The organism is Kaistella palustris DSM 21579 (assembly GCF_000422265.1).
Lineage (GTDB): Bacteria > Bacteroidota > Bacteroidia > Flavobacteriales > Weeksellaceae > Kaistella > Kaistella palustris.
Window position 1 is genome coordinate 230,686 of record NZ_AULL01000017.1, and the last position, 57,671, is coordinate 288,356.

49 protein-coding genes (2 of these 49 only partly in view) are annotated in these 57,671 nt (G+C 42.6%); 18 read left to right on the forward strand and 31 right to left on the reverse strand.

Annotated features, from left to right (window positions below):
• From H562_RS0107965 to H562_RS0107995, 7 genes are all read right to left on the reverse strand, one after another.
• Positions 1 to 2,596 carry the 5' portion of a TonB-dependent receptor gene (locus tag H562_RS0107965; RefSeq protein WP_027377027.1) on the reverse strand. Its footprint begins 716 nt before the window's first position, so 2,596 of the gene's 3,312 nt are visible here — the first part of the coding sequence; it begins with the start codon at positions 2,594 to 2,596; the stop codon falls past the left edge of the window.
• A 216-nt stretch (positions 2,597 to 2,812) separates the two neighbouring features.
• Positions 2,813 to 3,673, reverse strand: a complete 861-nt coding sequence (nadC, locus tag H562_RS0107970; RefSeq protein WP_027377028.1) for a carboxylating nicotinate-nucleotide diphosphorylase — start codon at positions 3,671 to 3,673, stop codon at positions 2,813 to 2,815.
• Between the two features lie 8 nt (positions 3,674 to 3,681).
• Entirely contained in the window at positions 3,682 to 5,253 is a 1,572-nt protein-coding gene (gene nadB / locus H562_RS0107975; RefSeq protein WP_027377029.1) for an L-aspartate oxidase, read from the reverse strand.
• A gap of 140 nt (positions 5,254 to 5,393) precedes the next feature.
• Positions 5,394 to 6,023 carry an NAD(P)H-dependent oxidoreductase gene (locus tag H562_RS0107980; protein WP_027377030.1) on the reverse strand — a complete coding sequence of 210 codons (630 nt, stop codon included), beginning with the start codon at positions 6,021 to 6,023 and terminating at the stop codon, positions 5,394 to 5,396.
• Positions 6,024 to 6,128: 105 nt separating this feature from the next.
• Positions 6,129 to 6,611 (reverse strand): ribonuclease HI, encoded by a 483-nt coding sequence (rnhA, locus tag H562_RS0107985; protein ID WP_027377031.1) that lies wholly within the window; start codon positions 6,609 to 6,611, stop codon positions 6,129 to 6,131.
• A 30-nt stretch (positions 6,612 to 6,641) separates the two neighbouring features.
• A complete protein-coding gene (gene dnaB / locus H562_RS0107990; RefSeq protein WP_027377032.1) occupies positions 6,642 to 8,237 on the reverse strand; it encodes a replicative DNA helicase in 1,596 nt (531 codons plus the stop codon).
• 229 nt (positions 8,238 to 8,466) lie between these two features.
• The gene (locus H562_RS0107995; protein ID WP_034690936.1) at positions 8,467 to 9,705 is read right to left on the reverse strand and encodes an MFS transporter; all 1,239 of its coding nucleotides are present in this window, start codon (positions 9,703 to 9,705) and stop codon (positions 8,467 to 8,469) included.
• A gap of 85 nt (positions 9,706 to 9,790) precedes the next feature.
• Here H562_RS0107995 and H562_RS0108000 point away from each other — a divergent pair, with 85 nt between their 5' ends.
• Both H562_RS0108000 and H562_RS14855 read left to right on the forward strand, forming a co-directional pair.
• Positions 9,791 to 10,129: a DMT family transporter gene (locus H562_RS0108000; RefSeq protein WP_027377034.1), complete on the forward strand. Its 339-nt coding sequence runs from the start codon at positions 9,791 to 9,793 to the stop codon at positions 10,127 to 10,129.
• Between the two features lie 106 nt (positions 10,130 to 10,235).
• Positions 10,236 to 11,102 (forward strand): T9SS-dependent choice-of-anchor J family protein, encoded by an 867-nt coding sequence (locus H562_RS14855; RefSeq protein WP_051190444.1) that lies wholly within the window; start codon positions 10,236 to 10,238, stop codon positions 11,100 to 11,102.
• Between the two features lie 179 nt (positions 11,103 to 11,281).
• On the opposite strand, the gene H562_RS0108010 is transcribed toward H562_RS14855, so the two are convergent.
• The 5 genes from H562_RS0108010 to H562_RS0108030 form a co-directional block, all read right to left on the reverse strand.
• Positions 11,282 to 11,647 (reverse strand): hypothetical protein, encoded by a 366-nt coding sequence (locus H562_RS0108010; RefSeq protein ID WP_027377035.1) that lies wholly within the window; start codon positions 11,645 to 11,647, stop codon positions 11,282 to 11,284.
• Between the two features lie 33 nt (positions 11,648 to 11,680).
• Positions 11,681 to 13,183, reverse strand: coding sequence for a GH3 auxin-responsive promoter family protein (locus H562_RS0108015; RefSeq protein WP_027377036.1), 1,503 nt, complete (start codon positions 13,181 to 13,183; stop codon positions 11,681 to 11,683).
• Positions 13,184 to 13,225: 42 nt separating this feature from the next.
• Positions 13,226 to 13,810: a hypothetical protein gene (locus tag H562_RS0108020; protein WP_156831978.1), complete on the reverse strand. Its 585-nt coding sequence runs from the start codon at positions 13,808 to 13,810 to the stop codon at positions 13,226 to 13,228.
• Between the two features lie 26 nt (positions 13,811 to 13,836).
• Positions 13,837 to 14,196, reverse strand: a complete 360-nt coding sequence (locus tag H562_RS0108025; RefSeq protein WP_027377038.1) for a hypothetical protein — start codon at positions 14,194 to 14,196, stop codon at positions 13,837 to 13,839.
• Positions 14,197 to 14,262: 66 nt separating this feature from the next.
• Positions 14,263 to 14,544, reverse strand: a complete 282-nt coding sequence (locus H562_RS0108030; RefSeq protein ID WP_027377039.1) for a hypothetical protein — start codon at positions 14,542 to 14,544, stop codon at positions 14,263 to 14,265.
• A gap of 239 nt (positions 14,545 to 14,783) precedes the next feature.
• Between H562_RS0108030 and mfd the strand changes: the two genes are divergently transcribed.
• The 3 genes from mfd to pth all read left to right on the forward strand — a co-directional run bounded on the left by mfd (position 14,784) and on the right by pth (position 19,851).
• Positions 14,784 to 18,203, forward strand: a complete 3,420-nt coding sequence (mfd, locus tag H562_RS0108035; protein ID WP_027377040.1) for a transcription-repair coupling factor — start codon at positions 14,784 to 14,786, stop codon at positions 18,201 to 18,203.
• A 244-nt stretch (positions 18,204 to 18,447) separates the two neighbouring features.
• Positions 18,448 to 19,278 carry a hypothetical protein gene (locus H562_RS0108040; RefSeq protein ID WP_027377041.1) on the forward strand — a complete coding sequence of 277 codons (831 nt, stop codon included), beginning with the start codon at positions 18,448 to 18,450 and terminating at the stop codon, positions 19,276 to 19,278.
• A gap of 9 nt (positions 19,279 to 19,287) precedes the next feature.
• Complete coding sequence (gene pth / locus H562_RS0108045; RefSeq protein ID WP_027377042.1) at positions 19,288 to 19,851, forward strand: aminoacyl-tRNA hydrolase; 564 nt, start codon at positions 19,288 to 19,290, stop codon at positions 19,849 to 19,851.
• Between the two features lie 40 nt (positions 19,852 to 19,891).
• On the opposite strand, the gene H562_RS0108050 is transcribed toward pth, so the two are convergent.
• The 3 genes from H562_RS0108050 to H562_RS0108060 all read right to left on the reverse strand — a co-directional run bounded on the left by H562_RS0108050 (position 19,892) and on the right by H562_RS0108060 (position 22,383).
• Positions 19,892 to 20,581, reverse strand: a complete 690-nt coding sequence (locus tag H562_RS0108050; RefSeq protein ID WP_027377043.1) for a carbonic anhydrase — start codon at positions 20,579 to 20,581, stop codon at positions 19,892 to 19,894.
• A 77-nt stretch (positions 20,582 to 20,658) separates the two neighbouring features.
• Entirely contained in the window at positions 20,659 to 21,216 is a 558-nt protein-coding gene (locus H562_RS0108055; RefSeq protein WP_027377044.1) for a serine acetyltransferase, read from the reverse strand.
• 18 nt (positions 21,217 to 21,234) lie between these two features.
• On the reverse strand, positions 21,235 to 22,383 hold the full coding sequence (locus H562_RS0108060; RefSeq protein ID WP_027377045.1) for a glycosyltransferase: 1,149 nt from the start codon (positions 22,381 to 22,383) through the stop codon (positions 21,235 to 21,237).
• Between the two features lie 64 nt (positions 22,384 to 22,447).
• Between H562_RS0108060 and H562_RS0108065 the strand changes: the two genes are divergently transcribed.
• Complete coding sequence (locus H562_RS0108065; protein ID WP_027377046.1) at positions 22,448 to 22,750, forward strand: DUF4298 domain-containing protein; 303 nt, start codon at positions 22,448 to 22,450, stop codon at positions 22,748 to 22,750.
• 38 nt (positions 22,751 to 22,788) lie between these two features.
• Here the strand turns inward: H562_RS0108065 and H562_RS0108070 are convergent, their stop codons facing one another.
• The 4 genes from H562_RS0108070 to H562_RS0108085 are packed head-to-tail and all read right to left on the reverse strand — an operon-like array spanning position 22,789 to position 26,424.
• Positions 22,789 to 23,349, reverse strand: coding sequence for an acyltransferase (locus tag H562_RS0108070; protein ID WP_027377047.1), 561 nt, complete (start codon positions 23,347 to 23,349; stop codon positions 22,789 to 22,791).
• A complete protein-coding gene (locus H562_RS0108075) occupies positions 23,346 to 24,554 on the reverse strand; it encodes a glycosyltransferase (RefSeq protein ID WP_233701984.1) in 1,209 nt (402 codons plus the stop codon). Before H562_RS0108075 ends, H562_RS0108070 begins: the two co-directional genes overlap by 4 nt.
• Positions 24,521 to 25,582: an acyltransferase family protein gene (locus tag H562_RS0108080; RefSeq protein ID WP_027377049.1), complete on the reverse strand. Its 1,062-nt coding sequence runs from the start codon at positions 25,580 to 25,582 to the stop codon at positions 24,521 to 24,523. Before H562_RS0108080 ends, H562_RS0108075 begins: the two co-directional genes overlap by 34 nt.
• Positions 25,579 to 26,424: a glycosyltransferase family 2 protein gene (locus H562_RS0108085; RefSeq protein WP_027377050.1), complete on the reverse strand. Its 846-nt coding sequence runs from the start codon at positions 26,422 to 26,424 to the stop codon at positions 25,579 to 25,581. Before H562_RS0108085 ends, H562_RS0108080 begins: the two co-directional genes overlap by 4 nt.
• Before the next feature lie 86 nt (positions 26,425 to 26,510).
• Here H562_RS0108085 and H562_RS14860 point away from each other — a divergent pair, with 86 nt between their 5' ends.
• Together H562_RS14860 and H562_RS0108095 are read left to right on the forward strand one after the other, a co-directional pair.
• Positions 26,511 to 27,281, forward strand: a complete 771-nt coding sequence (locus H562_RS14860; protein ID WP_034690938.1) for a class I SAM-dependent methyltransferase — start codon at positions 26,511 to 26,513, stop codon at positions 27,279 to 27,281.
• 72 nt (positions 27,282 to 27,353) lie between these two features.
• Positions 27,354 to 28,166 (forward strand): carbohydrate deacetylase, encoded by an 813-nt coding sequence (locus H562_RS0108095; protein ID WP_027377051.1) that lies wholly within the window; start codon positions 27,354 to 27,356, stop codon positions 28,164 to 28,166.
• A gap of 123 nt (positions 28,167 to 28,289) precedes the next feature.
• Here the strand turns inward: H562_RS0108095 and H562_RS0108100 are convergent, their stop codons facing one another.
• The 12 genes from H562_RS0108100 to H562_RS0108155 form a co-directional block, all read right to left on the reverse strand.
• Positions 28,290 to 29,231 carry a glycosyltransferase family 2 protein gene (locus tag H562_RS0108100; protein WP_027377052.1) on the reverse strand — a complete coding sequence of 314 codons (942 nt, stop codon included), beginning with the start codon at positions 29,229 to 29,231 and terminating at the stop codon, positions 28,290 to 28,292.
• Positions 29,231 to 30,169 (reverse strand): glycosyltransferase family 2 protein, encoded by a 939-nt coding sequence (locus H562_RS0108105; protein ID WP_027377053.1) that lies wholly within the window; start codon positions 30,167 to 30,169, stop codon positions 29,231 to 29,233. Before H562_RS0108105 ends, H562_RS0108100 begins: the two co-directional genes overlap by 1 nt.
• A gap of 4 nt (positions 30,170 to 30,173) precedes the next feature.
• The gene (gene asnB, locus H562_RS0108110) at positions 30,174 to 31,973 is read right to left on the reverse strand and encodes an asparagine synthase (glutamine-hydrolyzing) (protein ID WP_027377054.1); all 1,800 of its coding nucleotides are present in this window, start codon (positions 31,971 to 31,973) and stop codon (positions 30,174 to 30,176) included.
• Between the two features lie 71 nt (positions 31,974 to 32,044).
• Positions 32,045 to 32,959 (reverse strand): glycosyltransferase family 2 protein, encoded by a 915-nt coding sequence (locus H562_RS0108115; RefSeq protein ID WP_027377055.1) that lies wholly within the window; start codon positions 32,957 to 32,959, stop codon positions 32,045 to 32,047.
• Positions 32,960 to 32,992: 33 nt separating this feature from the next.
• A complete protein-coding gene (locus H562_RS0108120) occupies positions 32,993 to 33,982 on the reverse strand; it encodes a glycosyltransferase (RefSeq protein ID WP_027377056.1) in 990 nt (329 codons plus the stop codon).
• 46 nt (positions 33,983 to 34,028) lie between these two features.
• A complete protein-coding gene (locus H562_RS0108125) occupies positions 34,029 to 35,132 on the reverse strand; it encodes a DegT/DnrJ/EryC1/StrS family aminotransferase (RefSeq protein WP_027377057.1) in 1,104 nt (367 codons plus the stop codon).
• Positions 35,125 to 35,592, reverse strand: coding sequence for an acyltransferase (locus H562_RS0108130; RefSeq protein WP_027377058.1), 468 nt, complete (start codon positions 35,590 to 35,592; stop codon positions 35,125 to 35,127). Before H562_RS0108130 ends, H562_RS0108125 begins: the two co-directional genes overlap by 8 nt.
• Positions 35,573 to 35,992 carry a sugar 3,4-ketoisomerase gene (locus H562_RS0108135; RefSeq protein ID WP_027377059.1) on the reverse strand — a complete coding sequence of 140 codons (420 nt, stop codon included), beginning with the start codon at positions 35,990 to 35,992 and terminating at the stop codon, positions 35,573 to 35,575. The genes H562_RS0108130 and H562_RS0108135 overlap by 20 nt, the downstream gene beginning before the upstream one ends.
• Before the next feature lie 5 nt (positions 35,993 to 35,997).
• On the reverse strand, positions 35,998 to 37,251 hold the full coding sequence (locus tag H562_RS0108140) for an ABC transporter ATP-binding protein (protein ID WP_034690963.1): 1,254 nt from the start codon (positions 37,249 to 37,251) through the stop codon (positions 35,998 to 36,000).
• A gap of 64 nt (positions 37,252 to 37,315) precedes the next feature.
• The gene (locus H562_RS0108145; RefSeq protein WP_027377061.1) at positions 37,316 to 38,164 is read right to left on the reverse strand and encodes an ABC transporter permease; all 849 of its coding nucleotides are present in this window, start codon (positions 38,162 to 38,164) and stop codon (positions 37,316 to 37,318) included.
• A 38-nt stretch (positions 38,165 to 38,202) separates the two neighbouring features.
• On the reverse strand, positions 38,203 to 39,180 hold the full coding sequence (locus H562_RS0108150; RefSeq protein ID WP_027377062.1) for a hypothetical protein: 978 nt from the start codon (positions 39,178 to 39,180) through the stop codon (positions 38,203 to 38,205).
• A gap of 24 nt (positions 39,181 to 39,204) precedes the next feature.
• On the reverse strand, positions 39,205 to 40,515 hold the full coding sequence (locus H562_RS0108155; RefSeq protein ID WP_027377063.1) for a UDP-glucose dehydrogenase family protein: 1,311 nt from the start codon (positions 40,513 to 40,515) through the stop codon (positions 39,205 to 39,207).
• A 179-nt stretch (positions 40,516 to 40,694) separates the two neighbouring features.
• Here H562_RS0108155 and rimP point away from each other — a divergent pair, with 179 nt between their 5' ends.
• From rimP to bshC, 10 genes are all read left to right on the forward strand, one after another.
• Positions 40,695 to 41,162 carry a ribosome assembly cofactor RimP gene (gene rimP, locus H562_RS0108160; RefSeq protein ID WP_027377064.1) on the forward strand — a complete coding sequence of 156 codons (468 nt, stop codon included), beginning with the start codon at positions 40,695 to 40,697 and terminating at the stop codon, positions 41,160 to 41,162.
• A 59-nt stretch (positions 41,163 to 41,221) separates the two neighbouring features.
• Positions 41,222 to 42,469 (forward strand): transcription termination factor NusA, encoded by a 1,248-nt coding sequence (gene nusA / locus H562_RS0108165; RefSeq protein WP_027377065.1) that lies wholly within the window; start codon positions 41,222 to 41,224, stop codon positions 42,467 to 42,469.
• A gap of 73 nt (positions 42,470 to 42,542) precedes the next feature.
• Positions 42,543 to 45,377, forward strand: coding sequence for a translation initiation factor IF-2 (infB, locus tag H562_RS0108170; protein WP_027377066.1), 2,835 nt, complete (start codon positions 42,543 to 42,545; stop codon positions 45,375 to 45,377).
• A gap of 285 nt (positions 45,378 to 45,662) precedes the next feature.
• Positions 45,663 to 47,063 carry a TonB-dependent receptor plug domain-containing protein gene (locus H562_RS15770; RefSeq protein WP_233701985.1) on the forward strand — a complete coding sequence of 467 codons (1,401 nt, stop codon included), beginning with the start codon at positions 45,663 to 45,665 and terminating at the stop codon, positions 47,061 to 47,063.
• Between the two features lie 27 nt (positions 47,064 to 47,090).
• Positions 47,091 to 48,695 (forward strand): SusC/RagA family TonB-linked outer membrane protein, encoded by a 1,605-nt coding sequence (locus tag H562_RS15775; protein WP_233701986.1) that lies wholly within the window; start codon positions 47,091 to 47,093, stop codon positions 48,693 to 48,695.
• 10 nt (positions 48,696 to 48,705) lie between these two features.
• A complete protein-coding gene (locus H562_RS0108180; protein WP_027377067.1) occupies positions 48,706 to 50,193 on the forward strand; it encodes a RagB/SusD family nutrient uptake outer membrane protein in 1,488 nt (495 codons plus the stop codon).
• 361 nt (positions 50,194 to 50,554) lie between these two features.
• On the forward strand, positions 50,555 to 53,524 hold the full coding sequence (locus H562_RS14870) for a SusC/RagA family TonB-linked outer membrane protein (RefSeq protein ID WP_051190445.1): 2,970 nt from the start codon (positions 50,555 to 50,557) through the stop codon (positions 53,522 to 53,524).
• Between the two features lie 20 nt (positions 53,525 to 53,544).
• Positions 53,545 to 55,038, forward strand: a complete 1,494-nt coding sequence (locus H562_RS0108190) for a RagB/SusD family nutrient uptake outer membrane protein (RefSeq protein ID WP_027377068.1) — start codon at positions 53,545 to 53,547, stop codon at positions 55,036 to 55,038.
• A 135-nt stretch (positions 55,039 to 55,173) separates the two neighbouring features.
• Complete coding sequence (locus H562_RS0108195; protein WP_027377069.1) at positions 55,174 to 57,102, forward strand: putative porin; 1,929 nt, start codon at positions 55,174 to 55,176, stop codon at positions 57,100 to 57,102.
• A 7-nt stretch (positions 57,103 to 57,109) separates the two neighbouring features.
• Positions 57,110 to 57,671, forward strand: the 5' portion of a protein-coding gene (gene bshC / locus H562_RS0108200; protein WP_027377070.1) for a bacillithiol biosynthesis cysteine-adding enzyme BshC. 1,025 nt of this gene lie beyond the right edge of the window; the window shows 562 of its 1,587 coding nt (coding positions 1-562); its start codon is at positions 57,110 to 57,112; its stop codon lies off the right edge, out of view.

The window sequence follows — 57,671 nt, forward strand, 5'->3', positions numbered from 1 at the left end:
AAATCTCTTTAGCTTCTGAGAACGTGTAATATACTGATCCCGACAATCCTTTCCAGTTTCTCATGTTTGCTCCAAATGTTGCAGAAAATGCAGTTCCTTTGGTATCGGAGTTGGTTAAAACCGTAGCACTGTTGGCGCCGATCTTGTCGTTGTACTGGTAAGATGCGGTGTTAGGATAATACACGCGGTCCTGATTGGTCATTCTTGCTGTAGACTCCTTTCTGTTGGCTCCGTACTGGAATACAGAATTTACATCTTTAGTATATAGAATGTCAGTGGTAAGTGTGAATACAGAGTTTGGAATCTTGTAATCTGCTCCGAAACTTGATCTCCATACAGATGGCATTTTGAAATCTCTGTCCACCAAAGCAAAAGAGGCAGGTGCGCCTTCCTTAGGACTGTTGATAAATACATTGCCAGCTCCTGCCGGTGGATTTGCTACATAGTAGTAAATATCTTCCGGGTGGAATCTCACGTTACCGATCCAGCCGGCAACTTCAGCATAAGAACCCGGTTCTACAGTGTTCTGTAAAACACCTGCGTTGGTTGGCATGTTTGTTAACCATACAAAAGGAACACGTCCGGAGAAGATACCAGTACCTCCACGTAATGTTAAACTTTTATCTCCCAAAACGTCGTAGTTAAATCCTAAACGTGGTGAAAGTGTAACTTTGGATTTCGGCCATTCACCGGATGCGTAATTTCTTGGATTACCATTTTTATCTAAAAGGTTTAATGCATCAATTGAAGGATTGGCAGTAAGATCATTTAAATAATTAGGCAGTTCAGCTCTTAATCCTACTGTAAAGTTGAATTTCTCGCTTAGTGTAATTCTGTCCTGCAGATATGCAGAAGCCAAACCAAAGTTCACACGTGAATACGTATCCTGGTTTGCATACGGATAAGTTAAACCAAACATGATCGGTGCTACCTCAGCCGCTGTACCTGTCTTAAGGAAATCTTCAACTGAAGCATATCGGTAATAACCTGTTCCCATTCTGGTATAAGAGTTACCGAATTTCTGAACTTCATAGGCAATACCTGCTGTAAAGTTGTTCTTTCCTACTGTATAAGTTAAGTTATTTGTAAAAGAGAAGTTATCATTCACCACATCATTCAGGTAAGAAAATAGTTCTGTACCGAAACTGATGTAGTTTCCGCCATTGGCAGAACCATCCCAGATATCAACAAAAGGGAAAAGTTTTTCCGATGGAGAAGTTCTTTTATCCTGAATCTTGGAGTAAGTAAATAACAGTTTATTTGAAAGGCTGGAGTTGAAAGTTGAGTTTAACTCGGCAGTAATTGAACTTACTGTATTCTCAAAACCATAATTTCCGCTTTCGAAAGTCATTGCCTTATCACTCACACGTCCCCATGAAGATCTTGGAGCCGGACCGGATGAAGCATTGGCAACCTGCTGAGAGGTACCTTTCAACATGTTATAACGAACTGCGAACTTATGTTTATCGCTGATGTTCCAGTCTAAACGGAGCAGGAATTTGTCGCCCTGCTGTTCTGCTTCATTCGCATATCCCTGGTAACGTCCCGGGTTGTATCCCCATCTGTTGATCAGGTGATTCTGTACTGCGATCAGATCAGATTCCTTTACTCTGGAAATGTTATTTGCAGGATCTGCAATTCCGTCCTGTGAAGCGGTCCAAAGATTTGCGCCGGAAGCATTTGCTCCAGTTGCAGTTTCCCGCTCACCACTTAAGAAGAAGAATAATTTATTTTGTAGAATAGGTCCGCCTACTGTAAAGCCGTTGGTGAGTTTAGCTCCGGAAACTCTTTCAATGTCTTCACCGTTGATCTTCCAGCCATTGAGTTCTTTACCGTTGTAGTAACCGTAAAGTGAGCCGTGGAATCTGTTTGTACCTGATTTTGTAATCGCATTGATACCCGCTCCTGTAAATCCGGACTGCGTTACATCAAACGGCGCAATGTTTACAGAGATCTCCTGGATGGCATCTAAAGAAATAGGCTGTGAGTTGCCACCCGGCAGTGGGCTGCTGCTCAAACCAAAACCATTGTTAAAGTTGGCACCATCGATCTGAAGGTTGTTGTAACGCGCGTCACGGCCTGCAAAAGAGTTTCCGTTAGCCTGCGGAGTCAGTCTCGTGAAATCGGTGATACTTCTAGAAGACTGTGGAAGTTCCTGAATAAGTTTTTGATCAATGTTCGTAGCCGCACCGGTCTTGTTTACATTTCTGCTTTTATTTCCCGTTACCACTACCTCAGCAATGTTTGCGGTTTTCTCGCCAAAAACAGGATTGATCACAAACGGCTGACCCAGTTCCAGGTATACATCTTCGTATACGATTGGATTTTCGCTGCCGTACATGATCTCTACACGGTAGGGACCACCCACACGCATGTTGGGTAAGTTAAAAGCTCCGGCAGCATTTGCTGACGCGGTGTACACCGTACCCGAAGGCAAATGTGTCGCTTTAATTGTGGCGCCGGAAGTTTTCTGGCCGTCATTGGTTTTCACAATACCCGACAGATTACTTGTGGTAACCTGCGCATGTACAGTGCCGTAACCTGCAAAAGCCAAAGCCGCAATCAGAACGGTCTTCTTTAATGGATTAAAAGTCATATCAATATTGGTTTAGATATTTTGTTTTTACTTTTTTACAAAACTATTTAAATTTTGTGAAAGTTTTATTAATAAATTGTTAAAATTTAAAATTTTGTTAATTTTTACATTAAAGATTTGATTACAAACCGTTTACAGAACTGCTTGCAGGCTCAGAAAAAAATTGAACTTTATTCAATTAATAATAATTGACGGTTATAATAATTATTCAATAAATTACTTTACCGCTTTCAGGCTGAGATCAATGTTAGCCGCAGAGTGCGTGAGCGCTCCTGCCGAAATAAAGTTCACACCTGTGGCCGCTACATCCTTCAGCATGCTGCGCGTGATCCCGCCGGAAGCTTCAGTTTCGCATTTCCCGCCGATGAGCTGCACTGCTTTTTTCATCAACCTTATGTCCATATTATCGAGCATGATCCGGTCCGCACCCACTTTTACAGCCTCCTGCACCTCATCCAGATTTCGGGTTTCAACTTCTACCTTCAGATTTTTCTTATTTTTTTTGAGATATTCTTTCGCCATTTTCACTGCATTTGTAATGCTGCCGTTATAATCTATATGATTGTCTTTCAGCATGATCATGTCATACAGGCCATACCGGTGATTGGTTCCACCACCGATGGCCACGGCCCATTTCTCGCACATCCGGAAGTTGGGTGTCGTCTTGCGTGTATCCAGCAGTTCGGTTTTCGTACCCAGCAGGCGGGAATTCCAGTCATGGGTCATGGTTGCAATACCACTCATCCGCTGCATACAGTTGAGCACAAACCGTTCGGTTGACAGAATGGAGCGCGCACTTCCCGTGACGTAAAACGCAATATCGCCCACTCTTGCCGAGTCGCCGTCTTTAAGTAAAACTTCGACCTTCAGATTTCTGTCGTACTGTTTAAAGATCATTTCAGCAAGCTCTACGCCCGCCAGTATGCAGTTTTCCTTTACAATAAGTTGCGCTTTCTGCTGCAGATCTTTTGGGATGGTGGCCAGAGTGGAATGGTCGCCATCCTGCAGGTCTTCATCGAGCGCGTTTTTAATAAATGTTTTGATGGCGTCTTTGGTTACGTATTTCGGTTTTTTCATGTCTGATATTAAATTAAATCTTTATTATAAAAGGCTCCTTTATTTTCTTTCATCGCTAATGACTGTTTGATGATAAGGTAAGAAATGTTCACCAAATTCCGCAATTCTGAAAGTTGTGGCGACAGGATTGAGTAGTTATAGAGTTCGGTCACGGCCTCAAATATCTCATGCTGTTTCTTCTTTGCCAGCGCCAAACGGTCGTTGCTGCGGACGATACTTACCAGATCGCTCATCATTTCCTGCAACTGCCGCCGGAAGTACGAAACCATAACCATTTCATCCATGATCTTCATGCCCTCTTCGTTCCAGTCTGGAACAGCCTTTAAATCATCAAAATTAAAGTCATTGATTTCCAGGAGTTCTACCGTTTTAAGTGCCGCGTTGTGGCCGAAAACCAAACCTTCCAGCAAAGAATTGGAGGCGAGCCGATTCGCACCATGTAAACCTGAATTGGTGCATTCGCCCACGGCAAACAGATTTTTAATGGAACTCTGACCGTCGCGGTCCACATCTATCCCGCCCATAAGATAATGGCAGGCGGGAACCACGGGAATTAACTGCCGGAAGGGATCGATTCCTTCCTGCACGCATTTCTGGTAAATGTTTGGGAAATGTTCCATGAATTTTTCGTGGTCCATTTCGCGGCAGTCCAAACCTACATAGTCATCGCCGGTAATCTTCAGCTCACTATCGATCGCGCGTGCCACAATATCGCGGGAGGCAAGTTCTTCGCGGTCATCGTATTTGTGCATAAACTTTTCGCCATCCTTGGTGCGGAGTTTTGCGCCGTCGCCACGCACTGCTTCAGAAATTAAGAATAGCATACCGTCGAGTTTGGAATACAGCGCGGTAGGATGAAACTGATAATACTGCATGTCGGAAATTTTGCCCCGTGCTCTGTGTACAAAAGCAATCCCATCACCGGTTGCAATGATCGGATTGGTGGTGTTTTTATACACATGTCCCGCCCCGCCGGTGGCTACCAAAGTGATCTTGGCGGTAATTTTTTTGATCTTCTTTCTTTTTTCATCCAGAATATAGGCGCCGTAGCAATCGATCTTATCCTTGTCGAAAATTTTTCCGGGAACGTGGTGCTGCGTGATGAGATCAATGACATAGTGATGTGCCATGATCTCGATATTGGGCGATTTGTTTGCCGTGACCAAAAGCGCGCGCTCGATCTCGGCACCCGTAATATCTTTGTGATGCACAATGCGGTTTTCGGTGTGTCCGCCTTCGCGGCCGAGCAGGAGTGAACCGTTCTTTTCATCGAATCTGGTGCCCCAATCCACGAGTTCCTTAAATCTTTCGGGACCTTCTTCAATAACCATTTTTACCACATCCAGATTATTTTCGCCGTCGCCGGCCCGCATGGTATCATCAATATGTTTTTGGAAATTGTCTTTGCCGAAATCGGTGACTACTGCCAGGCCGCCCTGCGCATATTTGGTGTTGCTTTCATCTTCATCTGCCTTGGTCACGATGATGATCCTGGCATCCGGCATCCTTTCAGAAATTTTTATGGCATAAGAAAGACCGGAGATTCCTGATCCAATGACAAGTACGTCTGCTTTTATCATTAAAAATTTGGTGTTAGAGTTTATCCGGTTTGCAGCGGAATTTTTTAATCAGTGTTATTTGGCAAGGTAAATTTACAGTTTCTGAAAATTTCACGGGCATTATCTTACGGCGTAAAAAGCGTAATTCATTCGGATGAATTTCAAATAAATTTAAAGAGATGTTCGTTGGGTTTCCTTACTTTTTTAAACCGCTGAAAGTGATCCTCATCGGCTCTGTATCCCAGCGCAAGAGTTACAGCAACCTTTTCTTTGGTGATATCAATATTTAAAATCCTGTCGATCTCAACCTGTTTGAAACCTTCCATCGGGCAGGTGTCTACATTCTCCAGCGCAGCGGCAAACATCAGGTTCCCAAGCACAATATAACTTTGTTTGTCGGCCCAGATCATAATTTCCTCCTCGCTCAACCGGTCGATATGGCTGCTGATACTTTGGCGGAAAGGCCCTAATTCTTCCAAAGGAATTTCGCGCGTTTCGGAAATGTGATTAAAGTAACTGCCGATATATTCGCTGCCAATGTTGTTTTTGGAGACAATAGCAATAAGGTGAGAACATGTGGAAATTTGTGAAGGATTATAAAATGCGGGAATAAGCTGCTCTTTCACCGCCTCACTTTCAACCACAATAAGCTCATACGGCTGCAGGCCCAGAGAACTTGCAGAAAGTTTTGCCGCCTCCAGAATATTGGCGATCAGTTCGGCAGGAACTTTTTTTTCCTTATTAAATTTTTTTACAGAATATCTTCTGTTCAGCGCCTCAAGATATGTCATTGAACAAAGATAAATAATTGAAGAGACTTTTACACCGGTTTAGGTTGCAGCAATTAATCTAAATAATAAGCCAATGGGCAAAAATGCAAGGCTTATATCTTAAATTTAAGCATTAAAGAGCCCGCCATTCTTCAGATTTTCGAAATAGGTGTCGACTTGTAACGGTTCCGTTTGGGCAGCTTTTACAGCGAGTTCGTCGCAAATTTCATTCTCAATATGGCCTGCATGACCTTTTACCCAGTGAAAAGTGATCCGATGCATTTTCAATAACGGAAGCAGGCGCTGCCACAGATCCGGATTTTTTACATCTTTAAAACCTTTACGTATCCAGCCGTAGATCCATTTTTTGTTAATGGCGTCCGCGACATATTTACTGTCGGTGAAAATATGGATATCGTTTTCGGTGGACTTCAGTTTTTCGAGCGCCACGATGACCGCGAGCAACTCCATGCGGTTGTTGGTCGTAAGTCTGAATCCCTGGGAATAACGCCGCTCATATTTCTTTTCGGGGACTTTCATTACAATGCCAAAGCCGCCTTTTCCGGGGTTTCCGCTACAGGCGCCATCGGTGAAAATTTGTATTATCAAAACTGAATTTTAAAACTAAAGGAAAATTTTCTAGAACTCGAATTCATCGTCATCATCCAGATCATTCATTGATGAGCCGGATAGGTTCTGCTTGTTTGGCAGATCAAAAGCGGCACCCGGATCAATGGTGGTCTTTATTTTCTCAAAACCTGTCGGCGTATCGAGTTGCCCGAAATTGGAATCCTGATAACCCGAGCCGTACTGATTCCCAAAAAGATCCAGATCCGCAAACTTGGCGATATTTTTGAAGAAGGACATCCGTACATCAGCAGTGGCACCGTTCCGGTGTTTGGCGATGATGAGTTCCGCCTGATTTTCGGTAGAACTTTCGGCGCCGTCTTCATCATTATCCCAGTGCGTGATCTTATAGTATTCCGGACGGAAGATGAACGAAACAATATCCGCATCCTGCTCGATTGCTCCGGATTCCCGAAGGTCAGACAGCATCGGTCTTTTGCCGGGCCTTGTCTCCACACTCCGCGAAAGCTGCGAAAGAGCGATCACAGGCACATTCAGTTCTTTGGCGATTGCTTTCAGGGAACGCGAGATCGTAGCGATCTCCTGCTCCCGGTTGCCCGCACCTCCTTTGCCGGAGTTTGCAGTCATCAGCTGCAGGTAATCGACCATGATGATCTTTACACCATGCTGCATCACAAGTCGCCGGCACTTTGCGCGGAAATCAAATACCGAGAGCGACGGCGTTTCATCGATGAAGAGCGGTGCGTTTTCCAGCGCCGAAACATTGGAGAAAAGCCTTTGCCATTCCTCGTCACTCATTTGGCCTTTGCGCAGTTTCTCAGAAGAAATCCCGGTTTCCGATGCGATCATACGTGTGATCAACTGCACCGAAGCCATTTCCAGCGAGAACAGCGCCAAGGGGACTTTGTGTTCTACCGCGATATTTCTTGCCATAGAAAGCAGAAAGGCAGTTTTACCCATCGCGGGACGTGCCGCAATAATGATGAGGTCGGAGTTTTGCCAACCACCGGTTTCCTTATCAATATCCCGGAATCCCGATGGAATCCCCGAAATCCCTTCTTTGTCCTTTAATGATTTAATGGTTTCTATCGCCTGCTTTACCAATGTATTTGCAGTATCAAAACCTTTTTTAATGGTTCCATTTGTAATCTCAAAAAAAGACTGTTCCGCTTTGTCGAGCAGTTCGAAAACATCGGTGGATTCCTTGTAGGAACTGTCGATCACATTGGCTGAAACATTGATCAGGCTGCGCAGAATGAATTTCTCCAGGATCACACGCACATGATATTCAATATGTGCACTGGAGGAAACGCCCATGGTAAGATCGATGATGTAATGGTCGCCACCGGCAAAACCCAACTTTTCGGTTTTCTTCAGTTCCTGGATCACGGTCATCAGATCGACAGGATGGTTTTCCTCAAAAAGCTTTACGATCGCGCGGAAGATCTCCTGGTGGCGCGGGTCATAAAATACATCTGCCGTAAGCAGGTCGATGGAATAATCCAGACCTTTCTTGTCGATCAAAAAAGTTCCGATCACCAGTTTTTCAAAATCAACTGCATTTGGCGGCATTTTGCCATCGGAAATCGATAATTCCCTGGCAAAATTTCCGTGAATGAGAGATGATAAAGATTCCTTTTGAGTCATGGGGCAAAGATAGTTTTTTTTAAAAGTTAAAGGAACTTATTAATCAACACCGCGCCGTGGTTTTAGTTTAATAACGTAATAATCAACCGGTTGTTTTGTTGATAAGTTTGAAGGGGGCGGAGAAACTGAAACCGTTCTTTAGCCCGGATGGCAATGGAGCCCAAAGGGCGGAGTGTACAGCCGGCCGTGACCTGCGCAGACAAACAGCTTTATCTGGCTCCCAAAAAAATCAATAGTTCATTTTGCGCAGTTTCGGTACTTTGGTTGCGACCAGAACTGCAATGAGCACAGTCATACTTCCGCCGAAAACTACAGAACGAACCACGCCCAGCAGTTTTGCAGCAAGACCGCTCTCGAACTGTCCCATTTCGTTACTCGACATGATGAAGATCGAATTCACACTAAGCACCCGGCCGCGGATAAAATCCGGCGTTTTTAACTGCACGATCGTGCCGCGGATCACCACCGAAATTCCATCGAGCATACCACTGAAAACCAACAGGATAAATGATAGCCAGTACAGTTTTGAAAGGCCGAAACCGATGATGCACAGACCAAATCCGGCCACGGCTACAAGCAGTAATTTGCCCTGGTTTTTCTTTAATGGCACAAAAGCGAGCGTGATGATGATGCACATGGAACCGATATCCGAGGCGGCATTCAGTAGACCGAAACCTTCGGCGCCCACTTTTAGAATATCTGTGGCAAACACGGGGATCATGGCCACGGCACCGCCGAAAAGCACCGCAAACATATCGAGACAGAGTGCGCCCAGGATTTCCTTGGTTTTGTAAATGTAGGCAAGACCTTCGCGCATACTTTGCATGACACCAACTTCGCCCTTTACATTTTCCGTTGGATGCTTTTTCAGAAACCAGAAGAAAACAGAGGACAAAATCATAAGTCCCACTACCACCATGATGGTTCCTGAAATGTCTATCCAGTGAATCAGAAAACCACCGATCGCGTGACCGCAGACCGAGGCGGTAAGAAAAGTAGCCTGGTTTAAGGTGATCGCATTGGGCAATTCTTCGCGCGTCACGATTTTAGGAATCATCGAGGGGATGATTGGTCCAATAAAAGCACGGCAGAAACCTGTGAAAAAGATGACACCATAAATAAAATAGGAAATTTGCAGGTTGCTGAAATGCAGGAGTTTATGACCGAATAAGGCCGGGATCAGCAGCAGGCTGATGAGTATAACGTAGGCGTAGTTGCAGATGAGCAGGAGCTTTTTCTTTTCGGAATTGTCGATGACATGCCCAGCATAAAGTGCTGTAGATACGGCAGGAATCACTTCCGACAGACCGATGAGCCCGATGGCGAAGGGATCTTTGGTCAGCTGGTAGATCCACCAGCCCATGAGCGTGGCGAGCATCCGGAAGGATAAAACGAGGAAAAACCGGCCGGTCATTAAATTTCGAAATTCGGGGATACGAAGCGTCTGGACGGGTTTCAGTGAAATCATGGTGCAAAAGTAATTTTTAGAAATTAAATTCCAGCGGTAGCCGGAGTGTTTTTAAAATTTTGATTTAAAAATTTATCTTTGAAAAATGAACTGGATCATATTAATTATCGGCGGCCTGTTCGAAACAGGGTTTGCAACCTGCCTGGGCAAAGCGCAGGAAACTTCCGGAAAAGAGAGTTATTTCTGGTGGACCGGTTTTGCGGTTTCGCTTTTCCTCAGCATGTTTTTACTGTACAAAGCGATCTCGGTGGGCGCAGCGCCCATCCCGGTGGGTACTGCGTATGCCGTGTGGACCGGAATCGGGGCGGTAGGTGCAGTTTTTATGGGAATTTTTATTTTTAATGAGCCGGCAACTTTCTGGCGTATGTTTTTCGTTTTTACGCTTATAGCTTCTGTTGTGGGACTTAAAGTCGTAAGCAATTAAGGTAGATATGAAATCAGTAAGAGTTCCGCGATTTCATTAGAAATAATTAGTTGCATTGTACAAATAATTATTACATTTGAGTACATTAACCAACAAATCTTTTTTTATGAAAACAAAACTACTTTCTTTAGCGGCATTTGCAATGCTGTTTTTCGCGAACGCGCAAACAACCTTACTGTCAGAAGGTTTTAACACTGTTCCAGTCGCGGGGTGGACCACTACGAACCAAAGTACAACGGTAGGTTCTACCGGCTGGTTCCAAGGAAATACCACGGTTTTTAACGCTCAGGCGGGACCGGCAACCTCATACATCGGGGCGAATTTCAATAACACAACCGGTGCAAACACCATCAGCAACTGGCTGATTACACCTCAGGTAATGGTGCAGGACGGCGACGTTTTAAAATTCTGGACCAGAACTACAACGGGTGCGCCGTTTGCAGACCGTCTGGAAGTAAGGTCTTCAGTGGGAGCCACACCAACTTTGCCAACCGGCGCTACAGGTGTAGGTTCCTTCAGTAATGTGCATCTTACAATCAATCCGTCGCTGATAACCGGTCCTACCGGATATCCTGATGTTTGGACAGAATACACGATTACAGTTTCAGGCGTTTCGCCAACACCTGTAGCGTTGAATTTTGCCTTCCGTTATTTTGTAACAAGTGGCGGCCCGTCGGGTAACAACTCCAATTTCATCGGTATAGATACGCTTTCGCTGGTGAGACCTGCTTTAGCCGTTTCCAATACCGGCAAGTCCACGGTATCGATCTATCCTAATCCAACTGCAGATTATCTAAATGTAAATGCTGCATCTAAAGTGTCTAAAGTTGAGATATTTGATATTTCCGGTAAAAATGTGAAAGCAGAACTGGTTGACGGTAAAGTTGATGTTCAAAATCTTGCTAAAGGATCATATATCATCAAAATTACAGAAGCGACAGGAGTAAGCTCTCAGAAATTTATTAAGAAATAATTCCGGTAAAAATTCGGGATAAACTCGAGCCGCCTCAACTGAAAAGTTGGGGCGGTTTTTATTTAGGAAACGACAGACGATGAATCACTGCATTTTCAGCGGATGCATAGCCTGATCTTTCTTCATCTTTAATGCCTAAAAAGTTGCTGATAAAGACAGCTTATCATCTCAAATTAAAACTATTGCGGTGGTGTAAATACTTTGCCAATATCCTGCAGGGTGGAGGCGATTACTGCAGTAACTGCAATGAATCCCGCTATGCCGCCAATAAGGACCGCTGTGCCTGCCGCGTTGAATTTCCTTACTTTCCAAATGGTGTTTTTGCTGAGCGCAGTCCGGTCCTGATTTCTTAGACCTATGATACTGTCTTTTTCAATGGAAGAAATCATCATTTTGGTTTTCAGGTCGTTTTCATGAAAAAAAGTGTAATTTTTCCCGGCCCGTAGTTTACCAAAGTCTTGCGCATCGGTTTTGGCTACATATTTATTTGTCGTGCAGGAGCAGACCTGAAACAGCAGAAAAATGAAGAGAATATTTTTCATCATATTATTTAAAAATCACCATGCGAAAGCAAGTTATTATTTTACGATATAAGTTTTCAGAAAATCACTGATTTTCCTGTCATTGGCCAGCCGTGGAATTTTGTTCTGGCCACCGAGTTTTCCTTCGGAGCGGGCGTATTCCTGAAAAGCATTTTTGCGTAAACTTCTTATTTTTAAAGGCTGCAGTATTTTACCCGAGATCAGATCATCATAATAAGAATTACGCTGCCGCAGTTGTTCATCTAAATATTTTCCAAAAGATTCTGCATTCTGCGGCTCTTTTTCAAACTCGATGAACCATTCGTGATACGGCAAACCGGATTCCGGATTAACCTGCGGTGCGAGGTGAAATTCTGTGATCTGCGCCGGAAATTTTGCTACCGTCGCCTTCATTGCCTCTTCCACTTCATAAGCGATCACATGTTCACCAAAAGCCGACGTAAAATGTTTGGTCCGCCCCGAAACGAGTATACGGTAAGGATCTTTTGAAACAAACCGAACGACATCGCCGATGGAATATGCCCACAAGCCGGAATTGGTTGTCAGGATCAGCGCATAATCTTTGTGCAGTTCCACTTCATTTAATGTAAGCCGTTTGGCGTCGGGTTTTCCGGAGGTTTCCAGCGCAATAAATTCATAGAAGATCCCGTGATTGGTCAGCAGCAGCAAACCTTCTTTTTTATAATCATCCTGAAAGGCAAAAAAACCTTCGCTCGCGGGGAAAGTCTGTAAGATATCAACCTTTCCACCAAGCAGTTCTTCCATCTTTTCGCGGTAAGGCTCATAATTTACGCCACCGGTAATTATGAGTTGAAGATTTGGAAAAAGTTCGGTGATCTTTTTTTTGTTTCGCGCGATGAGTTTTTCAAAATACATGATCAGCCATGGCGGAATGCCGGAAATCAATGTCATGTTTTTACGTTCGGTTTCTTTTACGATCTCATTGACTTTAGTTTCCCAGTCTTCGATCAGGTTGGTCTTTTCACTCGGCAAGCGGTTTTTTTGAAGATAAGAGGGAATATGATGCGCGACAATTCCTGAAAGTCTGCCGGTTTTAATGCCATAAATTTCGTCGAGTTGCGGACTGCCCTGCAGAAATATCATTTTACCATTTACAAAATCTGCGCTGCCTTTCTGTGCAATGTAATGAAAGATAGCACTTTGTGCCGCACCGGTCTGGTACGGCATTGCTTCTTTGGATATGGGAATATATTTAGCTCCCGAAGTAGTGCCCGATGTTTTTGCAAAATATTCCGGAGTTTCCGGCCAGAGAATATGGCGCTGCCCTTTTTTTACTTTTTCTATGTAGGGTTTCAGGTCTTCGTAATCGGCAACCTGCACGCGGGACTGAAAATCCTGAACAGAATTTATTTTCTCAAACTGATGTTCGCGGCCAAACAGGGTTTTTTCGGCAGTTTTTACAAGTGCAAGCAAAAGCTGCTGCTGGTCATTCACGGCATTTTGTTTAAAGGTTTTAGTACCTTTCACATGTCGTTTTGCCCACAGCAGGGCGATATTTTTCTTTAAGAAATTTTGCATCCTGCAAATTTAGATGTTTTTTCAGTTGAACTGCCTTTAAAACTAGAGATTGAAACGGTAACCCAAACTTAAACTCAACAGCGTAGAGCGGCTGAAATATTTTTTAATGTCGGGATTTTCGTTATAGACAGGTGCTGAAAAAGAACGCAGATTTCCTTCCACAAAAACTGATTGATAGCCCAAAGGATCCAACACGTACAGCGCTTTTGCGCCGATTTTAAAACCGAGACCGTTACTTTTCAGTTTTTTGTCTTTGATATCGAGGAATACAGCCGTATAATTGAAATAGCTGAAGCCTGCCATTTCTTCCACCATAAAATCTTCAGAAATGTTTTCACGGTGTGTCAGGAAAGCATCTATAACAGTCATTTTGGGCGAACCTACATTACCATAGAGATTTTGATGGCCGTACTTCACGTTGGAAAAGAGCATGTTATAATTCATGCCTACACCGAAATTTACGGGAGTCATCAGATTTCCACCGAAGGCAAAGCCGTAGAAAGGTTCCAGATCTTTGGCCAGGGAATTATTTCCTACAGGTTTCATCGCAATGATCTTTGCTTCGATATTTGAAACTACGTCCGGTGTGTTTTTCTTTTTCTGACCGAAGACCAAACTTGCAGTCATTAAAAATATTAAAAAAGTCAGACGCATTATTTCAACTTAATATCATTAAAAATTATATAGCTGATTCCCGCCGGAACAACGATCTGCAGCGAATCTGCGGCAATATAACATCCCGGTTTCGACGAACTGAAAGAACTTATTTTTTTGTTGACTGCCACCGAAAATGAATCCGCGGTAAGCGGGCCGGAGAGTGTGAAGTCGCCGGCGTTGTCCGGAATCGTTTCCGCCACATTCGTACTTCCACTGCTGAGCTTTACGGTGATTTTTCTGTAATCCAATCCGGTTCCGGTAATTTTCCCTTCTACGTAAGCGCGCGGATTGGCACGGCTTTCCGAATTACAGGACCAGAGAATGAAGAGTGCGAAAACCGTGGCGAAAATTTTCATTTAATTTTTTTTAAAGATATAAAAAGCCCCGGAAAACTTTCGGGGCGATTCAGGTTTTAGTACCTTCTATTTTGTTTTAAATCTCTTATCGGGAGTTCCATCCTTTTTCAAATGCTGGTTTTCTCTGTACCGTTTGTCTGGTGTACCGTCTTTTTTCAGTTTAATGCCAGCGGAAGTGGCAGATGATTTTATGGCAACTGCGGATTTGGGTGCCGGCTGTTTGGCGACGGGCGCGGTCGTGGCGGCTTTGGCCGGAGCCGCAGGTGTGGCTTGCCGGGGAACGGCCTGTTGTGCGTTTGCCAAACCGAGACCTAGAACAAAAGCCAGGGGCGCGAATAATTTTTTCATTTTCTTGTAATTAAAAGGTTTCTTACTGATTAACCGATGTAAAAGTAAATAATTTGGCAATTTGAGCTGCAGGCGTGTTTCACTTTAACCAACTTTAACTCATTAGTACAATTGGTGTTAAGGAAGTAATTATTCAAATTATTCCTGATTCGTTATCTTTGCAGCTTCAAACGGTTTCGGAACGCTCCCGAAATCGCTTTCGTCGTTTACAGTTAACGGCTTTAATATTACCTTTTTGCATGCAGTTAAAACCCATTCACCAAACTTTTTTGCCCGATTTGCTGAAGAACGAATTTGGAAAAGAGATCTTTCAAACCTTAGAGCAGACTCAGCATTTATCGGTGCGGGGTTTTGCCGGTTCCTCTCCGTCGATATTTACGGCTGAACTTTTCCTTATTTACAAAAAAACAGTACTTTTTCTTATCGAAGACCGTGAAGAAGCGCTTTACGTGACCTCGGAAATGGAGGATCTGCTGGGCAAAGAACACGTGCTGTATTTCCCGTCTTCGCATCTGGAGCCTTATCAGATCGAAAAAACGCAGAATGCAAATCTGGTCTTAAGAACTGAGGTCATCAACAAGCTTACGTCGGGCACACGGCCGAAAGTAATTATTGCAGGTTTTTCTGCGATGGCCGAGAAAGTATTGAGAAAAAAGGATTTCAACGCCATTTCACATAAGATTACAGCCGGCGAAAGTCTGGATTTTGATTTTACCGGGGAACTGCTGCATCAGTTTAATTTTAATCTGACTGATTTCGTGTCCGAACCCGGCGAATTTTCCGTGCGTGGCGGGATTGTAGATGTTTTTTCCTATTCCAATGAAGAACCGTACAGGATTACTTTTTTTGGGAATCAGATCGAAAGCATAAAAACCTTTAATATAGAAACTCAGCTGACCAATGGCAAAGTCAACAGTTTTCAGTTGGTTTCAAATATGAATTTTGCTTCGTCGGCTGATAAGGTTTCACTGCTGGAACTTTTACCGAAAGAAAGTTTCATTGTCTCGAAAAATGCATTTGCAGGCCTCAGAAAAATCAAGGAATTTTACGCCAAAGCGGAAGATAAATTTGCGCTTTTCACCACCGATATCAGGCATCAGGCGCCGGAAGAACTTTTTCTGTCGGAACCTGAACTGGTAAGCGATTACCGGAAATTCAAGACCATTGATTTTACGCTTGATGAATTGCGGATTGATGGATTACAGTCTCAGACACTTGAAATATCCCAGACGCAACAACCATCCTTTCATAAGAATTTTGAACTTCTTATGGACGATCTAAAAGAAAAACAGCAGGAAAATTTCGATATCTGGATCTCGTTTTCCACAGAAAAACAAAAAGAAAGGCTCGAAAGTATTTTTGAAGATTTGGCTGGGAATGCACTTTCTGATTCAGAAGCGAACGATGCTGTTGCCAAACCGCCGGTAGTATTCAAATGTTTTAAATCTGAAATTCACGAGGGTTTTGTAGATTCTGCCCACAAAATTTCAGTGTACACGGATCACCAGATTTTTGACCGGTACCAAAGGTTTAAAGCAAAAAACACTTTTGCGAAATCGGAACAGCTCACGCTGAAGGATCTTATGCAGATGAAAGTGGGCGACTATATTACACACATTGATCACGGCATCGGTAAGTTCATGGGTCTGGTCAAGGTAAATAATAACGGAAAAGTGCAGGAATGTTTTAAACTCACTTACAAAAATGGCGACCTGCTTTATGTAAGCATTCATTCGCTGCATAAAATCTCGAAATACAACGGCCCCGACGGAAAGGAGATCGTGTTGTCCAAACTCGGTTCGCCTGCCTGGAAATCATTAAAACAAAAAACGAAAGCGAAAGTAAAACAGCTTGCTTTCGATCTGATACGGCTTTACGCGGAAAGAAAATCGGCGAAAGGATTTGCTTTTGCACCGGATTCTTATCTGCAGAATGAACTCGAGGCAAGTTTTATTTATGAAGACACGCCCGACCAGGAAAAAGCAACGGTGGATGTGAAAAGTGACATGGAAAACGATAACGTGATGGACCGCCTGATCTGCGGCGATGTAGGATTCGGGAAAACGGAAATTGCGATCCGCGCCGCTTTTAAAGCAGCAACCGACGGTAAACAGGTTGCGGTACTGGTGCCGACCACGATCTTAGCATTCCAGCATTACCGCAGTTTCCAGGAAAGGCTGAAGGAATTTCCGGTAAACATTTCCTATATGAACAGATTCCGCACGGCCAAGCAAAAAGCAGAAACCCTCGCCGGCCTCGCAAGCGGAATGATCGATATCGTGATCGGAACACACCAACTCGTAAGTCCAAATGTAAAGTTTAAGGATCTGGGCCTTTTGATCATCGATGAAGAACATAAATTTGGAGTATCAGTAAAAGACAAACTGAAAACTTTGAAAAGCAATATCGATACGCTTACACTTACTGCTACACCAATACCGCGCACTTTACAGTTTTCGCTTATGGCGGCGCGCGATCTTTCGGTGATCAAAACACCACCGCCCAACCGCCAGCCGGTGGAAACGCATATTGTCGGTTTTAATGAGGAAACAATTCGCGATGCGGTTTCCTATGAAATTCAGCGGGACGGCCAGGTTTATTTCATCAATAACCGGATTGAAAATCTGAAGGATATTGCGGGACTTATCCAGCGTCTGGTGCCCGATGCCCGCGTGATTACAGGTCACGGGCAGATGGAAGGGAAACAGCTCGAACGGAATATTCTCGATTTTATGGAAGGGAAATATGATGTGCTGGTCTCTACCACGATCATCGAAAGTGGCGTAGATGTCCCGAATGCGAATACGATCTTCATTAATGATGCTCAGCGTTTTGGTATGGCCGATCTGCACCAGATGCGAGGCCGCGTAGGACGGAGCAACAGGAAAGCCTTTTGTTTCCTGATCACGCCGCCGTTTGATATGATGACCTCTGAAGCGCGCAAACGCCTGGAAGCTATCGAGCAGTTTTCGGATCTTGGCAGTGGATTTCAGATTGCGATGAAGGATCTTGAGATTCGCGGTGCCGGTGATCTGTTGGGTGGTGAACAAAGCGGTTTCATCAATGAAATGGGTTTTGACACCTACCAGAAAATCATGCAGGAAGCTTTGGAAGAACTTCAGAACGATACCGAGTTCGAAAATTTATTTGAAAATGAAGAGGACCGCCAAAAACTTTTCAAGTCGACCAAAGATGTTAATATTGATACTGACCTGGAATTAATGCTGCCGGATTCTTACGTTCAAAGTATTGAAGAGCGGCTCTCACTCTATCAGAAACTTGCGGATATTCAGGATAAAGAAAATCTGCAGAAATTTACAGCAGATATGGAGGACCGTTTTGGTCTTTTACCACCGGAAGCCAAAAACCTGATAAAATCTGTAGAGCTGAAATGGATCGCCGCCGAAATTGGCTTTGATAAAATTGTGGTGAAAAACGGAATTTTCCTCGGATATTTCCCGCCGAATCCACAGGATAAATTTTACCAAAGCGGGAAATTCCGAAACATCATTTCCTATCTTAACCGAAATCCCAAAGAGGCAACTTTGAAGGAAAAAGCCGGCAAAGAAGGCAGCCAACTATTAATGCGAAAAGAAAATGTGCAGAATGTAGATGAGGTAAATGCAGTTCTGGAGCGGATACTTGAAAATAAGGAATAAAAGGTGGAAGCATTTAAGTAAAACTTCCGCTGGAGAAGAAGCTACTTGAAATAAAATCTTTTTTGGCGTGGTTGTAAGTCATTGGCAATAATAAAAGTGAAATTCAGTTTGAAAATAAAGTTCCTTTATAATTGATATATTTCAGACCAGGCCGGCTTTTACTTTGAGTCGAAACATTTGTAAACTGTAACTGCTGGTTTCCATTTCTAAAAAATGTCTACTTTTGCTAAAATTATTTTTAAAGATGAAAAGCCTTTTACCGATATTTTCTTTACTCTTCAGTGCGGTTGTTTTATGGTCCTGCGAACCGGGCCGCGACGAAAACGGCGACTTTCTGTTTGGCGTCGATCCGGGTTCCGGCGGCACACCGGTAACTGCAAGCCGGCTTTTAAAAAAAATGTCTTCACATGAACTGAACGAGGATACAGGTGAATGGGAAGACAGTGATATTACATACAATTACACCGACAGGAAACTGGTTTCCTACACTGAAAACGGTGGCGAACCCACGGTATTTACCTACAACGCAAACAACAGAATCTCGGGTTTATCGAATTCCGGGCAATCTGCATCATTTGAATACAGCGGTTCAACACTGTCGAAAATAGTGACTACAATTCCGGAATTCGCCACGATTACATCCGACTTTACATACACAAATGCACAATTGACCAAAACCGTTTCCGTGCAGGAATATACGTTTCCAGTTCCATCAAAACTTTATATAGAAACCACTTATGCTTATACCGGAGCCAATATGACCACGGCAACTGTAAAATCCGGCATGTATGTAAACGGTGAACTGCAGCTCAGTCCCGAAATTCAGGTTCTGACCTTTGAATACGACACTAAAAAATCACCTTATCAGCTTTTACCGCGGGAATTTATTTTGTTCCTCACGGGAATCGGTCCGCAGGGCGCGGCTTATCTTTCGGCCAATAATTTCACCAAATTTACAAGTACGGTCGGCCCGGTTTCAGATGTGTCGGCATTTACCTATACGTATGATTCCCAAAACTATCCGACCCTGATGAAAGGTCCTGAAGAGGAAACGGTAAAATTTGAATACCAATAAATTTTCTGCATGAAATACCTGATCGTAGGTCTTGGAAATAAAGGCGAAGAATACGCAGAAACCCGGCATAATGTCGGGTTTAAAGTTGTTGAAAAAATTGCTTCGACCCTTGAGGCGCCGTTTAAATCAGCAAATTTTGGTTTGCTGGCAGAAGCAAAATACAAAGGTCGGAAGGTTTTTCTTTTGAAACCGGATACATATATGAATCTTTCCGGAAATGCGGTGCGTTTCTGGCTTCAGAAAGAAAATATTCCACTGGAAAATCTAATGATTGTCACTGATGATCTTGCACTTCCTTTCGGAACCTTAAGAATGAAGATGAAAGGTTCGGATGCGGGACATAATGGCTTGAAAAGCATTCAGGAACAACTGCAGACGCAGAATTACCCGCGGCTGAGGTTTGGTATTTCCGCAGAATTCAGCGAAGGAAAACAGGTTGATTACGTGCTTGGCAAATGGACCGAAACGGAAAAAGAAAAACTCCCCGAAAGAATCGAGAAGTTTTCTAAAGCCTGTCTGTCATTTGTTTTTGCCGGTATTCAGAATACAATGACCGCCTTCAACGGAAAATAAAACTGCACTTTTAAATTGAATTACCTTTCGCAATAATGGATTATTGGTGAGGTTCGTCGGCATTGTTTTTCTTTCTGCTCATCACCCAGTTTGAATTGGTAAGATTGTAGATCTTCTGGATATCTTTCAGGATCTTTTCGAAATCAATTTCCAGATCGATGATTTTCCCTGTACGCATGTCGAAAACCCAACCGTGAACTACAGGATATTCATCGACCAGGTATTCCTCCTGCACTGACGCCATTTTTATCACGTTAATGCATTGCTCCTGCACATTAAGTTCTACCAGGCGATCGTAGCGTTTCTGTTCATCCGTAATCGCATCGAGTTCGCCCTGATGTAGGCGGTAGACATCACGGATCGTCCGCAGCCAGGGATTTAGCAGACCGAGATCTTCCGGTGTCATCGCCGCTTTTATACCGCCGCAACCGTAGTGTCCGCACACGATAATATGTTTTACCTGTAAATGTTCCACGGCATACTGGATCACCGCCGTAGAACTCATATCCAGCGTGTTCACCACATTTGCAATGTTTCGGTGCACGAAGAGTTCGCCGGGTTTCATGCCCATCATTTCCTCCGCAGAAACGCGGCTGTCTGAGCAGCCGATATATAAATATTCGGGTGTCTGGGTGGCAGATAACGTGGTGAAAAAATCTTTATTTTCGGCAAGTTTGGATTCCAGCCATTTTTTATTGTTTTCGAAAAGTACGTTGTAAGATTTCTGCATTCTGAATTAGGTTTAATGTTTTCGGGAATAAAATCCGCCGCTAAAGTATAAAATTCTGTCAGAAATCCGGGTTTAAATTAAACCAATTTATGGTTGATATAACCGGAAGTGGCATTTTCGTTTAAAATAAAAACAGCGGGATTTCCTGTAGCCACAGCGTCTGACGGAATGTCGGAGTTTACGTACGCGTTTGGTGCGATCAGTACATTATTGCCGATTTTTATATTTCCTACCAATACAGCGTTGGGACCAATCCAAACTTCATCACCGATTACAGGAGTGCCTGCATTTTTTCCGCGGTTGGTCTGCGCAATGGTGACACCCTGCGCGATATTGCAGTTCCTGCCGATCTTTACTTTGGGATTAATCACCACCGCACCCCAGTGACCGAGATATAAACCCTCGCCAATCTGGGTTTCCGGATAGATCTGAAAACCATATTTTATCTGATAATGCCTCAGGATCAAACGCCGGAATTTTCCCCACAAAGTGTTTTTGGGATATTTCTGTGCCGTTCTGAGCAGATAAATAAAGTGCAGGTTTGGACTGTAACACTTTTTCCAGATGCCAAAACGTGAAAGCCATTTTCCACTTTCGCGGAAAAAATCTTTTTGTATGATCGAAGGTTCACGCATAAGAAAAATTAAAAACTGTTACAGCTCATCGATTATTTGAATGAGGGAATTTACGGAATTTTCCAGCGTGAAAGGCATTTCGAAGGAGTTTAAGTTTTTTTCATATTCCCTGAACGCCTGTGGTTCGGACAGGGCTTTCTTCATTCCTTCATAAATTCCCTTTTCTGAATTTTCCACGATCAGGCCAAGCTTCCCACCCTGTAAAAGTTCACGCACGCCGGAAACATCTGTAGCGATAATTTTCTTTTTTAATGTCATTGCCTCAAATAAAACTGTGGGAAAGCCTTCATATCGCGAACTTAAAATATAAAAATCTGCCGCTTTAAAATACGGATAAGGATTATCGGAAAAGCCTAAAAGTGTTGATGTCTCTGTAACCTGCAGTTCAGCCTGAAGCTTTTTGATATTTTCAAAATCATAACCGTCGCCCAGAATTATGGTAGTGTGCGGGAAACCTTCATCCAAAAGTCTCTTGTGAACTCTCAGCAAACGGTCAAATCCCTTTTGCGGGAAAACCGTTCCGACAGACAAAAATTGCGGATTTTCACTTTTTTCCGGTTTCAGATTTCCTGCTTCAGACTTACGTATGATTTCCGCTGTGTCTAATGGATTATAAATTCTTTTGATTTTCTTTTTTTCCTTTTCTGTTCTTGCTAATGTTTCAAAATCCTGCTGAATTTGTTCGGAAATTACCAGAATTACATCACAGCCAAAGAACTTTTGGATCTCGCGGTCGGTGTAGTGATGGAATTCTGTTTTCCGCAAGTCATTATGGATCCAGACGATTTTTTTTGATGTTTTTAAAGGTGAATTCAAGATCTCATCGCGCATGCCATGTATAGCTGCAAACTCGATATCATATTTTTTTCCTTTTAAAACAAATCGGTAAAGAAGCTGCGGGAAAATTTTCAGAATCTTCTGATACAAAACACGGAAAGTCTTCACAGGCAAATCCTGCAACCGGTTTGTGGTGATCATTTCCCCTTTGTTCAGATAAAGAATATTTACGAAACCGGGAATCTCTGCCAGATATTTACCCGAATAAAGGTTAAGCAAAAGATCGATCTCATACTTATCTTCGGGTAGGTTTTTCAGAAAAGTCACCAACACTTTTTCTGCGCCGCCATGCCGCAAGGAGCCAATTCTGATGAGGATCTTTTTTTTCAAAGGTGTGTGTTTGTACAAAGATAATAAAGCGATCTCAAGAAAAAGTATTCCGTATATTTAATTCATGGAAGAACAGCTAAGAAACATCGGCGAAATGGAAAATGTACTGAACCGCACAAATGATTTGATTGCGGAAATGGAATTACTGCTCGCAAAATGGACGGTAAATCAGCAGGAATTCAATACACTCCTGGATTATTACGGCAGTGAAAAATGGTATAAGGACCGGGAAGATGACTCAGCGAAAATGCTCCCGGAAGAATTGCCACGCGGCGTGTTGGGTGAAGACGCAGTTTCCGATACCTTCGGAAACCGGAAGGACATCCTGATAAAAATGATAAAACTGGGTGTCGCGGGGTTAGAATAAGTTTAGACCTTATGCGCGCAACTCTGCCAAGGTATGAACTATCGCACAGGCCGGTATGTTTTCGGTAAATGTTCTTTAATATAACGTTCGAGTTTCGCGCGGTCCTGCTCAAGTTCCCGCGGATATATGACGTTGTTGGCAAGCAGTTTATCACCGTATTCTTCTATGGTACAGATGAATTTTGCGGGAATACCGGCATAAACCGAGCCTTTTCGGGTAGAAGTTGTTAAAATTGAACCCGCTCCAAGGATGCAGTTATCGTGCATTTCCACGCCGGGCATAATGACTGTATCGGCACCGATAAGACATTGGTTGCCAATTTTTATCCGCCCGAAAGTCCGTACGTCTCTGTATTTTTCCAGGAAATGCAACGCATTTTGTCCGCCGTCGTGGTTAATGAAGCGTACGTTATTTGAAAAAGTGGTGTCGTCGCCGATTTCGATTAGAAAAGGTTCTGTTCCAAATTCGGGAACTTCTACAAACCGAACGTTTTTGCCCACTTTTAAACCCTTGGCAAGACAGATTTTCAAATAAAACCGCTGAATCATATTCACGTAAGAGTGGTGTAACTTTAAAATGAGCCGGTAGAAAATAATCATGTGTTTTTTGTATGTAATTTTAAAATCAGTTCCTCAACTGCCGAGAAAACCTTCCGGTTATCAAATTCCTTTTCAATGTCTTTAAGGTTTTCTTTAAGGTACGCAATCAGATTTTTATTGGTCAGAAATTCTTTCATGGCATGATATATTTCGTCCGTTTTATAGTTGATGAGATAACCGGTTTCGCGGTCTTTCAACATCAGTTCTACATCACCAACCCTGGTGGCAATAATGGGTTTTTGCAAAATTAAAGATTCCGCCAATACCAGCGGCCAGGCTTCAGATTCCGACGGCATAATGAAGAAATCTGCATTTTTAATATAAGGATAAGGGTTCATCTTATTCCCTTCGAAAATAAAAGTTTTTTCAACGCCTAGTTTTTTTTGCTGAGCTAAAAGATTTGGTAACTCTTCACCATTACCAATGATGACCACTGAATGCCGAAAACCATCTTTGAGCAGTTGAGCGTGCGCTTCCATGAGTTTATGATATCCTTTTCTTGAATGAAGCCTTCCGACCGAAACGAAAACCGGACTTTTCGGAAAACCTGATATTTTTTCGACGGCCTTCGTTTTTATTTCTTCAACAGGGATCGCATTGATGATCACACTTTCCTTTGGATACTCCAGGTTTGGATAGTTTTCGTGCATGATTGTCTGAATTTTTTCGGAGCAGTATATCATGTGATCAAATTTCGGAAAATGGGCAAGTATCGCCGGAACCAAAGGCTGTAGTTTTGGCAGATTAATTTCTGAGTGAAACCAGCCGATTTTTTTTGAATTTTTATTTGTGGAATTAAGTACAGAAGCAAAATCATTATACGTCATCGCGATCTCGATATCGTAGTTTTCTTTTAAAAATTTCTCATCGGTGATTTCGGGTTTTTTTCTGAATTTTTCGAGTTGAATTGTCCGCTGTAAAAGTTGAAACTTTTGAATAAATTTATTTTTAGAAAAATCTTCCTTTCCTTTTGCCAGATATACTTTCCGTACATGCCCGGGAAATTCATTCCGTAATTCGCCCTGGTTTAATGTAAGACAGACCGTGATCTCAAACTTTTCCCTGTCAAGATTATGCAGCAAACTGAGCAGTACTTTTTCAACGCCGCCCATTTCCATTGATCGGTGCCTGAAGAGAATTTTTATTTTTGCATCAACGGTCATGAAGTCTTTTAATTGGTTGAGTTGAATCTTTTCCTGATCCATAAATTAATGGGTTTTTCGAGAAAATTAAACATCAACACAGATAATATATTGAGCAGTATAAAGATAATCAAAACATTTTCTGCCACATAATCATAAATCAGCACGGGAATAAATCCTTTGTGGATGAGATAAAATATATACGAGCTTTTACCCAGCAAAACCATATATTTTGTAGACAGGAAACGTGCGATAGCAGTATCTTCGAAAATGAGTCCCCAAAGAAGCGGCGCAATGCCAAACACCGAAAGCACAACAGCCGCACCCGCTTTCACCCAGTCTGAATTTTGATAATGTGTAGGAAGAGAAAGTAAGAATAAAAGTATAAAACAGCAGCCGAACCATGTGGCGCCCTTTATTTTGTGCCGGAGATCTGAGCGGTTTTTCACTAATATCGCGAGAAGAATTCCTGTAAAAAACTCAAAAATATAGTAGGAAATATTTTTCTGCATAAATCCCCAAGCGTTTTGTGGGATTTGTGAAATATCCTTTAAAAAAAGCCCAAAAAGAAAAATTCCTACAGGTAAAATAAAAAACCAGTAGGATCTTTTGCGCAGGAGAATGAAATAAAAGGGTGCCGTGACATAAAAAAGTTCCTCCAAGGTCAAGGTCCAGCCCTGCGAAATTCCGGCGGTAAAAAAATATTTCTGGAAAAAAGCTTTGGTCAAAGTGAAACTTAAAACGGCTTCGACCATCTTCTCCATATTCCATAAATTGTTCTGAAGATAAAAAGCGGTAAATACTGCTAGGGTTACAAGAAAATACATGGGATAAATTCTTGCGAACCTGTTCACCATATACTTCCTGAAATCCATCGGTTGCTGATCAAAATACCGAAAGGTGATCAGAAATCCACTCAGTACAAAAAACATATCCACACCAATATGCCATTCGCGCACAAATGATTTTAGATAGTCGGGTGCCAGCGGATTGTTAAAAGGAAAAAAGTGCAGCACAAAAATCATCCAGGCTGCAACAGCTCGGTAACCTGTAAGTGCAGGAATAAAATTTTTGGCGCTTCTTTCTTTCATCGCCGCGCTTTAAATTTTCGCAAAATAAGGCGCCATTTTTTTAGAATGCGGAAAGGTATGGAGTTCTGATAGGCAAGCAGATCGAAAATTTCCTTTGAATTGGTGTACTTATCGGGAATATTTTTTCCGTTGATCTGTTTTAAGTCCCGTCGTTTCATCGCCAGAAAAATAGCCTGTGCAAAGTATTCGTAGGATTTTTGCTTATTGTCATTTTGCGAAATTCCTCCGGCGTGCGCACGGTAAAGATAATCGGTCTGGTTGATGAAGTGCACATTTCCTTTTTCGTACATTTTTAAATAAAGGTCCTGGTCCTCTGCAATTTTGAGGGTGGAATTCATTTTTTCACAGGTCAGATAAACTTCCTTTCGGAACCCTACAAAATGTATGATCTGAACCGGACAGTTGAAGAAAAATGGATCACCGTTTAACACTTGCATTGCGGAACGGATTTCGTGTAAAGGATTTAAAGCGGCATCACATTTCATGGGACGTGAATAAGTGAGCACCACGTCGGTTTTATTTTTAAAAATGTCTGAAGATGCCTGTACAGCTTGTGGAAGCAGCGCATCATCGGGATCCAGGAAACCGCAGATTTCGCCATTTGCCAGCTCGATCAGTTTACCTTTAGAAAAACCCACGCCGCGGTTTACTTCATTTTCAAAAAAGTGAAACCGTGGGTCACCTTTAATTTTATTTTTAATGACTTCTACGGAATTATCGGTCGAGGCATCATCCAGAATGATGACTTCCCAGTTATCGGCAGTTTGCGAAATAATCGAGTTATAGCAGTCGTCGAAAAAGTGGCCATTGTTATAATTAGCGACCAGGATGGAGAACTTCATCGGCGTGCTTTTTTAGGATACATACAAATATAGCATTTTTAAGATTTCGTTGGTTTTTTGTGTATTTTTGTTTTAAACAAAACACTGTGGGCGAAATAAATAGAGTCTCGAAGACTTTTGTCGGTTATCTGAAACGTCCGGATCTGTACCCCGAACTTGGCCGCAAAATCATCAAAAATATCTTTAACAGGAAAAGTGCTTTTAAGGGTAAACACAAAACCGGGTCGTGGGCAGCCGCGCGAGCTGTTTCTCAGGAGGTTGCCATCAAAAGCCTTTTCGGAAAGGAAATGCGGCCGTTCGCCGAAATTTTCCCGGAAGATTATAAGGAGTCTTACCAAAAACAAAAATATTGTCCGATCATCATGGGAGGTGCCGGCGCTTTGGAACTGATCTACTATGCTGCAGAATACACTCGGGCGACAAAAATCGCCGAAACAGGAGTTGCGTACGGTTGGTCTTCTCTCGCTGCGCTGATGTCATTGGTGCAGAGAAATGGCGTTCTTTACAGCTCAGATATGCCCTATTTAGGACAGGATGGTGATCAGTATGTAGGTTTTATTATTCCCGAAAAACTCAAAAAAAACTGGAAGCTCTTCCGCCACGCAGACCGCGAATCTTTACCGAAAATCTTCAGCGAAGCAAGTTCGTTCGATGTAGTTCATTACGATTCCGATAAAAGTTATGAGGGACGAAGCTGGGCTTACGGCGAACTGTTCAAAAATTTGAGGCCCGGCGGCGTTTTTATCAGTGATGATATTGGCGATAATTCCGCCTATCAGGATTTTTGTGAAATAAACAGTATTGAAACTGCAGTCGTTGACTTCGACGGTAAATATGTGGGTGTATTTATTAAATAAATATATATTTTAATTAATGCTGATTATTAAAATAAAAAGACGCTTCAGCTGTAAACTTGTAAATAAAACTGAATGACGAAAAGGGAAATAATCCTGAATGCTGATGATCTGGGCTTTTCTGCCGGTGTTAATCAGGCTGTTTTGGTGGCACACCGCGAGGGATTTCTCACCCATGCGAGCCTGATGGCCAACACTGACTTTTTTGAAGAAGCGGTGTCGGTAATCTTGCCGCAATGCAGCGGTCTGAAGGTGGGCGTACATGTGAATTTAACCTGCGCTCCCGCTTTATTTTCCGAAAATGTGCTTACTGAAAATGGAGTTTTAAGGAATGATTTTGTGAAGTTGCTTTTCAAATATAAAAGTAGAAAAGTCCTTGAAAGTCTGGAAAAGGAAATCGAACTTCAAATATTGAAAATAAAAGAGCGCGGCATTCAAATTACCCACATCGACGGTCATGAGCATGTGCATATTATTCCGTCCATCAATAAAATAGTCCGTAAACTCGCTGCGAAATATAAGATTCCCAGAGTTCGCGAGATCAATGAAAGTTTTACTGCTTCATTTAAATATAATCTTCGAACTGCGGGTATATCAAATGTGCTCAAATTATTTCTGCTGAAATTCCTTAGTCTGTTTAATGGAAATTCGCGCAAAGTACAGTTTTACAGCATTTTAAATACCTGTGAAATCAATGCCGAAAACCTATTTAATTATTTAGAAAATACGGGCGACCGTTCGGTTGAGATTATGGTTCACCCCGGCATTCCAAAATTAGATAAAGGTCTTGGAAATCTGGATCAAAGGTTTGTAAGTTTTCTGCAGTCAGACTTCCGTACGCAGGAGCTGGAAGTTTGTTTAAATAATAAGTTTTCGGAATATTTTTAGCCTAAAGTTTTCGGTATGGCGATTGGTCTAAGTGCTGGTCGCAGTCAGAAACGCCAGCGCCAAACCGATTAAAACGCTATCTTTTCTTTATGATGATTGATCATTAAAGTTGATCTACCGATCCTAAAGCAGTTCCTTGCGGAAATTAATATTATATAATCCAGAGCGGATACTGCGAAAATCGGTGAACAGATATTTTATGATCAGCAGCCACTTTTTAAGAAAGGGCGCATTTGCGATTTCAAAACTCCGGTGCATTCTTTTAATATGTAATCGAATATCAGTAGGCATCTTCTGCTCACTTTCTGCCCATTTTTGAACTTCCTGCCAAAGCAAAACTTTCGAGCGTGCCGGTTTTATCTTACCCGAATCAACCTGAGTGATCCTGTTACTCTCGTGCACACCGCGCACCGCGACAGCTTTGTTTAAAATTCCCGGATAAAGCTTTATGTAATAAGACAGGCGAAAAAGAAATTCAGTATCCTGATGAAGTCGCAGATGTGTTTTCATCAGTGGCGAAATTTTTTGGTCAAGCGCCGCTTTCCGGATGGTCAGCGTATCAATGCTGAAAAGTCCAAAACTTCCCAACATTCCCAACTGACCACGAAAAACATCTTTTGGCGGATGATTTTTATAAACCGTGGTCAGGCGATCGCCAAAAAGCGAAAAATACTGCTCCCGCGCTTTTTCGGAATAATAGTGAACGCCCAACGCGCCATAAACACCCTCTACTTCCTCATTTTTAAAGAGTTCACGTTCCGCATCGAAACGGTTCGGCAAAAAATAATCATCCGCATCCAAAAAAGCAACGTAATCGCCGGTAGCTTTAGAAATTCCCAAATTCCGGGAGGCGCCGGCACCGTGATTTCCTTTGTCTGGATGCTGAACTAATTGTACGCGCTCATATTTTTGCGCTAACTCGCGGCACACGCACAGAGCATGATCCGGTGAGCCGTCTTCAACCAAGATAATTTCGGAAACCTCCTCAAACTGCAAAACTGATGTAACTGCCTGTGCGACATATTTTGCGGCATTGTAAACGGGTATGATGACGGAGATTTTCATTATTGTTGAAGATAGGTAAATCTGTATTTTGTTCTTAAAATTTCCGGATATTTGATCAATGTCAAAAGGAAATCACTCCACTTCACAACACCTTTTTCTGTGGAAAGTTCAAACGCTTTTTTCTGAAGATAAATATGTTTTTGAGCGTCGTCACCGATCTTTTCTTTCTTTGACCAGTCGTAAAGTGACTTCCAGAAAATAAGCTGGCGCTCATTATATTCCGTTGAATACTGCACGATCTTGGTGATCCGGTTATCGTCGTGAATCCCTCGTATTGCCACGGCTTTATCGATGATTCCTGATTTCAGGTAACAGTGAAATGCCAGTCTCAGAATAAATTCAGAATCCTGATGTACACGAAGTTTTTCGTTGAAGAAAATCCCGTGTTTCAGCAGTGTCTTTTTGCGGACAGTTAAGGTATTCAGATGAAAGAAAGTACCGAAAGTTCTTTCGGTCAAGCCCAGAAGACCTTTGAAAACCTGTTTGCCTTCCGCCGGAAAATTTACGGTTGTTAAATCGGCATTTTTGAATTTTTGCAAGTATTCCGATTTGCCTTTTTCTGTCAGGAATTCAGTTCCCAGCGCGCCGAAAACGCCCTGCACTTTTTCATCTTTAAAATATATTTTTTCCGCCTCAAATCTGTTCCTAAGGTAATAATCATCAGCATCTAAAAAAGCGATGAATTTTTGAGACGCTTTTTTTAATCCCAGATTCCGGCTGGCGGCGGCACCGTGATTTTTCTTGTCAGGATGCTGAAAAAACCGAATCTGATCATGATTTGCCTGCAGTTGTTCACAGACCTGCAGCGAACTGTCGGTGGAATTATCTTCGATGAGCAGGATTTCTTTCACTTCCGGAAGCATGAGCGCAGATTCAACGGCCTTTACCAAAAAAGCTGCGGCGTTGTAAACCGGAATGATCACAGAAATATTAAGCATCGATTTAAGTAATAAATTTTTTGTTATTCTCAGCCCAAAGCGCTAACTGAAGCAGGTTCCAGTGCTTTTTGTCTTTATTCAAAAATTTCTGGGACGCTTCAAAATCAATAAACTGAAAAACCTTTCCGCTTTTGTCGTTCAGGAGATCAGCAGAAAGCTGAAGCAAATTTCTTTCTTCGAACCAGTTTTTTACCGACGATCCGAATCCCTGTTTTTTTCTGTTTCTGATGTTTTCGGTCCAGTAATTCTGCATCGTTTCCCGCAAAATTATTTTATCGCGCGTAGAATCAAGTTTCAGGTTTTCCGGAAGTTGAATGCAGAACTCCGCGAAATCCCTGTCAAGAAACGGTGTGCGAACTTCCAGTGAATTGGCCATTGCCATCCGGTCGGCTTTCACCAGCATATTCCCCGGCACATATTTTTCCAGATCGATTCGCATGATATCATTTAAGGAGTCAGGATCAATTTTAAAACTATAAGTTTGGTGATAGTTTTCACTTATTCCAAGCTCACTTCTCTCTTTCTGCGAGAAATAGTTTCGCACTTTATTCTGATGAAAATCCAGGATATTTTGATGCGCAAGATTTTCATTGGTGATAAATGAAGTTTCACGGAATTTCCGAAACTGCTTTAACCCAAATTTCACCAGTATATTATTGTAGCTGAAATGCTTTCTCAATTGATTTTCAACGGAATAGAAATCGTAGCCACCAAAAAGTTCATCGCCGGCATCGCCGGAAAGTACGACTTTTAGATGCCGGGCAGCGGCCTGACAGATCTTAAACTGCGGTGTGGCGCTCATATCCGCAAAAGGTTCGTCGAAAAAGGGCGTTATTTTTTGAAGGTCTGCCGCAATATCGCCGCGGTTTTCGTGGATTTCGATATGATTTGTATGGTATTTCGCCGCAATTTCGTCCGCAAATCTGAGTTCGCTGTTCTCACCGGAATATCCGAAACTTATGGTAGTCTGTTTTTCTTTAAACCCGCTAACCATTGCCACGATCGTGGAAGAATCCAGGCCGCCGCTCAAAAAACTCCCGACCTCCACATCGGCGATCAGCTGTTTTTGTACCGCATTTTTCAGCAGGTAAGAAAACTCTTCCTTTGCCTCGGAAAGGTTAATTGGCAGTTCATTTTTTGGCAGACTGTAATACCGTTCAATATGTATTTCGCCTTTAGAAAAAACCAGGAAATGCGCCGGCGGAAGCGTGTAAACATTGGAATAGATGCTCTGCTGAGCGCTCACGTAACCATACTGCAGGAAATGAGAAAGGGCCAGTTGATTCACCACAGGTTCTATCAATTCGGACGCTAAAATCGCTTTAATCTCGGAAGCAAAGATGAATTCGCCATTTTTTCCGCGGGAATAATAAAAAGGTTTTTCGCCAAAACGGTCACGCGCGCAGAAGAGTTCCTGTTTTTCTTCGTTCCAGATTGCAAAGGCAAACATCCCGGGAAGTTCGTGCAGCAAACTTTTTCCTTTTTGGTGATACATGGCCAGAATGATTTCGGTATCTGAACTTCCTTTGTAACGGTAATCTTCGTATTTCTTTTTCAAGTCGAGGTAGCCGTAAATCTCACCATTCAGAACGATGCACTCATTTTTACTTTCCGAAAACATGGGTTGTCTGCCGGTCTCAGAAAGATCTACGATCGAAAGCCGGCGATGGCCTAAAACCGCATTTTCGAAAAATTCGTGGTGTGCGCCATCCGGACCGCGGTGCGCGATTGCATCGGTCATTTTCTGGATTTCCTCCGAGTAATTTCTGGCATGGGGGGAAATGATCCCAGCTATTCCGCACATATATTTAGTGTTTTATGCTTTTTTAAATCTTGTTGATTAGTTCCTAAAACTTAAGTACACTTATATTTAATTCAAATATTTAAAAATGTTGGTCCGGGCATTTCAACCTTTTTTCTCAAATCCAACAGAACCTTTTTCTCCGAAGTTACTTTTCTGGATTTTTTAAAAAGTTCCGTTGCTTTTTTTACATTTCCAAGCATTAAATTTTTAGCAATGCTTTCTACCAATGCTTTTTTCTCAAGGTTGTATGCATTGGGCAGATTGGGGTTCAATATGTTGGTTTCAACGCTCAATTCGCAGTATTTTGCATAGTCCACTTTTGCGAGATTCTGCTTTCCATCGTGCACGGCGCGGGATTTTGGGCACAGCAATATTTTTTTTCCGTGGAAATGCAGGCGGTTCACGTATTCCTGATCTTCGCCGTAATGGAAAAAATAAGGATTGAATCCGCCTACCGTTTCAACCGTTTTTCTCGGCAGAAACCAATGTGCCGCGTTGATGAATTTCATTTGGTAAAGATCCTGAACTGATCGCAGATAAAGATCCGAAATATATCGGTTTTCGAAATTCTGCGCGATATATTTGTCGAGAAAAATATCTAAACGTTGCTCACTTCCATCGAGATGCATCGGGCTGAGAATCCCCATTTCACCTTTTTCCGGATGTTTTTCATAAACCTCCAAAAGTTCCCGGATCGTATCATCGTAGATCCAGGCATCCTGGTTCATTAAATAAAAAAAATCAGCACCTTTTTTCCAGGCTTTTTCCAAACCTATATTATTGGCTTTTCCGAAACCTAAGTTTTTAGTTGACTGCTGAAGTTCAACCTCCGGGAAATTTTTTGCAATAAATTCCTGCGTGCCATCGGTGGAGCCGTTATCGATCACAATGGTATGCACGCCGACAGATGAATTCCGTAAACTTGAAAAACATTTTTCTGCCCATTTCATGGCGTTGTAGGTGACGATGATGATGCAGACGGTCATTAGAAAATGCTTTGTAATTTGGTGTAAAGATTTCTAGAATTTTTTCCGAAGTTTAAGATACAGTAAATTTACTTTATTTGACGATCTTTTTTCCAGCGCAACCACCGTGTTGCTCAGGCGTTCCAAAGCGCTGTAGGACAGGCTGTTTTCTTTAAAGAAACTTTTCGTTTCAGCAATAAACTTTTCGTCTTTTAATTGAAGTGCAAATGGAAGAAGCTCAATATAATTGCCGCTCAAAACTTCTTTTTCAAATTCGGGGCTGGCGTTGTATTTCCTGAGGTATTCCTTTTGGATCTTGAAAACTCCCTTTAAGTATTTATAATTTTTTTGAATGTCGGTCTGATGGCTGGCGCTTTCGGGAATTACCCGGCGGACAGCGGTAACTTCATCAAGATAAAAAACTTTGGAATGCTGAAGCAGATCCAGAATATACGGGAAAGATTCATCTGCATAATCCTCTGTGTAGCTGAACTTTAAAGGGCTCAGTTCCGATCGGTACATCCACGTCATCGGTGCGATAAAACCTTTTTTTAAAAGGTGATCTTCGAAACTTAGCGAATGGCGGTTCGGGTTATTTTTAAAGACCGCATGCTCGGTCTTGCGCGTTTCTTCATGATAGAAATCAACATCCGTATAAATTAAGCCGATCTCAGGATTAGATTTTAGAATGTCAACTTGTTTTTGAACCTTCAGTGGATTATTCCAGTAATCGTCACCCGCGATCTGCGCGATATATTTGCCACGACACAAAGCCAAAGCCGACAGATAGTTTTTGGTTATTCCCTGATTTTTTTCCTGCAGTAAAAGCCGGACTGTTTTTGAATGTTTTTTCTGAAGTTTCCGGATTATAGTTCTGGTGCGGTCCGTACTGCAGTCGTCGCCGATAATGATCTCGAAATCAAAATCACAACTTTGCGCAAGGATACTTTCTACCGTCTGCCGTATGTATTTCTCCTGATTATAGGTGATGATGATCACAGATAAAAGTGGGTTTGCGACGATTTCGGCTGCTTCCTGTATCATATTACCTGGGCTTCAGGATTGGTAGTTTGTTTAAAGTTTTCTGTTTTCAGGAATAAGAGTTCAGAATTTCGATGACTTTCTTAACTTCGGAATCCTCCATTACCGGCGAGATGGGCAAACTGAGCACTTCCTGATGAATTTTTTCTGTAACAGGAAAAGTGAGCTGATTGAAGTAGCGGTAAGCGCGTTGCTTATGCGGCGGCACAGGATAATGGATCAGAGTTTGAATTTCGTTTTTCTCCATATACTCCCGGAGTTTTTCTCTTTTAGCCGTTCGGATCACGAACAGATGCCAAACGTTTTCTTTTGGATCTGTACTTAATTCCGGCAGAATAATTTGAGGATTTTTGATTTCTGCGATATATTTTTCGGCAATGTTCCGCCTTTTATCATTATCGGCGTCAATGTATTTCAGTTTTACATCTAATATAGCTGCCTGAATTTCATCCAGCCGGCTGTTCAGGCCCTGATATTTGTTAGCGTATTTTTCTTCGGAACCATAATTAGCCAGGATCCGTATGGTTTTTGCCAGCAGGTCGTCTTTACAGGTCACCGCACCGCCATCGCCCAATGCGCCCAAGTTTTTACCGGGATAGAAACTGAAGCCTGCGGCATCGCCCAGATTTCCGGTTTTTTTACCCTTCCATTCCGCGCCGATCGCCTGGGCATTGTCTTCGATAATTTTCAGACCGTATACTTTTGCCAGATCCTCCAGTTCCTGTGACCAGCAAACACGTCCGTACAAATGCACTACCATAATGGCTTTGGTTTTCGGTGTGATCAGCGCCTCGATCTTAGAAATATCGATGTTGTAATTCTCAATCTGAGGTTCTGCAAAAACCGGTTTTAAGCGGTTGTCCGTGATTGCCAAAACAGAGGCGATGTATGTATTGGCGGGAACTATTACTTCGTCACCCACCTTCAACTGGCCCAATTCCAGACAGGCCTTAAAAATCAGGCGTAAAGCATCGAGACCGTTTGCCACGCCGATCGTATGCGGCGATCCGATATATCCTGCAAGGTTTTTTTCGAAATTTTTCACTTCCGAGCCGAGCAGATACCAACCCGAACGGTAAACCTCAAGCAGTTTTTTTTCAATTTCTTGCTGATACTGGAGATTTATTTTTTGAAGGTCGAGAAATTTAATCATGAATTTTTTTTAAAAATTTTGCAGGGTTTCCTACCCATATTTCATTTGCAGGAACATCTTTTGTAACCACACTGCCAGCGCCGATCAGTGCGTTTTCTCCGATGGTTACCCCACCAAGAACCGTGGCGTTTGCCCCAATGGATGCGCCGGTTTTCACCAGAGTTTTGCGCTGTAAATAGTCTTTATTTTGTGATCTGGGAATCAGGTCGTTTGTAAATGTGACATTTGGGCCAATAAAAACGAAGTCTTCCAGTGTAATCCCATCCCAGAGTTGCACGCCTGGTTTTATAGTGACATTATTCCCAATGCTGACGTCGTTTTCAATAAAGACCTGGCAGTTGATATTGCAGTTTGTGCCGATCCGCGCCTCTTTCAGAATCACACAGAACTGCCAGACTGTGGTACCTGCACCGATATTTTCGGACTGCACATCGGCGAGTTTATGAATTTTTACGCTCATCTTTTAGTTTTGAAAATATTTCGTAGTCCCGGATATAGTCGTCTTCGGTATATTTTTCGGAGGCCAGGCACAGTAGCACTGCACTGTGAGAAAATTTAATATCGCGCCAAATTTTTTCCGGAATAAAAAGGCCTTTGTCGGGGCTGTCGAGGATAAATTCCTGTTTATTACCATTTAAATCTTCGGTGGTGAAAGTGATGATTCCCGACACCGCCACTATAACCTGCTTTAAGATCAGATGTGCGTGGCCACCGCGTGTCACATCCTGCGGTGTATAATAAGTCCAGTAGACTCTTTTGATATCGAATGGAATATTTTTGCTGTTCTCACCCACTGAAATATAGCCCAGATCCGAAGATCCGATTTTTGGCAGCATGATGATTGTGGGTTTTTGATCCATGATTCTTAATTTATTTTAAAGTCAAATGCCGGGCGTGTAATCCCCGGAAAAATGTGCATTTTAGAACCTAACCGGACATTATTGACCTCGAAGCTTGCGATGTTTTCATTTACATATAGTGGGAATGTCTGATCCCTGCCAAAAACCAGCCTGAAATAATAGTTTCCCGCATTCAGCAGGCCGGCGGGAATTTCGAATTCGATATTATACTCGCCCAGCCGCGCATCTGCCTGCTGACTGATGAGATGACCGGCGTGAAAAACGATGACCTCTTCAAAAGTACGAAGTTCAAAAGTAATGTCTAAATTAATATCAGGACAAAAATTCAGGAATTTTATTTTTACGTGCGCACCGGAATTAATGTCGATTGATTCCCCTCTTTCAGGCATTACTGAAAACTCCAGAATTTTGATGTTTTCGTTTCCTAATGCCGTTTCGGGCGTACCGCTATGGAGATATGTTGATTTGGTAAGGCTACTTTTCTGGTATTCGATCACCGTTTGCTCTACGCTGCCGGCAAATATCAGTTTGCCTTTATCGAGAAGGATTCCACTGCGGCAAAGTTCTTTAACTGCGGTGAGGTTGTGGCTTACAAAAAGTACAGTTCGGCCTTCTCCTTTTGAGACATCGCCCATTTTCCCCAAACATTTTTTCTGGAATTCGGCGTCGCCTACGGCCAGGACTTCATCTACTATCAGGATCTCAGACTCCAGATGCGCGGCAACTGCAAATGCCAGGCGCACGTACATTCCCGAAGAATATCTTTTTACAGGCGTATCAATATAGCGTTCTACCCCGGAGAAATCTACGATCTCATCGAATTTGTGGGCGATTTCTCTCCTGGTCATTCCAAGAATGGCGCCGTTCAGAAAAATATTTTCGCGCCCGGTCATTTCGGGGTGAAAGCCTGTGCCGACTTCCAGAAGCGAGGCGATACGGCCTTTGGTGAAAATTTTGCCGGTAGTCGGTTTTGTGACTTTGCTCAATAATTTTAAAAGGGTAGATTTTCCCGCTCCATTCCGGCCGATAATGCCGACCGCGTCACCTTCTTCAATTTCGAAATTGATATCCTGCAGCGACCACACGTAATCGCTTTCACTTTTTTGGGTGCGGTCATTGGCCTCACCAATTTTGAGATACGGATCCTCTTTGCCACGAACCTGATGCCAAAACCTGTTGAGGTCATGCGACAGCGTTCCCGTGCCCACCTGGCCGAGGCGGTATTGTTTCGAAATATTTTCTGCCTTTAATGCAAGCATATTTTTTATTTGTAGAAGCTTCTCTAATTTTTCATCGTCACCATTAACCATCAACGATCAACCATCAAACCGTATCCATAAAGCCCTTTTCAACTTTATTAAAAACAACGGTTCCGATCGCTAAAAGCGCCAAAATGATCGCGGAACTGATGAATAACATTTGTACGGTAAATTCGCCGGAGCCCATCCAGCCATATTTAAAACATTCAAAAATTCCCGTAAGTGGATTGTAATAGGCGAGTTTTTTCCAGATTCCTGAAATTGATGAAACCGGATAAATTACAGGTGTGGCATACATCATTAAACTAACCCCAAAAGTCAGCAGCATCTGTAAATCGCGGTATTTGGTCGTGAGGGCTGAAAAAAGCATGCCTACACCCAGTGCAAATACAGCCATTAAGAGAATTAAAAACGGTGTTGCCAACATCCAGATGTTCGGGTGGATATTTCCTTTCATCAGGTAAAAAAACCAGACCGCAAGAAAAAGTAAAAACTGCACACCAAATTTCATTAAACTGGAAATAACAATAGTAATGGGCATTACCAACCTGGGGAAATAAACCTTACCGAAGATCGAAGCGTTTGCGGTAAAAATATTGGATGTGCCGGTAAGACTTGTAGAAAAATAATTCCAGAGCGTAATTCCTGAAAGATAAAATAAAACCTGCGGAATACCGTCGGTAGACAGTTTTGCAATATTGCCGAAAACCAGCACAAATACGACCGTAGTAAATATGGGATTAATGAAAAACCAGACCGGCCCCAAAACAGTCTGCTTAAACCCTGACACGAAATCCCGTTTCACAAACATGTAAACCAGATCCCTGTAGCGCCAAACCTCGTCGAGCCGCAAATCAAATAAAGAATGACTGGATTCGATGGTTTCGGTCCACTCCTGTTGGGGTTTATTCATTTGTGTAAAAATAAATCTTTAAACAAAAATAGAATAAATTATTGAGTTTTTGTGAGTTCAAGACGTGCGAGCAGCAGTGAGGTGAGAAACAGCGGGACATAAAGGCGGATTTCATACAAAATGCCACTGTACAGACACATTACTATATAAGGAACAGACAAAATGTGAAACAGTAAAATGTGCCGAACGGCCTTTTTGTCTTTGGCGATTAGTAAAGTAAAAACAAAAAATACCAACCAGCATAAAATGCCCAAAAGGTTTTTCGGATCGCTGAAGTTTTTTATCAGGAGATTACCATCATTAGTGGAAAAGCTTTGCTGAAACAGCCTCATACCGACATAAACAGCCACGAAAGTAACTGCCAACACCAACAGCGGCTGGATGGACTTTTTGCTAAATCCGTATTTCGAAAACAGAAGTGTGCCTGCAAGTGAAATTGAAAGTGCCGAGGTTTCGCGGTTCAGCGTCGAAATGTTCATTATTAAAGCCACAATCATCAGTCTTAAAGTCGATCTGGTTTCCAGATATTTTAAAAAGAAAAGAAAAAAGAGCAGCAGAAAAAAATAACTCGAAATATCATAAGGCACGAGCGCAAACTGGCTGAAGACCATCGCAAAAACCGCAGTTGAGATAAGTAGAATTTGTTCCGCGTCGGTTGTAATGAATTGCTTTCCGTTCAGGACAAAAGCCATTAATGAAGAACAAAGTACGAGAAAAGTGGTATTTAAAATATAAAAAGCAAGATACATTTGCGGCTCCGCAGCCGAACTGAAAAATTTAAACCTATAAATTTCGTAATCAATTGGTACAGCCGATAAGATATCATAAACCCCAAACAGTAAATAGCTGCTCAGAATGCGGTACTGATAAATCCCTGCTGAAAACTGCGCTGTAAACTCCTGATAATTAAGAATTTTTGAAGAATAAATATTTCCAAAAGAAAAGTACAGAAAGGTACTCAAGGTAAAAGCCAGGAATGCCGAAAAAAGGATTTTGGAAAGTAGATTTATTTTCAAAATGCAGGATTTTTAAGCTGAAATTTACTGCAGTGTCTTTCTGCCGATCGATTTATAATAAAATCCTGTGTGTTCTACCTGTTCCAGGGCGAACATATTACGACCATCGAAAATAGCTTTGTTTTTCATCGCTTTGGCCATCATATCGAAGTTCGGATTTTTGAATTCACTCCATTCCGTCGCGATTAAAAGACAGTCGGCATCTTCCAGCGCCGCGTACATTTCCTGTGCGTAATTTATTTTGTCGCCCAGGATTTTCCGTACATTTTCTTCGGCAATGGAATCGTATGCGGTAATAAGAGCACCTTTTTCCAGCAAAAGTTTAATATTATCAATGGAAGACGCTTCGCGAATATCGTCGGTATTTGCTTTGAAGGCCAGGCCCCAAAGCGCTATTTTCTTGCCTTTCAGCTCACCGCCAAAATAATTCTCTATTTCATCAACCAAAATCGTTTTCTGCTTTTGGTTCACCTTTTCGGTCGCCTCAAGAATCTGAAAATCAAAACCTTCCTGTTTGCCGGAACGGATCAGGGCTTTTACGTCTTTGGGAAAACAGCTGCCGCCATAACCAATTCCCGGAAACAGAAAACGGTGACCGATCCTGTCGTCGGAACCCATTCCTAAACGGACCTTATCAACATCGGCGCCCACTTTTTCGCAATAATTCGCGATCTCATTCATAAAGGTGATCTTCGCGGCGAGAAAAGAATTGGCCGCGTACTTGGTGAGTTCCGAGGATTTTTCATCCATAAAGATGATCGGAATACCAATATTGGTAAATGGCTGATAGATCTTGGCCATCATTTCCTGTGCGCGCTCCGATTCACTTCCTACGATTACGCGGGCAGGATTCATAGAATCTTCCACGGCGAAACCTTCGCGCAGAAATTCCGGGTTCGATACCACATCGAAAGGAATATCCGTTTTTTCAGAAATTGTTTTGCGCACAAGGTCAGCTGTTCCCACCGGAACGGTGGATTTATTTACAATCACTTTATATTCGCCGATCCAGTCACCGATCTGGTTGGCTACAGAAAGAACGTATGACAGATCCGCTGAACCATCTTCACCCGGCGGCGTGGGAAGTGCAAGATAGATCACTTCGCTTTTTTCCAGCGCTTCTTTCAGATCTGTGGTAAAGAATAAGCGCTGCGCCTGAATATTCCGCAGAAACATTTCTTCGAGGCCGGGCTCGTAGATCGGTACGTGACCCTGTTTCATGCGTGCTACTTTTTCAGCATCGATGTCGACACAGTAAACCGCGTTCCCCAGTTCCGCCAAAGTTGTTCCAGTAACCAGTCCCACATATCCTGTCCCTACAATTGTAATATTCAAAATCCAAGCTTTTTATTGCTGCAAATATAAATAATTTATCAGTCGCGCCGGAGGTGGTATTTAATTGAGGCTGAACATATTTTGGAGATTTATGAAAAATATGTATATTTGCATCGGATTTACGGAAAAATGAAAAGGCCTTCGCAAGAATGCCTTTTTTCGTAAACCTAATTAAGTATATGGAATTTAAAAAAAAAATAGAAGAACTGCTTCAGAACTTTCTTCAGGAGCGCACAGATCTCTTTCTGATCGACCTTAAGTTTTCGCCGGCTGACGATATTACGGTAATCCTCGACGGTGATTCCGGTGTTTCGCTGCAGGACTGTCTGGATGCGAGCCGCGCGATTGAATTTAATATGGACCGCGAGGAACATGATTTTTCGCTTCAGGTGATGAGTGCAGGATTAGGTGAACCACTGGTTTCCGAAAGACAGTTTAAGAAGAATATTGGCCGCGATCTGGAAGTTCTGCTCAATGACTCTACCAAAATCGAAGGCGAACTCGCCCGTGTAGAAGAAGAAAACATAGTTTTGGTGATGCGCTACCGCAAGCCAAAAGAGGTGGGCAAAGGCAAGGTTGATGTAGAAGAGGAAAAAGAGATTCCGTATACGGATATAAAGAAAGCACTTGTTGCAGTAAAATTTTAATTAAAAAAGATGCTCGCTCTGCGGAGCCGCATCGCTTACCCTTATAAAAAAAGAAGATAATGGACGGTTTAGCATTGATTGAAGCATTTGGCGATTTCAAAGAAGAAAAAAGCATCAGTAAAATTGACCTGATGGCGATTATTGAAGATTCATTGAAAACTCTTTTACGTAAAAGATTTGATTCTGATGATCATTTTGACGTTATCGTGAACCCTGATAAAGGTGATTTTCAGATATTCCTTAATAAAACCATTGTTGAAGACGATATGTCTGAAGACGATGACCTGGAGATCGAATTATCCGAAGCCAAAAAGATTGACCCTACTTTTGAAGTGGGCGAAGATTTCACGGTAGAAATTCCCATCGAAAAGTTAGGCAGAAGAAGTATCCTTACATTGAAACAGATTCTGGCGACAAAACTTCAGGAGCACAATAACGCTTATCTATATGAGCAGTTCCGCGACCGGATCGGTGAGATCGTCATTGGCGAGGTACATCACATCCGTCACAAACATGTAATTTTGTTGGATGACGAAGATAATGAATTCATCTTACCAAAAGAAAACCAGATCCCTTCCGACTTCTTTAAAAAAGGAGAAAATATCCGTGCAATCGTAGAAAGTGTTGATTTTAAAGGAGCTAAACCGCAGATCATCGTTTCCAGAACGGCACCTAAATTTTTGGAGAAACTGCTGGAACTTGAAATTCCTGAAATCCAGGACGGCACCATTATCCTGAAAAAAGTCGTTCGGATCCCAGGCGAGAAAGCGAAGATCGCAGTGGATGCTTATGACGACAGAATTGATCCGGTGGGCGCTTGCGTCGGTGTGAAAGGATCCAGGATTCACGGTGTGGTTCGTGAACTTCGGAATGAAAACATTGATGTGATCCAGTGGTCCAAAAATCCGGAGATCATGGTGAAAAGAGCTTTAGGAAATATCACCATCAATAAAATTGAGATCAATCCGGAAACCAACTACGCCATGGTTTATACGCCGGTCGAAGAAATTTCGCGCGTTATTGGAAAACAGGGACAGAATATTAGACTTGCATCCTGGTTAAGCGGTTACGAGATCGATGTGTACAGGGAATCCAATGAAGATGATGATGTAGAATTAAAAGAGTTTTCCGGAACGGGAGCAGGCGATATAGAACAGTGGATCATCGAGGAATTCCAAAAAGTAGGACTTACAACTGCCAAGAGTATCCTGGATAAAGACACTGAAGCACTTCTGAAAATGGTTGATCTGGAAGAAGAAACCATCGAAGAGGTAAAACAGGTATTAAAAGAAGAATTTGAGGACTAATGCCCAGAATTTTCGACATTCAAGTTAAAATGATTTAACTTTACCAAAATTTAAATAAAAGTATAAAATATACATGCCAAAAATTAGATTAAACAAAGCAGTTAAGGAATTCAATATTTCGATGACACGGCTTGTAGAATTTCTGCAGTCCAAGGGAATCGAAGTAGAGAGTAACCCGAACGCTCAATTGGAAGAATCGGCATATTCTGCATTGGAAGCGGAGTTCGCAAAAGACAGTGAACAGAGAAAGGCTTCCCATGAGGTGGTAATCGCGAAAGTTCCGGAAGAAAAACTGGAAATTGAACCGGCAAAACCTGAGGTAATAAGAGCCAAAGCAAATCTAAAACCTGAACCCAAAGTTCTGGGTAAAATCGACCTTGACCCAAAAACCCCGGAACCACAGGAAGAGAAAATACCTGAACCCGAAGTTCCACAGGAAGCACCTGCGGCGGTTACGCCGGCGACTCCGGAAAAACAGGAATTCAAAATATTAGATAAAATCGATCTTTCCCAGATCGCAGGAAACAAGCCAAGACCTGCAAAAACTCCGGCACCCGCCAAAGAAGAGCCTAAGGCTGTAGAAAAGGCAGAGGAAAAACCGGCAGCAAAAGAGGAAACTCCGGCACCAGCTGAAGTTCCGCCAACACCGCAGGCCGAAGCACCGGAATCCAATGTCATCGAGACAGTTTATCAAAAACTTGGCGGCGTAAAGATCTTGAAAGAAACCGTAGATCTTTCGCAATTCAATAAACCCAAGCCGGCACCGGGCAGTGCAGCGGCAAAGAAAAAAAGAAAACGTATCGAAAAGCCCGGAACTCCGGGTACAAATACAGCAGGCACACAAGGTAACAGACCTGGTGGTACGGGCGCAAACAGACCGGGTGGACCAGGTGGAAACAGACCTGGCGGCCAGGGCGGCAACAGACCGGGATTCCAGGGTGGCAACCGACCTTCAGGACCGGGAGGTTCCAGGAGAGGTGCTCCGTCGATGCCGGTTGAATTAACTGATGAGCAGGTTAAAAACCAGATCAAAGAGACTTTAGAAAAACTGACCAGTAAAGGCGGTAAAAATAAAGGCGCTAAATACAGAAAAGAGAAAAGAGTTTACCGAAGAGAGCAGGATGAACTTCAGCAGGAAATGGATGCTGCGGACAGAACGCTGAAAGTAACGGAATTTATTACCGTTGGTGAGCTGGCGAGTTTAATGAATGTATCCCCAACCGAGGTGATCTCTGCATGTTTCTCCTTAGGAGTTATGGTAACCATGAATCAGCGTCTGGAAGCGGATACGCTTTTACTTGTTGCTGATGAATTTGGTTATAAAATCGAATTCTCCGATGCTGATCTGGAAGAATCCGTAATTGAAGAAGATACTGATACCGCCGAAGATCTTGTGCCAAGAGCACCGATCGTTACCGTAATGGGACACGTGGATCACGGTAAAACTTCACTCCTGGATTATATTAGAAAAACAAACGTGATCGCCGGTGAATCCGGTGGGATCACACAGCACATTGGTGCATATAACGTACAACTCGAAAACGGTCAGCGGATCACGTTCCTGGATACTCCGGGTCACGAAGCCTTTACTGCAATGCGGGCCAGAGGTGCACAGATTACCGATATTGCGATTATTGTAATCGCTGCGGATGATGACGTAATGCCTCAGACAAAAGAAGCGATTTCCCACGCTCAGGCGGCGGGTGTGCCGATGATCATCGCGCTCAACAAGGTTGATAAACCTAACTCCAATCCTGATAACATCCGTCAGCAGCTTTCTGCTATGAATATTCTGGTAGAAGAATGGGGTGGAAACGTACAGTCTCAGGAAGTTTCCGCGAAATTCGGTAACAATATGGATGCTTTGCTGGAGAAAGTATTGCTGCAGGCAGAAATGCTGGAACTGAAAGCGAACCCGAACAAGAACGCACAGGGTGTGGTAATTGAAGCGTCTCTGGATAAAGGCAGAGGTTATGTAGCTACCATGCTTGTACAAACCGGAACATTGAAGGTAGGAGATTATGTTCTTGCCGGCAAAAATCACGGTAAAGTAAAAGCAATCCTGGATGAAAGAGGTAAAGCCATGAATGAGGCCGGTCCTTCGATCCCGATTACAATTCTGGGTCTCGACGGTGCTCCAACCGCGGGAGATAAATTCCGTGTATTCGAAGACGAAAGAGAAGCGAAAATGATCGCTACCAAGAGAGAGCAGTTACAGAGGGAACAATCCATCAGAACGAAGAAACACCTTACGCTTGATGAGCTGGGCCGACGTATTGCACTTGGAGACTTCAAAGAACTTAATATTATCCTTAAAGGTGACGTGGATGGTTCTGTAGAAGCACTTTCTGATCAGTTACAAAGTCTGTCTACCGAGGAGATCAGCGTAAACATCATTCACCAGGGCGTAGGTCAGATCACCGAATCCGACGTGCTTTTGGCAGCTGCTTCCGATGCAATTATGATCGGTTTCAATGTAAGGGCAGGTGTCAACGCAAAAGAACTTGCAGACAGAGAAGAGATCGAGATCCGAACCTACTCCGTAATCTATAAAGCTATTGATGAGGTGAAGGAAGCGATGGAAGGAATGCTTTCTCCGGAGATAAAAGAACAGGTGATCGGAAATGTAGAGATCCGTGAAGTTTTCAAAATTTCAAAAGTAGGTTCTATCGCCGGTTGTATGGTTCTGACAGGAAAAGTAACCCGAAATTCGAAAATCAGATTACTGCGCGACGGTATTGTGAAATTCGACGGCGAGCTCGAAAGTCTGAAACGTTTTAAAGATGATGTGAAAGAAGTGACAAAAGGTTACGAATGTGGTTTGAATATCAAAGGTTTCAACGACATAGAAGTAGGCGACATTCTGGAAGTTTACGAAGAAGTTGCTGTAAAGAAAAAACTGAAATAATTTTTATAAAACAGTCTGAAACCCGCCGAAAAGCGGGTTTTTTTGTGCTCTTAAATACGGAAAAGGCTCTAAATGCCGAATTAACTTCTTTCACGCTTTGGCGCGAAAGCGTGCAGAAAACTCAATGTTTATGGATCAATATTAATGTTATTTTACCCCTTTAGCCGAAACGTTGAATAAACCTCAAAGTGAAATTCACAGCCATATTGTTAAAGTAATGAGAATACTTGGAAATATTAATAAAATTTAACATATTTGCGACTCAAATATTAAAAAAAAGTTAATATGAATGTTAAATTAAAGGCGCTCGGAGCGGGAGTCATTTTCTTTTTAGGCGGGGGTTTATCCTATGCACAATCTGATTCGACCAGAGTTTCAGATTTGGATGAGGTAATCATTGTAGGATATACCGCAGTGAAGAAAGAAGATTACACCGGATCCGTTTCCAGAGTAGGGAATGAAGAGATTTCCAAAAAAAATGTATCCAACGTTGCACAGGCTTTGACCGGTGAGGCGGCTGGTGTACGTGTAATTACAGGCTCCGGCCAGCCCGGTTCGGAACCTTCCATCAGAATTAGAGGATTTGGGTCGGTAAGTGGTAACAGAGAACCGCTTTATGTGTTGGATGGTGTTCCTTTTAATGGAAATGTATCGGCAATCAATCCAGATGATATCGAAAGTATGACTGTGCTGAAAGATGCAACGGCAACAGCGATCTATGGTTCCAGAGGAGCAAATGGTGTGGTACTTATTCAGACCAAAAAAGGACGTTCCGGAAAAGATGTAGTGACTATCGAAACTAAAATCGGTTTCAACTCACCGCTTATTCCGCGTTATGATGTGATCCGCAGCCCGGAGCAGTATATCGGTCTGTCTTGGGAAGCATTATATAACCAGGGAAGACTTAGTGGAAGTGCAGATCCTGTAGGTTATGCAAATACAAGACTTTTCTCAAGTGCAGGTATCCGCCCCAATTACAACATGTGGGATGCCAATGCTGCACAGCTGATCGATCCCGCCACGCATATGGTACGCGACGGTGTGGCACGTAAATATACACCTGAAGACTGGAGAGATTACGGTTTCCAGACCGCGATCCGTTCAGAAACCAATTTAAGCATCAGCGGTGGTGAAGGTAAAACAACTTATTATTCCGGTATCGGTTATTTGAAAGATGAAGGTTACTCCATCAATTCCAAATATGAGCGTTACAGCGGTAGATTAAATGTATCTCACCAGGCAAAATCCTGGTTGAAAGGAGAGTTTAACATGGGTTATGCTTATTCCGATACCAACCGAAACGGACAAACTGCGGACAGTGGAAGTATTTTCTGGTTTGCAGATAATATCCCTTCTATTTATCCACTTTATCTAAGAGATGCACAGGGTAACTTCGTTGCAGATCCTTACTATGGTGGTAATCAGTTTGACTATGGTAACGGTCGTGGTTTTGGTGCTTTAACCAACGCAATCGCAGACGCAACCTATGATCTGGACAACAGAAAGAAACATGAGATCAACGCAAACTTCTTCTTAAAAGCAGATATTACCAAAGGCTTAAGCTTAGAAACGCGTTTGGGTGGTCAGTACTTTAACAATTCTAGAAACGATTACAGTAACCCGTACTACGGAAGTTCTGCACCTCAGTTCGGATCTTTGTACAAAGTGCGTACGGAATTGTTTTAAAACAACTTCCTGCAGTTACTTCGATACATGAACCGTTTCGGGGATCACGGTGTTCAGGCATTTGTGGCACATGAATCTACAGACTGGAAATACAACTACCTTTCTGCATCTAAATACGGTTTGGTAATTCCTGATGGTGGTGAATTCAACAACGCGATCAACCAGAGTCCGGCTTATTCTTACGTATATAACTATACACTGGAAAGTTATTTCGGTCAGGTAATGTATGATTATGACAATAAATATTTGTTATCTGCAAGTGCAAGACGCGATGGATCTTCACGATTCCTAAATGAAAAGTGGGATACATTCTACTCCGTAGGAGCAGGTTGGGTTGTAAACAAGGAGAATTTCCTTAAAGACAGCCGTATATTCAACAAACTGAAATTAAAAGCCAGTTATGGTGTTGTAGGTGATCAGTCTATCGTAAGCGCGACGTACGCAGACCAGAACATGGGTTATTATCCAGGTTACAACGTGTATAATCCAGGAAACTTTATGGATCTTCCTGCTGCGGCGTTCGACAGAATCGGTTATCCGGAACTTACCTGGGAAAAATCCAAGAATTTCGACAGTGGTGTTGAATTTACGTTGTTGCCAAACAGAGCGATCGAAGGGCAAATCAACTACTTCAACAAAGCAACCGATAACCTTATCTTTGACAGAAGATTGGCTCCATCTACAGGAAACGCAATCCTGAAAGTGAATGACGGCCGACTGGTAAACCAGGGTCTTGAGTTTAACTTAGTGGCTCATATCGTAAGCAAGCCTGACTTTTATGTAGACTTCTCTGTAAACGGTGAGCACCTTAACAACAAGCTGACCAAAATGCCGATTGACGGTTCCACAAAACTGCCAAAACTGATTGACCTTGCGGAAAGTGGGTTTGGTAGAGCGGAAGGACATTCACTTTACGATTTCTATATGAGAGAATGGGCTGGTGTAAACCCTGCAACGGGAGCCGGTCAGTGGACTGTTCACTATACCGATGTGAATAACAACGGGAAATTCGATAAAGGTGAGCAGATCTCTTCACTTTTCGAATACATGGCGAAGAATCCAAATGCACAGGTTTCAGTAGGTACTACAGAAGTTTACCAGGAAGCTACGCAGAAATATGTTGGGAAATCAGCTATTCCTGATCTTCGTGGAGCATTTGCTTTAAACGCAGGTTACAAGGCGATCTCACTTTCTGCCCAGTTCCTTTACGGAATCGGTGGTTACTCTTACGACAGTGCTTACGCGACACTGATGGGTAACGGACAGGTAGGTGGAAATAACTGGCATACAGATATCTTGAACAGATGGCAGAATCCTGGCGATGTTACCGACGTTCCAAGATTAACAAGTAACCGTGCGGGCGACACCAACTATAACAGCCTTTCCACAAGATTCTTAACCAAATCAGACTATATCGTTCTAAACAATGTGCGTCTTGCTTACACATTGCCGAATAAATATGTAACAGGTTTAGGATTAAATGGTTTGACATTGTCTGTCACCGGAGATAATCTTTGGATCCAGACGAAGAGAAACGGCTTTAACCCGACAACTTCAGAAACAGGAAATACCGACATGTACAGATATTCGCCATTGTCAACATTTACATTTGGTGTTAAAACAAACTTCTAAATATATATAAATGAAAAAAATACTTATATTAAGCTCAATGATGGGAATTCTCCTCACCGCAACATCTTGCCGGGAAGAGTTTCTGGAAAGCGCACCGACCGAAACATTGGCCAATCCACCTGCTCAGGCAAAACTGAACGGACTGTATCTGATGATGGTCAATACCGGAACCGGCGGTACTACCGGTCATGATGATTATGGACAGAAAGGTTACGACCTTGTTTCCGATCTTCTTTCTGCAGATATGGTTTTGAGTGGTGTAACTTATGGTTGGTACAGTAATATTGCCAATTTAAGTGCACCGGTTGATTATACCAATAACTCTAACTACCAGCCGTGGAGATATTATTATAGAGTTGCTTACGCTGCAAATGATGTTATTGCCGGACTTGGCGGTAATGATGCAGTTCCTGCGTCAGCTTCAGATAAATCATCTATGGGCCAGGCGAAAGCTATGCGTGCTTATGCTTACTTTTATTTGATGCAGTATTTCACTACAGGTTACAATCCTGAAGCACTTTCAATCCCACTTTATACAGATACAGGAGTTGATGGTAAGCCAAAGGCAAAACAGTCTGAAGTGTACGGTCAGATCGTAAAAGATCTTACTGAAGCAGTTGATTTGCTTAACGGTTTCAGCAGAGCAAATAAAGGAATGATCAACAAAGAGGTAGCGCAAGGATTACTTGCATACACGTATGCGGCAATGGGCGAAAATGCCAAAGCTGCAGAACTTTCTCTTCAGATCATCGCAAAATATCCTAAAACAACCAAAGAGGAAACTGTGTATAATGAAGAAGCAGGATCCGGTGGTGGTTTCAACGACCTGAATACCAAAAGCTGGATGTGGGGCTTTGACCTTACAGAAGCCAATGATCTTGATTTGATCAGCTGGTGGGGTCAGGCAGATATCTTTACCTATTCTTATGCATGGGTAGGTGATGCCAAGTCAATCGACTATGGTTTATATGATGCGATCCGTCCTGATGATATCCGTAAAGAACAGTTCAAAACTGTAAACGAAACTGCTACAAGTTATGTAATGCTTGATGCAAAAGAAGACGGCGATTACCCTGCTGTTCCGGTAAACAAGTTTTATGCGCCGGGCCGAGAAATCGGCGGACAGCGAATCGTGACCACTGATTATCTGTTCATGCGTGTTGACGAATTCCATTTGCTGGCAGCAGAAACCCTGGCAAAATCTGGAAATGAGGCTCAGGCAAGAACGGTTCTTCAGAATTACCTGGCAGACAGGATTGCGGACACTTCCTACCTTAACTCTTTGTCCGGTACTGCTTTGCAGCAGGAGATCTATCTTCAGACAAGAATCGAGTTATGGGGCGAGGGCAAAAGCTATTTAGCAATGAAACGAAACAAGGCTACGATCACCAGAGGATCCAATCACCTGTTCTTTGCAGGTCAGTCTTTCCCTTATTCCGATGACAGGTTAACGCTTGATATTCCTCAGCAGGAAGTCAATAACAACCCAAATCTATAGGATGAGGACTTAGTTTAAAAAGTCAAATTATATTTCATGTAAAGCTGCTTCACATTTTTGTGGAGCAGCTTTTTTTTTGACTTTAACTGAATGGTTTTACTCTTGAGATTAAATGAAATGTTAATATTAAGGATACTGTGTAAATTTTTCACGCACCAATATCAAACGGTCTCACTTATGTTTTCCTATAATTAAAATCGTCACGTTTTACGATAAACAGTACGGTAATTTCTGTAAATTAAACGTTGGTTTAGTAATGTGTTAAGGAATCTCCAAACCTGTTAAGATTATATAAATTTTAATTTGGATATGTTAAATTAAATTAACATATTTGCGTTTTAAAATATTAAATAATGTTAATATGAATGTAAAATTACGAGTTTTAAGTATCGGAGTATTGTTTTTTGCGGGTCATACAGTGATGGCGCAGAAGGCAAAACGTGATACATTAACAAAGACGACCGAGATTGCTGAAGTAATAGTAGTCGGAGGGATTAAGCTGGATCCGGCCCAGAAAGTAGGAGCGTATAATGTAGTATCCAAGGCAAATTTTGAGTCTACACCTTTTTCTTCTGTTGACGATGTTTTGAACGGCCGTGTTGCCGGACTTAACTTTTCCTCGGCCAGTGGCGATCCCGGCTCCTCCAACATGGTGACCATCAGGGGAGTTAGTTCGCTGATCGGTACACCAAACCCACTCTATGTAATCGACGGTGTAGTTGTCGGCAAAGGTGCAGATAACGCCTCAATGATGGAATCCTGGAATCCGCTTTCCTCTATAGATCCAAATGCCATTGAAAATGTATCGGTGTTGAAAGATGCCTCCGCCACTGCTCTGTACGGTTCCCGAGGTGCAAACGGCGTAATCCTTATTACCACCAAAAAAGGAAAATACAACCAGAAAACAAAATTCGATTTCTCTTCAGAAACCGGTGTTCAGGACCGTGCTTTTGATAAAATGAAATTGATGAATGGTGATGAATACCTGAAATATGGTGGAATTCTCATGTGGAACTCACAGGGCGGAAACGGTATCAACCAAACCTTTACAACCCTGCAACAGGCAACTGATTATTATTACAATAATTATATTCCGAATAGCGAACCGATCAAGCAGTCCCGACAGTTTACCGACTGGTCCAAAGAAGTCAACAGAACTTCTTCGGTAATTAATACCTATAATTTCGGTGTAAGTGGTGGGGCAGAGAATACTTCTTTCAGAATTGGTGGATCGTATTACCATAACAGCCCGCTTGTTAAATCTTCGGATTTTGACCGCTTAAGTATTAATACGGCGATCGATCACAAAGCTTCGGACAAGCTGAAGTTTGGTTTAAATGTGAACTATTCCAACATCAAAAGAAATACGTACTTCGGTGGTAGAGCTTCTGCAAACCCTGTAACTTCTACCATTATGCTTTCTCCGTGGAGATCCGTTTATAATGCAGACGGCAGCTACAACCAGTACAGCTGGCCAACGGACAGTAACGAAATGACAGAAGGTTTCAATCCGGTATCGATCCTGGAAGAAACCGGTCAGCGCTCTACGATCAATTCCGTGATCGCCTCGGTGAATATGGATTATCAGTTCATTAAAAATTTCTATTTCAACTCGCTTTTCGGACTTCAGGGTCAGTTTATGACCGAGAGACAGTGGGGACTGCCGGGCCACCCGGTGTATATCGGGATGGATATTGATCAGGGATTCTTGGGAGATGCCCGTACTACGATGTTGGACTGGAACTGGTCCAACACCTTCAGTTACAGAAATATATTTAATGGCATTCACAATATTCAGGCTTATGCCGGTATGGAATATCAGGATCACGCATATAACAATCTGTTCGCCTTCACCCTTACAATGAACGATCCAAGACCTTATTTCCAGTTCTCGGATGATCAGACCGTTTCCAACGACGACTTTGCCTGGAGACAGATCGCTTATTTTGGAAGACTGAACTATACGCTTAACAGTAAGTACACGCTTTCGGGACAGTTGAGAAGAGACGGTAACTCGACTCTTGGACAGCAGAAATGGGGTAACTTTTGGTCGGTTGGTGCTTCCTGGAATGTAATGAATGAATCATTTGCACCAAAGGCATTTTCTTCCCTTACATTGAGAGGTAGTTATGGTGTTTTAGGAAACATTCCATATGCTGATCAGTGGGGCTTACAATATAATGCCTATGCCACCATCGGTTACAACTCCCAGATCGGCTGGGGCGACCACAATGGTTACGGTGGAATCACTTCTCCGGGAAACCCGGCGCTGGAGTGGGAACAGTCGGGGCATTTAGATATCGGTGCTGATTTCGGTTTCTTCAATGACCGCTTGAAGTTTACTTTGGATTACTATGATAAATTAACCAAAAAAGCAATTTTCGACCAGTTTGCTTCGGCAGAATCCGGGGGTCCGGGCTCGTACCTTGCCAATATCGGCGATATCAGAAACAGAGGTTTCGAAATTGTAGTTGACGCCACACCAATACGTAATGATAATTTTACCTGGAATATCAACGCCAATGGTTCTTATGGTAAATCAATTGTTGAAAAACTTAATCAGGATCTCGTTACATTTGGAGCAGATGATCCGGGAGACGGAGATAACGCTTTGGTTGCAATTGCACCCGGACACCTTTTAGGTGAATATTACACTTGGTTGTGGGCAGGAGTTGCAAGAGCTGATGATGCTGCAAACAACATCAAAGCCGGTGATGCACTTTGGTATACCGACGGATCTATGTCTGCTGTAACCAATAAGAAGACCGATGCGCAAAAAGCCTGGGTTGGCAAAAATGCGTTCCCGACTTACAACATTGGTCTTACCAATGAGTTCAAATACAAAAATTTAACTCTAAGCTTCCTTATTTCAGGGCAGTTCGATTTTATGGTTCAGAACGGTGTACATTCCTACACAATTCACGATGGCCGTTTCCCGAACAGAAACCAGGTTACCGATGCATTGTACGACAGCTGGACCGATGCTCCGGGAGCAGAAAATTATACAGCAAGCAATCCCAAAGCGCTGCTTAATAACCCAAGTGAATCGCGACTGGAATCTACACGTTTCCTTAGCAAGGGTGACCACCTGAGACTGAAAGAAGCGAGAATTGCCTACTCATTTGGCGAGTTATTCAAAAATTCTACAGGAATAAATAATTTAACGATCTACGCCAGAGGAACAAATATCTTTACTTATGTTTTTGATAAAGGATTGAATTATGATCCGGAATCTACATCAAATTCATGGTCTTGGGTGGGTAAAGGGAGATACTGGTATTCTTCACCTGTAATCAGAACCCTCTCATTTGGTATTCAGGTAGGTTTTTAACTTTCAAAAATTAAATTACAATGAAAAAATATTTTTTAATAATATCCACTTTATTTTTCCTTTTCTCTACACAGTCGTGTAGCGACAGAGATCTGGAATTATTCCCGCCAAGTCTGGATGATATCACCGACATTGCTACAGAGGCTAAATTGCAGCAGCTGCTGAACGGGGCTTATATGACGATGGGATCGGTAAGCATTTATGGTACACAGGCCATGGTTTATGGTGACCTGATGGGCGACAAAATGTTTGTCAATTCCAATCCATCTTTTCTAAGCACCTATAACTTTAATTATAACTCAAGCCAGCAGCCGGATCTTGGTGGTTTCTACAGTGGTCTGTACGCCAGTATTGCGAACTGCAACCTCGTCATCAACAATCAGGAGGTGGCCGCAAACGCAAATGTAGTACGCTTAAAAGGCGAAGCTAAAACACTGAGAGCACTTGCTTATTTTACCTTGGTTAATTACTATTCGCCTTCCATCAGCTCCGGTCAGAATCAGGAATTTGGAGTGCCGCTTGTTCTTGGTAACTATGATGTGAACATTACACCCGCCAGAGCAACTGTTGCCGAAGTATACAGCCAGATCGTAGCAGATCTGAAAGACGGAATCAACCAGGACGATGATGCGCCCGGCACAAAGACCACTTTCAGTAAAAATGCAGCTAAGCTTTTGCTTTCACGCGTGTATTTGAGCAGACGTGGTGCAGGAGACGCGGCGGCAGCCCTACAACTGGCAACGGAAGTTAGGGATGCTGCTAATGCAGCTTATTCAGCAGCATCTGCTTTAAATCCTTTCATTCCATCCAAGGACATTGCCGTGGCAAATTATTTCAACTATTTTGCCGGAAAAGAAGACGACCTTTATGAAAACCATCCTGAAACCCTTTGGGAACTCGATCTGAATTCGGAAACGAATAAAGTGACCGGAATTGGCGCCAATATGTCTTTGCCTGGTTATTATTACCGCCTGGATCCGAAGAAAGCATTTCTATTTAACCAGACATTCTACACCAGCTTCGCTCCGACAGATGTCCGAAGAGGAAGTGTAGCAGCCACCAGTTTGCTGACAAATGTTGGTGTGCCTACTTTAGATGATCCTAAAGGATACTGGACCAATAAATATCCGCAGATCTCAAGTGCAGGAAGGTATTACAGAAATATCAAAGTTTTGCGCTATTCTGAAGCATTCCTCAACAGAATCGAAGCCCTGCACTTAACAGGTCAGGATGCTTTGGCACTTACTGAACTGAACCAGTTTGCCCTGTCAAGAAAAGGGTCCACTTATACAGGAGCGAATATCCTGAATGATATCTTAACGGAAAGAAGCAAAGAATTCTACGGTGAAGGTCAAAGATTCCTCGATCTGAAACGTTATAACATTCCGCTTTCAAGACCGTCAAACTGTACAGTATGCGATCTTGCAGCTACAGATAAGTTATTTGTGTTCCCGGTATCACAGGGAGCCATGAACGCGAATCCGAACTTGACACAGTATCCGGGATATAATTAAATTCCCGAAAACTTATATTTTCAAAGACTGCAGGTTTAACTGCGGTCTTTTTTTTGCTCAGACTTCAGCCGCATGCTGCCGGCCCGGATTTTTTATTTCCTCATATTTCATACATTTGTACACCAAAGTATACAAATGAAATATTTTCTTCTCTGTTTTCTTTTCTACGGTTTTTTTGCCTCGGCGCAGGTCGTGAACAAAACCGATTCCAACAGAGTGAAACCGCAGGATACTCTTGTGATCGACTCCGGGCACAAGGATTCACTTACCATCTTCAAACCAACCATTTACGATTATACCTATCAGACGAGATTTTCTGAAAAGAAGATTTTCGATACTGCTTTTACCCAGGACAAAACCTTTATTTTTACGCAGTATAACAACCGCGATAATTTTGGCAGGATACAGTTTGCAAATATAGGAGCCGGTTTTCAGCCGCTGGTCTTCGAGGTGAATACCGAGCAGAATCTCGCCCTGCTTCCCACCCGTAAATCGTTTTTTATCTTAGGCATCAACGACATTAAATATTATGATGTCAAAACACCTACTACCGCATTCATCTACCATAACTCCATGAGCAGCGGGGCGGAACTACAGTCCACATACACCCAGAATATTGGCAGGGATTTTAATTTTGCCGTGGAATATATGGGACTTCGCTCACTCGGATTTTACAAAAATTCCCTCGCGGCAAACAACAACATCATTTTTTCCGGACATTACACCTCACCGAATAAAAAGTACGAAGCGTTCGCACATTACATCCACCAAAATGTAAACAACCAGGAAAACGGTGGTGTGGCAGATATCGGTCTTTTTCTTAACGGCAGCAGTAACTTTAATAACCGTTTGAACCTTCCGGTAAATCTCAATTCTTCCGACTCCAGGTTTGCTTACCGCAGATATTATCTGAGTCACGAGTTTCGGCCTTTTGCCTCAGAAAAATTCCCGTTTAAAATACGCCATACGATCTATCAGCAGACCAACAAATATTACTATGCGCAGGGAACGGCCGAAAGTTTTTATTTTAATGAGCCTTCCGAACTGATCGATTATCCGCTTTCATCGAAAAAATATTCGAAGGACCTGAGCAATACAGTAAGTGTGCTTTTCGATCAGACCAATTTTAAGCTCGATGCCGGCGTTCGTCATCAACTGATCAGGTTAGGAATAGGAGAGGCACTTCCCGGTTACCTCGGCATTCCACAGGAACTGTCTGAAAACAGAATTGGCGCGGTCGGTAATCTGCTCATTAAACTTTGGGATAAAGTTGAACTCAGCTCCAATCTGGAATTTTCGGGTGGCAAAGAATTCGGCAGCTATGTGAGTTCCAGGAATGTGCTGAAGTTCGAACCTATTAAGGATTATTTTGTAAATGCCAGAGTAAACTTCCAAAGCGCCGCGCCGACTTTTAATTTACTGATCAATCCTTCCGTTTATAAAAAGCTCAATTATTACCTGGCCAATCCCAACAACGAAACGGTAACACAAATTGGAGGCGATGTGAATCTGAAATGGTTCAATACCGTGCTTTCCGGGAATTATTTCCGTATTGATAATTACACGTATCTTACTTCTGCCGGACTTCCGCAGCAAAGTTCTGCGGCACTGAACATTTCGCAGATCGGCGGCGAGGCCACATTTTCGTACGGCAAATTTCACCTGAATCCGAAGGTTCTTTTCCAAAGTGCGCTCAGTAATAAGGAACTATTCCCGATGCCAAATTTCATTGGCCGCGCCAATCTCTTCTGGCAGTCCAAAGCCTTTAAAAACGCCGCTGAAATCCAGACCGGCATCAAGGTATATTATTTTACGAAATTTGCGTCGCGCGATTTTTTCCCTGTACTGAATGAATTTGTTTTGCCCGGCGCAGACTCTTATTCGATCGGTGGCCAGCCGATTGTAGATGTATATTTTAATCTGAAAGTAAAGCGTATGTTTATCTTTATTGAAGGTCAGCATTTAAATACCACTATTTTGCAGAACAAATCCTTTGCGGCGCCAAATTATCCGATCTATGATTTCCGTCTGAATTTGGGGATAGTCTGGTACTTATTTAGTTAATATTATTTTGAAAAAAATCTCTACTATACCGTTTTTAGAACTCGAAAGTATTCCACTTTTGATCAAAGACTTTTTAAATGCGCAGATACCGGGGTTTGAACAGCATATTTTTACGCCCGAAAATATAGAAGCACAGTTTCACAAAAAGGGACAATCTTTCTCTACAGAAAAGCGCGAACTTCTTTTTTCTGTTTTAAGGGAGCAGCATTCCTTAACGGGACTGTCGGAAAAGCAGCATGCAAATCTCAACGATCTCAAACAGCCGCAGACTTTCACGGTCACCACAGGGCACCAGCTTAATCTCTTCACCGGACCGGTCTTCTTTATATACAAGATTTTACAGACCATCAAATTGGCAGAATATTTAAACGAAAAGTTTCCGGAGCGTAAAACAGTTCCCCTCTTTTGGATGGCGACCGAAGATCACGATTTTGAAGAGATCAATCATTTCCGAACAGAAAATTCTTACTACGAAACCCACGCAAACGCCGGCGGTGCTGTAGGCAGGATTAAAGTAAGCGATGACCGCTTTACCGCTGATTTTGAAAACGAATTCCGCGATTCCGTTT

What these genes read in the sequence shown, in the direction of transcription:
- mfd (WP_027377040.1), top strand. Translation starts at nt 14,784, where the DNA reads ATGCAGTTAAAACCCATTCACCAAACTTTTTTGCCCGATTTGCTGAAG.
- nadB (WP_027377029.1), bottom strand. Translation starts at nt 5,253, where the DNA reads ATGATAAAAGCAGACGTACTTGTCATTGGATCAGGAATCTCCGGTCTT.
- H562_RS0108015 (WP_027377036.1), bottom strand. Translation starts at nt 13,183, where the DNA reads ATGCAAAATTTCTTAAAGAAAAATATCGCCCTGCTGTGGGCAAAACGA.
- H562_RS0108140 (WP_034690963.1), bottom strand. Translation starts at nt 37,251, where the DNA reads ATGCTTGCATTAAAGGCAGAAAATATTTCGAAACAATACCGCCTCGGC.
- H562_RS0108000 (WP_027377034.1), top strand. Translation starts at nt 9,791, where the DNA reads ATGAACTGGATCATATTAATTATCGGCGGCCTGTTCGAAACAGGGTTT.
- H562_RS0108075 (WP_233701984.1), bottom strand. Translation starts at nt 24,554, where the DNA reads ATGGATCAGGAAAAGATTCAACTCAACCAATTAAAAGACTTCATGACC.
- H562_RS0108130 (WP_027377058.1), bottom strand. Translation starts at nt 35,592, where the DNA reads ATGAGCGTAAAAATTCATAAACTCGCCGATGTGCAGTCCGAAAATATC.
- H562_RS0108120 (WP_027377056.1), bottom strand. Translation starts at nt 33,982, where the DNA reads ATGATACAGGAAGCAGCCGAAATCGTCGCAAACCCACTTTTATCTGTG.
- H562_RS0108040 (WP_027377041.1), top strand. Translation starts at nt 18,448, where the DNA reads ATGAAAAGCCTTTTACCGATATTTTCTTTACTCTTCAGTGCGGTTGTT.
- H562_RS0108100 (WP_027377052.1), bottom strand. Translation starts at nt 29,231, where the DNA reads ATGAAAATCTCCGTCATCATACCCGTTTACAATGCCGCAAAATATGTC.
- H562_RS0108070 (WP_027377047.1), bottom strand. Translation starts at nt 23,349, where the DNA reads ATGATTATTTTCTACCGGCTCATTTTAAAGTTACACCACTCTTACGTG.
- nadC (WP_027377028.1), bottom strand. Translation starts at nt 3,673, where the DNA reads ATGAAAAAACCGAAATACGTAACCAAAGACGCCATCAAAACATTTATT.
- H562_RS0108135 (WP_027377059.1), bottom strand. Translation starts at nt 35,992, where the DNA reads ATGGATCAAAAACCCACAATCATCATGCTGCCAAAAATCGGATCTTCG.
- H562_RS15770 (WP_233701985.1), top strand. Translation starts at nt 45,663, where the DNA reads ATGAATGTTAAATTAAAGGCGCTCGGAGCGGGAGTCATTTTCTTTTTA.
- pth (WP_027377042.1), top strand. Translation starts at nt 19,288, where the DNA reads ATGAAATACCTGATCGTAGGTCTTGGAAATAAAGGCGAAGAATACGCA.
- H562_RS0108055 (WP_027377044.1), bottom strand. Translation starts at nt 21,216, where the DNA reads ATGCGTGAACCTTCGATCATACAAAAAGATTTTTTCCGCGAAAGTGGA.
- nusA (WP_027377065.1), top strand. Translation starts at nt 41,222, where the DNA reads ATGGACGGTTTAGCATTGATTGAAGCATTTGGCGATTTCAAAGAAGAA.
- infB (WP_027377066.1), top strand. Translation starts at nt 42,543, where the DNA reads ATGCCAAAAATTAGATTAAACAAAGCAGTTAAGGAATTCAATATTTCG.
- H562_RS0108190 (WP_027377068.1), top strand. Translation starts at nt 53,545, where the DNA reads ATGAAAAAATATTTTTTAATAATATCCACTTTATTTTTCCTTTTCTCT.
- H562_RS0107995 (WP_034690936.1), bottom strand. Translation starts at nt 9,705, where the DNA reads ATGATTTCACTGAAACCCGTCCAGACGCTTCGTATCCCCGAATTTCGA.
- H562_RS0108065 (WP_027377046.1), top strand. Translation starts at nt 22,448, where the DNA reads ATGGAAGAACAGCTAAGAAACATCGGCGAAATGGAAAATGTACTGAAC.
- H562_RS14870 (WP_051190445.1), top strand. Translation starts at nt 50,555, where the DNA reads ATGAATGTAAAATTACGAGTTTTAAGTATCGGAGTATTGTTTTTTGCG.
- H562_RS0108010 (WP_027377035.1), bottom strand. Translation starts at nt 11,647, where the DNA reads ATGATGAAAAATATTCTCTTCATTTTTCTGCTGTTTCAGGTCTGCTCC.
- H562_RS0108095 (WP_027377051.1), top strand. Translation starts at nt 27,354, where the DNA reads ATGACGAAAAGGGAAATAATCCTGAATGCTGATGATCTGGGCTTTTCT.
- H562_RS0108030 (WP_027377039.1), bottom strand. Translation starts at nt 14,544, where the DNA reads ATGAAAAAATTATTCGCGCCCCTGGCTTTTGTTCTAGGTCTCGGTTTG.
- H562_RS0108050 (WP_027377043.1), bottom strand. Translation starts at nt 20,581, where the DNA reads ATGCAGAAATCTTACAACGTACTTTTCGAAAACAATAAAAAATGGCTG.
- H562_RS0108195 (WP_027377069.1), top strand. Translation starts at nt 55,174, where the DNA reads ATGAAATATTTTCTTCTCTGTTTTCTTTTCTACGGTTTTTTTGCCTCG.
- H562_RS0108180 (WP_027377067.1), top strand. Translation starts at nt 48,706, where the DNA reads ATGAAAAAAATACTTATATTAAGCTCAATGATGGGAATTCTCCTCACC.
- dnaB (WP_027377032.1), bottom strand. Translation starts at nt 8,237, where the DNA reads ATGACTCAAAAGGAATCTTTATCATCTCTCATTCACGGAAATTTTGCC.
- H562_RS0108080 (WP_027377049.1), bottom strand. Translation starts at nt 25,582, where the DNA reads ATGAAAGAAAGAAGCGCCAAAAATTTTATTCCTGCACTTACAGGTTAC.
- H562_RS14855 (WP_051190444.1), top strand. Translation starts at nt 10,236, where the DNA reads ATGAAAACAAAACTACTTTCTTTAGCGGCATTTGCAATGCTGTTTTTC.
- rimP (WP_027377064.1), top strand. Translation starts at nt 40,695, where the DNA reads ATGGAATTTAAAAAAAAAATAGAAGAACTGCTTCAGAACTTTCTTCAG.
- H562_RS0108085 (WP_027377050.1), bottom strand. Translation starts at nt 26,424, where the DNA reads ATGAAGTTCTCCATCCTGGTCGCTAATTATAACAATGGCCACTTTTTC.
- H562_RS0107980 (WP_027377030.1), bottom strand. Translation starts at nt 6,023, where the DNA reads ATGACATATCTTGAGGCGCTGAACAGAAGATATTCTGTAAAAAAATTT.
- H562_RS0108115 (WP_027377055.1), bottom strand. Translation starts at nt 32,959, where the DNA reads ATGACCGTCTGCATCATCATCGTCACCTACAACGCCATGAAATGGGCA.
- H562_RS0108145 (WP_027377061.1), bottom strand. Translation starts at nt 38,164, where the DNA reads ATGAATAAACCCCAACAGGAGTGGACCGAAACCATCGAATCCAGTCAT.
- H562_RS0108105 (WP_027377053.1), bottom strand. Translation starts at nt 30,169, where the DNA reads ATGCTTAATATTTCTGTGATCATTCCGGTTTACAACGCCGCAGCTTTT.
- H562_RS0108020 (WP_156831978.1), bottom strand. Translation starts at nt 13,810, where the DNA reads ATGACTGCAAGTTTGGTCTTCGGTCAGAAAAAGAAAAACACACCGGAC.
- H562_RS0108125 (WP_027377057.1), bottom strand. Translation starts at nt 35,132, where the DNA reads ATGATTAAATTTCTCGACCTTCAAAAAATAAATCTCCAGTATCAGCAA.
- asnB (WP_027377054.1), bottom strand. Translation starts at nt 31,973, where the DNA reads ATGTGCGGAATAGCTGGGATCATTTCCCCCCATGCCAGAAATTACTCG.
- H562_RS0108025 (WP_027377038.1), bottom strand. Translation starts at nt 14,196, where the DNA reads ATGAAAATTTTCGCCACGGTTTTCGCACTCTTCATTCTCTGGTCCTGT.
- H562_RS15775 (WP_233701986.1), top strand. Translation starts at nt 47,091, where the DNA reads ATGAACCGTTTCGGGGATCACGGTGTTCAGGCATTTGTGGCACATGAA.